This is a genomic window from Streptomyces sp. S3(2020), from assembly GCF_013044505.1.
Lineage (GTDB): Bacteria > Actinomycetota > Actinomycetes > Streptomycetales > Streptomycetaceae > Streptomyces.
Genome location: NZ_JABERD010000069.1, coordinates 1 through 45,900, shown reverse-complemented (window position 1 = coordinate 45,900; position 45,900 = coordinate 1). Strand labels below are relative to the sequence as shown.

The following is a 45,900-nucleotide window of genomic DNA, read 5'->3' as shown; positions in this document are numbered from 1 at the left end:
GGCCGTAGGGGCCGGGGGCCTGGGGCTGACCGTAGGGTCCGGGCTGGCTGTAGGGGCCCGGTTGCGCGGGCTGGGAGTACGGCCCCGGTTGCTGAGGCTGGCCGTACGGGCCCGCGGGCGGCTGCTGAGGGTAGCCGTAACCCGGCTGGGGCGCGCCCGTCGGCGGTCCCTGCGGAGGCGGCGGCGTCTGCGGCGGGCCCGCGGGGGGCGGCGGCGCGCCGAAACCGCCTTGTGGCGGCGGGTCCTGCGGTGCGCCGAAGCCGGGCGGCTGGTTGGGCGGCTGGGTCATCAGCGCGTTCCCCCTCGTTCACTGATTTTTAGCCACGCCCTGAGGTACGTAACGGACTCAGAGTCGCTCTCAGACGGCTCTTTCTATCACTCGGGACCGACAGCGACCCGGGCCGATCACCCCCTGTACCCAAGGGAGAACCGGCCCGTGACGCCTCCGTTATGCGCCTTCACGCACCCTTCACTGGTCCTCGGCGAGTTCCAGCCAGCGCATCTCCAGCTCCTCGCGCTCCCCGGCCAAATCCCGGAGTGTGGCGTCGAGTTCGGCCACCTTCGCGAAGTCCGTGGCGTTGTCGGCGATCTGGGCGTGCAGCTTGGTCTCGTTCTCGGAGATCTTGTCGAGCCGCCGCTCGATCTTCTGGAGTTCCTTCTTGGCGGCCCGCTGGTCGGCGGCGCTCCTGTCGGGCGCGGTCTTCTGGACGACCGGTGCGGCGGCGGCCGCGGCCTCCTCCATCTTGTGGCGGCGCTCGATGTACTCGTCGATCCCGCGCGGCAGCATCCGCAGGGTGGCGTCGCCGAGGAGGGCGAAGACCCGGTCGGTGGTGCGTTCGACGAAGAAGCGGTCGTGGGAGATGACGATCATCGAGCCGGGCCAGCCGTCGAGGAGGTCCTCCAGCTGGGTCAGGGTCTCGATGTCGAGGTCGTTGGTGGGCTCGTCGAGGAAGAGGACGTTGGGCTCGTCCATCAGCAGGCGCAGCAGCTGGAGCCGGCGCCGCTCACCGCCCGACAGGTCACCGACCGGCGTCCACTGCTTCTCCTTGTTGAAGCCGAACGTCTCGCACAGCTGCCCGGCGGTCATCTCGCGCCCCTTGCCGAGGTCGACGCGCTCGCGCACCCGCTGCACGGCCTCCAGGACCCGCAGGTCCGGGTCGAGTTCGGCGACCTCCTGGGAGAGATAGGCCAGCTTGACCGTCTTGCCGACGGCGACCCGCCCGCCGACGGGCTGGGTCTCGCCCTCGGTCCGCCAGGCCTCGCGCATGGCGCGCAGCAGCGAGGTCTTGCCGGCGCCGTTGACACCGACCAGGCCGATGCGGTCGCCGGGACCGAGCTGCCAGGTGATGTGCTTGAGCAGCACCTTGGGGCCGGCCTGGACGGTCACGTCCTCCAGGTCGAAGACCGTCCTGCCGAGCCGCGAGGACGCGAACTTCATCAGCTCGCTGGAGTCGCGCGGCGGCGGCACGTCCTTGATGAGCTCGTTGGCGGCCTCGACGCGGAAGCGCGGCTTGGAGGTACGGGCCGGGGCGCCGCGGCGCAGCCAGGCGAGCTCCTTGCGGACCAGGTTCTGCCGCTTGGTCTCCTCGGTGGCGGCGATGCGCTCCCGCTCGGCGCGGGCGAAGACGTAGTCGGAGTAGCCGCCCTCGTACTCGTACACATCGCCCTTCTGCACGTCCCACATGCGGGTGCAGACCTGGTCGAGGAACCAGCGGTCGTGGGTGACGCAGACGAGCGCGGACCGGCGCTCGCGCAGGTGCCGGGCGAGCCAGGAGATGCCCTCGACGTCGAGGTGGTTGGTGGGCTCGTCGAGGACGAGCAGGTCCTGCTCCTCGATGAGGAGCTTGGCGAGCGCGATGCGGCGGCGCTCACCGCCGGAGAGCGGGCCGATGACGGTGTCCAGGCCCTGCGGGAAGCCGGGCAGGTCGAGGCCGCCGAAGAGTCCGGTCAGTACGTCACGGATCTTGGCGTTGCCCGCCCACTCGTGGTCGGCCAGGTCCCGGATGACCTCGTGCCGGACGGTCGCGGCCGAGTCCAGGGAGTCGTGCTGGGTGAGGACGCCGGTGCGCAGCCCGCCGGAGTGGGTGACACGGCCGGTGTCGGCCTCCTCCTGCTTGGCGAGCATGCGGATCAGGGTGGTCTTGCCGTCGCCGTTGCGGCCGACGACACCGATGCGATCGCCCTCGGAGACGCCGAGCGAGACGCCGTCGAGCAGGGCACGGGTGCCGTACACCTTGCTGACGTTCTCGACATTGACCAGATTGACGGCCATTTCTCTCCTGACAAGGGGGATGCTCGACCCTCCAGGGTAGTCCGGCCGCCGGTCGACCCTCCCCACGGCCGTTACCCGGACGTAGGGATTCCCCTAATTGACGTGACCTCATCAACACCGCCACGGTGTCCGCACAGGACACCGGCCACCCCCACTCGCCCAGTCCGCGCACGTTTCCCAGAAGGGGTCCCACCCCCATGTTCGTGCAGCAGTCCCCCACACCCCGACGCAGACGCGGAGCCCTCGCCGCGCTCGTCTCCGCCGCCGCCCTGCTCGCCGTCGGCGCCGCCTCCACCGCTCCCGCCTCCGCCGCCCCCGCCGAGGGCGTGATCCTGGGCGCCGACGCCCGGGGCGCCATCAAGGACAGCTACATCGTCACCCTCAAGTCGGACACGAGGGCCGCCTCCACCAAGGGCAAGGCGGTCGCCACCCGCTACGGCGCCGAGGTCACCCGCACCTACAAGAAGGCGCTCAACGGCTACGCGACCGACATGACGGAGGCCGAGGCCAAGCGGCTCGCCGCCGACCCGGCCGTCGCCTCGGTCACCCAGAACAAGACGGTCCACATCACCGACACCCAGACCAGCCCGACCTGGGGCCTGGACCGCATCGACCAGGCGGACCTGCCGCTGGACTCCTCCTACACCTACCCGTCCAGCGCGGGCAGCGGCGTCACGGCGTACATCATCGACACCGGCGTCCGCATCACCCACACCGACTTCGGCGGCCGTGCCTCCTACGGCTACGACGCCGTCGACGACGACTCCACCGCCCAGGACGGCAACGGCCACGGCACCCATGTCGCCGGCACCGTCGCGAGCGGCACCTACGGTGTCGCCAAGGCCGCGGACATCGTCGCCGTCCGGGTCCTCGACGACGACGGCTCCGGCACCACCGACGGCGTGGTCGCGGGCATCGACTGGGTGACCGAGAACGCCCAGTTCCCGGCGGTCGCCAACATGTCGCTCGGCGGCGACGCGGACTCCGTGCTGGACGCGGCGGTCGCCAACTCCATCGCCGCGGGCATCACCTACGCGGTCGCGGCGGGCAACGACAACACCACCGCGTCCTCCAACTCCCCGGCCCGGGTCTCGACCGCGATCACGGTCGGCGCCTCCACCAGCGCGGACGCACGGGCGAGCTACTCCAACTACGGCTCCGTACTGGACCTGTTCGCGCCGGGATCGAGCATCACCTCGACGTACAACACGTCCAACTCCGCCACCGCGTCGCTCTCGGGCACCTCGATGGCGTCCCCGCACGTGGCCGGCGCGGCCGCCGTCTACCTGGGCGAGAACCCGAGCGCCACGCCCGCCCAGGTGTCCTCGGCGCTGGTCTCGGCGGCGTCCGCGTCCACGCTCACCAGCGTGGGCACCGGCAGCCCCAACCTGCTGCTCCAGGTCACCCCGGCCGGGGACGACGACGGCGGGGACGACGGTGGCGACACCGGCACCGCCTTCGAGTCGACGACCGACGTGTCCATCCCGGACGCCGGCTCGGCCGTCTACTCGCCGATCACCGTCAGCGGTCTGACCGGCAGCGCGCCCAGCGACCTGTCGGTCTACGTCAACATCGTCCACACCTACCGCGGTGACCTGGTGATCGACCTGGTCGCCCCGGACGGCTCGACGTACCGCCTCAAGAGCAGCAGCTCCTCGGACTCCACGGACAACGTCGACGCCACGTACACGGTCGACGCGTCCAGCGAGACGACCGTCAACGGGACCTGGCAGCTCAAGGTCCAGGACGTGTACAGCGCGGACACCGGCTACATCAACAGCTGGAAGCTGACGTTCTAGACGTTCTCGAAGCGGGTGTGCGCCCCGGGAGCACGACCGCCCGGGGCGCACGGCTGTTCACCGGGCGGCTGCCGCCCGCACCTCGGTCAGCAGGTCGTACATCGTCTGCCCGGGGCAGTCCGTCTGGAGCCAGTCGCGGTGGCCGCTGACCGTCTCGACGTCCTTGGTCACCCCGTTGACCGGGTTGGTGAAGGTGACCTTCGCCTGCGGGTCCAGGCCCTTGAATCGGGAGATCACCTTGATCAGACGGACCAGCGAGGCCTTGGCCGCGTCCGTCGGACCCTGGTCGGTGAGGGTGCCGAGGAGCGCGATGCCGAGGTTGCCCGAGTTGTAGCCGGCCGTGTGGAAGGCGGTGACGAGGTTGCCGTCGGAGTCGAAGGCGGGGATGCCGTCGTCGCCGGAGTAGCGGCCCTCGTAGACGGTGCCCGCCTCGTCGATGAGGAAGTGGTAGCCGATGTCGCCCCAGTCGAGGGTGACCGCGTGGTACTCGTAGATCGCCCGGACGGTCGCGGCGGGATCGGCGTCGTCGTTCGGGGTGTCCGTGTGGTGGACGGTGATCGTCTGCAACGCGTAGTACTTCTCCGGCGAGTTGACCACGCCGTTCTTGTACCGCTTCGCCTCGTCCGCGCCCCACGCGGGCCGCGAGAGGTAGCGCACACCGCGCACGCGCGTGGGCTCCGAGGGGACCTTGAAGGCACGCTTCGGCCCGTCGGTGGTGTCGATCGCGAGCGAACGCACGTCCGTCGTGCCGTCCGCCGCCTTCACCTCGTACGAGGTGGTGGAGCCGGCCGCGACCAGGGCCGTACCGCCGTCGTCGACGGTCGCGCAGCCGCCGCTCAGTGTCTGCCAGTCGCCGTCCGCGAGCCGCAGGGCGGCGCCGTCCTGGGCGCCGGCCCAGCGGACACCGACGTAGGAGGCGGCGAAGGCGGTGGTGGCCGTGCCGGTGCCGGTGGCCGCGTCGGAGCGGGTCGTGGGGAACTTCTCCGGCGTCGTACCGGACGCCTCGGGCTGCGAACCGGAGTCGGAGTCGGCCGCCGCGAAGACCACCGGGGTCAGAGCGGCCCCGGCGGCGACGGCTCCGGCGGCCCCGATCACGCCACGGCGTGACAGGGGCCGCTTCCTGCGGTGGGAGGTGGGGGTGGGGGATTCGGACACGGACGTGCCTTCCGATGCGTTCACTTGAGGGGCGCCGGCGGGCACCTTGCGGGGCGCCGGTGACACCTCGCGGGGCGCCGGTGGCGCTTGAAGTATCAAGTGACCCTAGAGGCCCCTGGTGTCCCCCACGTACTGCGTCCGCAGTAGATCGTGTGGAGATCGGGCAAAGACCGCGTCATGCCCCGGCGCCGGTGATCCGCTGCTGCGGGATCAGCGCAGCGGCCGGGGCGAGCCCGCGCCCGCCGAAGACCTGCTCGCCCACCGGCATGTCGTCGCGCGTCAGATGCTCGGGGATGAAGACCGCCGCGGTGACACCGCCGTTGGACGAGGCGCGCAGCTCCACCCGCAGGCCCTGGCGCTCGCGCAGCCGGTTCACCACGAACAGGCCGATCTGCTTGGCGTCGAGGAGGTCGACCTTCTCGGACTGGATCTTGCTGTTGGCGTCCGCGAGGGCCTGCTCGTTCATGCCGAAGCCGCTGTCCTCGACCTCGATGAGCAACCCCTCCCGCAGCCGGGCCGCGCGCAGCTGCACCTTGGTGCTGGGCGGCGAGAACGCGGCGGCGTTCTCGACGAGTTCGGCGAGGAGATGGATGACGTCGGCGACCGAGCCGCCGACGACGGACACCTTCGGGACGGCCCAGATCTGCACCCGGCCCGCGCTCTCGATCTCGGCGACCGCGGCCCGCAGCACGTCCGCCAGCGGGATCGGGTCCCGCCAGCCGCGTCCGGGTGCGATGCCGGAGAGGATCAGCAGCGACTCGGAGTGCCGGCGCATCCGGGTGGCCAGGTAGTCGACGCGGTACAGGCCCTGGAGTTCGTTCGGGTCCTGCTGCCGGCGCGCCATGTCGTCCAGCAGGTCGAGCTGGCGGTGCAGCAGGACCTGGCTGCGGCGGGCGAGGCTGACGTACACGCCGGAGATGCCGCTGAGGAGTTCGGCGCGCTCGGAGGCGGCCTTGAGGGCGGCCCGCTGGACGGCGGTCAACGCGGTGCTCACCTGGGCGAGTTCATCGCCGGCGAGGCGGCGCATGGGGGCCTCGGTGTCGATGTCGACGCCCTGACCGGCGTGCAGCCTGCGCATGGCCTGGGGCAGCCGGCGCCCCGCCACCTCCAGGGCGTCGTTGCGCAGGTCGAGCAGTTCGACGATGAGGCCGCGTCCGACGAGGACGGACACGAGCAGCGACAGCAGCACGCCCACGAGGCCAAGGACCACGGCGACTCCGGAGGCGCCGAGGGTGTCCCAGCCGAACGGGTCGGCCTTGGCGGTCGCGCCGGTACCGGCCGCGCTCTCGGCCGCGGTCAGGTCCTTCAGCACCCCGGCCGCCGCCGCGTCCCAGCCGGTCAGCAGCCCCGACGCCACGGCCGAGGCACCGGGACCGGCGCTCTGCACCCGGTTCTCGACGGCCTGGAGCTTGGCGTACGCGTCGCCGGACAGGATCTCCTCGTACGCCGCCTGGTGCGCGGGCTTGAGGTCGTCGGCCGCCGGCCGGAGCAGCTGCCGCTGGGTGGCGACCGCGCCGACGAACCGCGCGTAGCTCTGCCGTGTCAGCGTCCCGGCGGCCTCGGCGGCCCCCAGCAGCGCCTGCTCACGGGCCAACGCCTCGCGCGCCCGGGCGAGTTCGAGCACCACGCGCGCGTCGGAGGCGGCTTCGGTGCTCTGGTCGCCGGTGAGACCGCCCTCGACCGAGAAGGCGTGCTCGATGACCTCGGTGTACTTCGCATACGCCGTCGAGGGCTTCGCGGCCGCCTCGCTGCGGAGCTGGGCGAGCCCGTCGGCCTCGCCCTTGAGGGTCTCGATGCGCTGCGGCAGGCTCGCGTCGAGGAGCGCCGCGTCCGAGCTGGAGGCGTTGATGCCGTCGAGCAGGGCGGTCGCGGCCCGGTCGGTGGCCTTGCGGGCGGAGGCGTACGCGGCCGGCGCGTCCTCGTGCCGCAGCACGGCGGTGCGCTCGGCCTGAAGCGCGGTGACGAACCCGCTGACGGGGGTGAGGAGTTCGGCGTTCACGTCCTTGGCGCGCTCGGTGTCGCCGATGCTGGACGCGGTCGTCACGGCGGCGAAGCCCCACAGCGCCATGAGGGACACGATGGGCAGCATCAGCAGCGAGACGATCTTCGCCCGAACGGATCTGGGCCGAAGTCGGCCGGTCGTGGTGCGGAGAACGCGCATAGGAGGGACCTCGCAAAGGGGATTTCGGTGCGTACGACGCGCCCTGAAGGGGCGCGGGGCTGTGCCGACATGCGGCTCCGCCGCGTGGGCGCGACCAGCCACAACGGACCCGCACACGCCAACAGTCATGGCGTGGCAGATCCGATGGCGCTCTCAGGCAGTCGCCAGCTCGACCTCACGCAGAATCTCCGCGGCGATGGCCGACTCGTGCCGCTTCCCGGTGGGCGACAGAGCGACATAGGCAGCGGCAAGGAACAAGAAGGACCCCAGCACCACAGCCAACGGAAAGATGAACTCCGTCGGCGTAGCCCCCGGCAGGCTCGCGCTGCTGGGCGTCAACGAGATCTCGACCGCGTACATCGCGGTGTAGTGCATGCTGCTCACCGCGAGCCCCATCACCAGCGCGGCGAGCACCGCGAGCACCCCACCCCGCACGACCAGCGTCAGCGTCAACGCGGCGGTGGCGGCGAAGACGGCGATCGCGACAGAGGCGATGACGAGCGCGGGGTCGTAGTCGACCTGGCCGTGCAGATTGAGCGCGGCCATGCCGGTGTAGTGCATGGCGGCGACGCCGACGCCGGTGCCCAGGCCGCCGAAGACGACCGAGGTCACCCGGGACTTGCCGTATCCGGCGGTGAAGACGCCGGCCGCGACCACGCCGACGGACATCAGCAGGCTGAGCACGGTGAGCGGGACGTCGTAGCGGATGGGTGTGCCCTCGACGCTGAAGCCCAGCATGGCGATGAAGTGCATGGTCCAGATGCCTGAGCCGATGGCGACGGAGGCGAGCAGCAGCCAGTTCCGTTTCGAGGCGCCGTCCGATTCGAGTGCCCTGAGGGTGCAGCGCAGTCCCAGCGCCGAGCCGACGCACGCCATGACGTAGGAAAGGACGGGGGTGACCCAGCCGGCACTGAAGTGATCCATGTGACCCATGGGGGGAGTTCCTCTCGCACGTGGCACGGGCGGGGGGTCGCCGCGCACACGGAAGTACCACCGGTAACAGAGGACCGGGGTTGGCTGATCATGGCAGCCTCACCCATGGCACAGATGGAGGCGAAAAGGACCCTGGGGGCCAATGGTGAACATTGAACTACTGTGGCGTAGGTAACACCTGACCTGCATAAATATGCAGTCAACCCTTGCCTGGTGAAGGGTTTGGGGAAGATCGGGAAATTGTCGGGAGAACGTCAGGATCCAGCCACCACGGTGGCACCCGGCGCGGGCCCCGACGCGGTCCGCACGGTCCGGCACGTACCGGACCGCGTCAGCGCCTCGGCCACCTTCACCGCGGACTCCGGATCGCGCGCCAGGAACGCCGTCGTCGGACCCGACCCCGACACCAGCGCGGCGAGCGCACCGGCGGCGCGGCCGGCCGCGAGGGTGTCGGCGAGCTCCGGGAAGAGCGAAAGGGCGGCGGGCTGAAGGTCGTTGGAGACGGCCGCGGCGAGCGCGCCGGGGTCGCCCTTCGCCAGCGCGTCGATCAACTCCTGGGAGGCGACGGGCTCGGGGACGTCGAGCCCCTCGGCCAGCCGGTCGAACTCCCGGAAGACGGCCGGGGTGGACAGCCCGCGCTCCGCCATCGCGAAGACCCAGTGGAAGGTCCCGCCGACGTCCAGCACCCGCAGCCGCTCCCCCCGCCCGGTCCCGAGCGCGGCACCGCCCACCAGGCTGAACGGCACATCGCTGCCCAACTCGGCGCAGATCTCCAGCAGTTCCGCGCGGGAGGCGTTCGTGCCCCACAGGGTGTCGCAGGCGAGCAGCGCCGCGGCACCGTCCGCACTGCCGCCGGCCATACCGCCGGCGACGGGGATGTCCTTGGCGATGTGGAGGTGCACGGCGGGTTCGACACCGTGCCGCTCGGCGAGGGCCAGCGCCGCGCGCGCCGCGAGATTCGTACGGTCGAGAGGCACCTGCCCCGCGTCCGGCCCCGCGCAGGTGACGCGCAGCTCGTCGGCCGGGGTGACCGTCACCTCGTCGTACAGGCCGACCGCCAGGAAGACGTTGGCCAGGTCGTGGAAGCCGTCGGGGCGGGCCGCGCCGACCGCGAGCTGGACGTTGACCTTGGCGGGGACACGGACGGTGACGCTCACGGGCGGCTCGGCTCCTCGGTGTCGTACTCGACGCGGGGTTCTCGGCGGGGCGGTCCAGACGGGGTCGTTCTAGACGGGGGCGTCCTCGACGCGGTTCTCGGCGATACGGGCGAACTCCTCGACGGTGAGGGACTCCCCCCGCGCCTGCGGCGAGACCCCGGCGGCGACGAGCGCGAGCTCGGCGGCGGCCGCGGAACCGGCCCAGCCCGCGAGGGCGGCCCGCAGGGTCTTGCGCCGCTGCGCGAAGGCCGCGTCGACGACGGCGAAGACCTCGCGCCGGGAAGCGGTGGTCCTGATCGGCTCGGCGCGCTTGACGAGCGACACGAGACCGCTGTCGACGTTGGGCGCGGGCCAGAAGACATTGCGGCCGATGGACCCGGCCCGCTTGACCTCGGCGTACCAGTTGGCCTTCACCGACGGCACGCCGTACACCCGGGAGCCGGGCCCCGCGGCGAGCCGGTCCGCGACCTCCGCCTGCACCATGACGAGGGTCCGCTCGATGCTCGGGAAGGTCTCCAGCATGTGCAGGAGGACGGGTACGGCGACGTTGTACGGCAGGTTCGCCACGAGTGCGGTGGGCGCCGGGCCCGGCAACTCGGCGACCTGCATCGCGTCGGAGTGCACCAGCGCGAACCGGTCGGCCCGGGTGGGCATCCGCGCCGCGATGGTGGCGGGCAGCGCGCCGGCGAGCACGTCGTCGATCTCGACCGCGGTCACCCGGTCCGCGGCTTCGAGCAGCGCAAGGGTGAGGGACCCGAGCCCCGGACCGACCTCGACGACGACGTCGTCCGGCCGGACGTCTGCGGTGCGGACGATACGGCGGACCGTGTTCGCGTCGATCACGAAGTTCTGCCCGCGCTGCTTGGTCGGCCGTACACCGAGGACTTCCGCGAGCTCACGGACGTCGGCGGGGCCGAGAAGGGCGTCGGGGGCGGGGCTGCTGCTCACGGCCACAAGGGTACGGGGCGCACGGAGGCACCCTCACCCGTGCAACCGCCTCCCGCAGTGCGGCCAGGGGCTGGCCCCCCGCTGCACGTACAGCTTCTTCGCCCGGAACGTCTGCTCCGCCGCCGGTGCGTCCTGCGGCCGTCCGCTCCCGCCCAGCCCCTGCCAGGTCCGGGTGTCGAACTGGTACAGCCCGCCGTACGTCCCCGACGGGTCCACCGCGTCGGGCCGGCCCCCCGACTCGCACGCCGCCAGCCGCTGCCAGTCCAGCCCGTCCGCGCCCTGCACGGACATCGGCAACGCCTTGGTCCCCACCTTCACCACCTGTGTCCGCGCCTCGCGCACCACCTCGGACCCGATCCGCCGCGGCTTCTGCCGGACGCCGTTGACGATCCGCAGGGAGTACGTGATCCGGCGCAGCCCCGCCTGCCCCGCCTGCTCGACGACCTCCGTGCCCTTGAACAGCGAGGGGTCCTCGGTGCGCTCCACCCGGAAGGGGATCGCCTCGTCGCGGACCTCCTTGGTCCCGGTGATCCGCAGCACGGTGACGGTCTGCCCGTCGCGCGGAAAGCTCCCCGGCGCGACCGATGTGGTGTCCTGCCCGCGCAGCGTGACGCCGGCCTCCTCGACGACCTCCCCCACGGTCGCCGCGTTCGTGCGCACGACGCGTGAGCGGCCGTCCGCCATGACCGTGACCGCGCGCTCGGTGCGCACGTCCAGCGTGAGCCCCTCGCGCCCGATCGGCCGGGAGCGCGAGGTCGACACATACGCGCCCTCCGCGCGCACCCCCAGCTGCTTGAGCGCCCCGTCGACCGTGCGCGCCGTCGTCCACACCTGGCGCCGCTCCCCGTCGAGCGTGAGCCGTACGGGGCGCCCGTAGTGCACCGCGATCTCGTCGCCGCTGGAGAGCGCCGTCCCGGGGGCGGGCGCGATCACGTCGTGCGCCCCCACGTCGACGCCCTCGTCGGCGAGCAGCTCGGTCACGTCGTCGGCGAAGGTGTGCAGCGTGCGCGGCTTGCCGTCGACGGTCAGCTCGATCGCCTTGTCCTTGGCGACGAACGCGGTGGTGCCGCCGGCGAGGAACGCGACGACCAGCGCCTGCGGCAGCAGCCGGCGCATGGCGCTGTCCGCGCGCTCGGTTCCGCGCCCCTTCCGCCGGCGTGCGGCCCTGGGGCTCGCTCCGGCGGAAGGAGCGGGCGCGGGCGCCTCGGGCAGGTCGTAGGCGGGCCGGTACGTGTCCTCGTACGGCATGGGCATCGGCGGGGTCGGCAGCGTCGGCGCTACCTGGACGCCGTACGCCACCGTCTCCGCCTCGTGCGGGTCGTACACCGCGCCGTACGGGTCGTTCGGGCCGTACGTCTCGTACGTCTGGTACTGGGAGTTGCTCACGCCGACACGCTCCAGGGTCCAGAGAGACCCAGAACCTAGCGGAGCGGCCGTCACTCTCCAAAGCGACGCAGCTACCGGCAGTGACGGCCGGTCGGGTCAGTAACCGAACGCCCGAGCGGTGTTCGAGGCGAGTGCCGTAGCCAACGCGTCCTCGTCGATCCCGCGTACGGCGGCCATCGCGCGCACCGTGACCGGAATGAGATAGGGCGCGTTGGGCCGTCCGCGGTACGGCGCGGGCGTCAAGAAGGGCGCGTCGGTCTCCACGAGGAGCAGCTCCAGCGGGGCCACCGCGACGGCGTCCCGCAGGTTCTGGGCGTTCTTGAAGGTGACGTTGCCGGCGAAGGACATGAAGTATCCGGCGCGGGCGCAGATCTCCGCCATCTCGGCGTCGCCGGAGTAGCAGTGGAAGACGGTGCGCTCGGGGGCGCCCTCCTCCTTGAGGACGCGCAGGACGTCGGCGTGGGCGTCGCGGTCGTGGATGACGAGGGCCTTGCCGTGCCGCTTGGCGATCTCGATGTGGGCGCGGAAGGAGCTCTCCTGCGCCTCCTTGCCCTCGGGGCCGGTGCGGAAGTGGTCGAGGCCGGTCTCGCCGACGCCCTTGACCTGCGGGAGTGCGGCCAGGCGCTCGATCTCCGCGAGCGCCTCGTCCAGCGCCTGAGCGCCCCCGGGTTGCCGTGCGCCCTGCCGGGACCAGCCGTCGGGGTCCCCGTGGACGATGCGCGGCGCCTCGTTGGGGTGCAGGGCGACGGTCGCGTGGACGGCGTCGTACAGTGCCGCCGTCTCCGCGGCCCACCGCGAGCCCCGCACGTCGCAGCCGACCTGCACGACCGTCGTCACGCCCACCGACGCGGCCTTCGCGAGGCCCTCCTCCACCGTCCCGGCCTGCATGTCGAGGTGGGTGTGGGAGTCGGCGACGGGCACCCGGAGGGGTTCCGGGAGCGGCGGCGCTGCGTTTTTCGCGGTCTTCTCGCCTGCGCTGGAGCTTGAGGAGGGCATGCCCCGATCCTACGAAAGGGGCATGCCCCTTCCCCGAGGGGAGGCGGGGCTTCAGCTCGCCTTGCGGTGGTGGAACGGGTGCAGGAGATCGGACAGCTGCCAGTGGTGGCGTTCCTTGGCCTGCGCGGGCACCTCGGGCGCCTCGGACGACCCGCTCCGCGGAGCGCGGCGCTGCTGGCGGTGCACGGCGTCGAGCACCGAGGACACCTGTCCGGGGCGCATGATCCGCACGACGTGCCCGTCGCAGTTGTGGCACGTGGGCCGGCTCAGCGGCGACGGCACGACCTGGCCGTCGGCGACGTAGATGACGAAGTCGTGGCCGTCGGCACCGGTGTGGTGCTCGATCTCGTACGACTGCTCCCAGCCGTGCCCGCAGCGCATGCAGGCGAAGGAATACGACTCGTGGACGACGGCGGTGGCGCCGCTGCGCAGTGCGGCGGTCTGCCCTGCGATCTCGCTCATGCCAGCTCCTCTGGTCCGCTGGACACCGGGACGGGTGCGTCCCTTCAACCAGTGGACGCTTCCGCCGGAGCGAATGCATCAGCCCTGTCGAGTGTTGGAACCGTCTTGGACGTTCCTTGCCGAAACGGCCCGTGCGGCGGGGGCTGCGCTTTGCCTTGGGCCGTCGTCCTTTGCCTGCCCGTGGGGCGCACGCTCAAACGACATGCGCCCTGCTCAGAGCGGGTGTGCGCCAGGTCACGCGCCCCCTTCAGGAGGCCGCGTTCTTCGCGGCCACCACCGCGTCGAACACCTCCCGTTTCGGCAGTCCCGCCTCCGCCGCGACCGCCGCGATCGCCTCCTTGCGCCGCTCGCCCGCCTCCTCGCGCACCCGCACCCTGCGCACCAGCTCGGCGGCGTCGAGCTCCTCGGGTCCCTTCTCGGGCGCCCCCTCGACGACGACGGTGATCTCGCCCCGTACGCCCTCGGCGGCCCACGCGGCCAGCTCCCCCAGCGGACCGCGCTTGACCTCCTCGTACGTCTTGGTCAGCTCACGGCAGACGGCCGCCCGCCGCTCCGCGCCGAACACCTCGGCCATCGCGGCGAGGGTGTCGTCGAGCCGGTGCGGGGCCTCGAAGTACACGAGGGTGCGCCGCTCGGCGGCGACCTCCCGCAGCCGGGTCAGCCGTTCGCCCGCCTTGCGCGGCAGGAACCCCTCGAAGCAGAACCGGTCGACGGGCAGCCCGGACAGCGCGAGCGCGGTGAGGACGGCGGAGGGGCCGGGCACGGCGGTGACCCGGATGTCCTTCTCGACGGCGGCGGCGACGAGCCGGTAGCCGGGGTCGGACACGGACGGCATCCCGGCGTCCGTGACGAGCAGCACGCGCGCGCCGCCGACGAGTTCCTCGACCAGCTCCGGCGTACGGGCGGCCTCGTTGCCCTCGAAGTACGACACGACGCGCCCCTTGGGCGTCACCCCGAGCGCCTGGGTGAGGCGCCGCAGCCGCCGGGTGTCCTCGGCGGCGACCACGTCCGCCGCGGCCAGTTCCGCGGCGAGCCGGGGCGGGGCGTCCGCGGTGTCGCCGATGGGGGTGCCTGCCAAAACAAGGGTTCCTGTCACGTTTCCATCCTCGCAGCACCCTTCCACGGGACTCCCACAGCCGTGTTCCCTACGATGGCGCGGTGACCAGTACAGCGTCGTCCATGGACTCCACGGACACCCGGCAGGCCCAGGCACCGCAAGACCAGCGGCCGTCGTGGCAGCAGCGGCTGCGCCGTTTCGGCTACACGGCGGGGCCCGGAAGCGACGTCCGCGACCGGCTCGTACCGCCGTACACGCGGCCCAACCCGCGGATGTGGGCGGCGCTCGGGCTGCCGAAGGCGCTGGTGGACCGGATCGTGCGCTGGTCCGGCTGGGGCGGTCCGCTGCTGGTCACGCTGTTCGCGGGCGTCATCCGGTTCTGGAACCTGGGCGGCCCGAAGGCGGTGATATTCGATGAGACGTACTACGCCAAGGACGCCTGGGCGCTCGTCCACCGCGGCTTCGAGGTCAACTGGGACAAGAACGCCAACGACCTGATCCTGGACGTCGGCGGCAAGGTGTCGATCCCGACGGACCCGTCGTACGTCGTGCATCCGCCGGTCGGCAAGTACGTCATCGGGCTCGGCGAGCTGATGTGGGGCTTCAACCCCTTCGGCTGGCGGTTCATGACGGCCCTGCTCGGCACCCTCTCGGTGCTGATGCTGTGCCGGATCGGCCGCCGGATCTTCCGCTCGACGTTCCTGGGCTGTCTGGCCGGCGCGTTGATGGCGGTGGACGGGCTGGCCTTCGTGATGGCCCGCACCTCGCTGCTCGACGGTGTGCTGATGTTCTTCGTGCTGGCCGCGTTCGGCTGCCTGGTCGTCGACCGGGACAGGGCCCGGGAGAAACTCGCGGCCGCGCTGCCACTGGACGCGGACGGCCGGGCCCGCCCCGACGCGCACATCGCGGAGACGACCCGCTTCGGATGGCGCCCCTGGCGCTGGCTGGCCGGCCTGATGCTGGGCCTGGCCATCGGCACCAAGTGGAACGGCCTGTACATCCTGGCCGCGTTCTGTGTGATGGCGCTCCTGTGGGACGTCGGCTCGCGCAAGGTCGCGGGCGCCCGGCACGCGTACGCGGCGGTCCTCAAGCGCGACCTGGGCCTGACCTTCCTGGCGACCGTGCCGGTGGCGATCGTCACCTACCTCGTCTCCTGGATCGGCTGGATCCTCTCCCCCGCGGACGGCACCGGCGGCTACTACCGCAACTGGGCCGCGACGGACGGCAGGAACAGCGACTGGTCCTGGCTGTTCCCCGACTGGTGGCGCAGCCTGTGGCACTACGAGCACCAGGTCTACGAGTTCCACGTCGGCCTGCACTCCCCGCACACCTACCAGTCCAACCCGTGGAGCTGGATCGTCGACGGCCGCCCGGTCTCGTTCTTCTACGAGTCCCCCGCGCCCGGCAACGACGGCTGCCCCGTCGACGCCGGCGAGAAGTGCGCCCGCGAGGTCCTCGCCATCGGCACCCCGCTGCTGTGGTGGGCGGCCGCCTTCGCGATCGCCTACGTCCTGTGGCGCTGGCTCTTCCGCCGCGACTGGCGCGCGGGCGCGATCGCCTGCGGCATCGCCGCCGGCTACCTCCCCTGGTTCATGTACCAGGAACGCACGATCTTCTTCTTCTACGCCGTCGTCTTCCTGCCCTTCCTGTGCCTGGCCGTCGCGATGATGCTCGGCGCGATCATCGGCCCGCCCGGCTCCAGCGACACCCGACGTGTGGCGGGCGCCACGGGGGCGGGTGTGCTGGTGCTGCTGATCGCCTGGAACTTCATCTACTTCTGGCCCCTGTACACCGGGACCGCCATCCCGATCGACGACTGGCGTTCACGGATGTGGCTGGACACCTGGGTGTAGCCCCATGGGCTGATCTCTCTTCGGCCAACAAAAGGAAACACCTCTCACAGTTTTCTCTCACGCCACTTACAGTGCGAGGACTGATAACGGGGAGGGGTTCAGTTCCATGGGCAAGGGGGTCAAAGCCGCCGTCATCGGCAGCGTGTTCGCCGTGATGGTGGGCGGTGCCGGATACGGCGCGTTCAATATCGTGTCCGCACTGAACGACGACGGGGGATCCGGCGGATCCGAGGTGAAGTCGGGGCCGCCGAGCGGTGACGAGGTGAAGGAGACCTCGGAGAAGTTCTTCGCGGCCTGGGAGGAGGGGGCTTCGGCCTCCGCGGCGGAGTACACGAACAACAACGCCGCGGCCCGGACCCTGCTGGACGCCTACACCGGCGACGCGCACATCACGGACATCAGGATCACACCCGGAGCCGCGCGGAAGACGACCGTGCCCTTCACCGTGAAGGCGAAGGTGTCGTACCAGGGCGACTCCAAGCCGCTGACGTACAAGAGCAGTCTGACCGTCGTGCGCGGCCTCACCACGGGCAAGGCGCTGGTCGACTGGAAGCCGTCCGTGATCCATCCCGAGCTGAGGACGGCTGAGGACACCCTCGTCACCAGCCAGTCGGCGACCCCGCCCATCGAGGCGGTCGACCGCGACGGCAAGGTGCTGACGAAGGACAAGTACCCCTCGCTGGGCCCGATCCTGGACGCGCTGCGCGCCAAGTACGGCGAGAAGGCGGGCGGCACCCCGGGGGTCGAGCTGTTCGTCCGGCACAACGGCGACGGCTCCCCCGACACCCCGCTGCTGACCCTGTCCGAGGGCGAGGCGGGCAAGCTGGAGACGACGATCAGCGCGAGCGCGCAGGCGGCGGCCGAGACGGCGGTGAAGAAGTACGCCGAGTCGTCCGTGGTGGCCGTCAGACCGACCACCGGCGAGGTGCTGGCGGTCGCCAACAACCGTAAGGACGGCTGGAACGCGGCCTTCGAGGGCGCGGCACCGCCCGGCTCCACGATGAAGATCGTCACCTCGGCGATGCTCATCGACAACGGCGTGACCTCGATGAACGGCCCGGCGCCGTGCCCGGACGACGCGGTGTGGCAGGGGCAGACCTTCCGCAACCTCAAGAACATGGCACCCAACGAGGGCGCCACGCTCACCAACAGCTTCATGCGGTCCTGCAACACGGCCTTCATCAAGCTGATCGACGAGAAGCCGCTCACGGACGAGTCGCTGACCACGGAGGCGCAGACCCGCTTCGGGCTCGGCCGGGACAACTGGAAGACCGGCATCACCTCGGTCGACGGCAGCGTCCCCGCGGAGAGCGGCCCGGACCGCGCGGCCAATGCCATCGGCCAGGGCAAGGTCACCATGAACCCGCTGAACATGGCGTCCGTGACGGCCACCGCCATCACCGGCGACTTCCGCCAGCCCTATCTGGTCTCGCCGAAGCTGGACGGCCGGAAGCTGGCGACCGCCAAGGGGCTGCCCTACGCCACGGCGTCCCAGCTGAAGCAGATGATGCGGCTGACGGCCACCCAGGGCACCGCGGCACCGGTCATGCGGGGGCTCGGCGGGGACATCGGGGCGAAGACCGGGTCCGCCGAGGTGGACGGAGTGGAGACCTCCAACAGCTGGTTCACCGGGTTCCGCGATGATGTGGCGGCGGCGGCCATGAGCGAGAACGGCGGCCACGGCGTCGACGCGGCCGGACCGATCGTGAAGGCCGTACTGGCGGCGGGTGGCTGAACTCACCCGCACAGGACGGGACTCTAGGGTGGTCGCCGTCGTTGAGTGAGGGACGAGGGCAACGGGGACCCTGGGAAGCGCGGAGGACAGAGGGCTGTGGGCAAGAGAAGGCGCGTCGCCGAGCGACGGAAGACGAATCGCCCCGCCGTGATCGGCGGGATGGTCGCCGTGGTCGTCGGCGGCGCGGGCTTCGCCGGGTACGCGCTGTACGGCGGCGGGGCGGCGGCCGAGGACCGGACGGCCGCCGTCGCCGACCAGAAGCCGAAGGTCAAGACCGGCCCGCTGTCCGCGAAAGAGGTCAACTCCGCGGCGCGGACCTTCCTCACGTCCTGGCAGTCGGGCAAGGTCACCCAGGCCGCGGCCGTCACCGACGACACCGATGCGGCCGTGAAGCTGCTCACCGGCTACACCAAGGACGCCCACCTCAAGGGCGTCACCCTCACCCCCGGTGCCCGCACCGGCGACAAGGTCCCCTTCACGGTGAAGGCGACGGTGTCGTACAAGGGCACCGGCAAGCCGCTGACGTACGACAGTTCGCTGACCGTCGTACGCGACACCGGGACCGGGAAGCCCCGGGTCGAGTGGCACTCCTCGGTCGTCCACCCCGACCTGGAGGACGGCGACACCCTGGTCACCGGCGAGTCCGGGACGCCGCCGATCAAGGCGCTCGACCGGGACGGCGGGGAGATCACCGAGAAGAAGTACCCGTCGCTGGGTTCCGTCCTGGACGGGCTGCGGGAGAAGTACGGCAAGAAGGCCGGCGGCAAGGCGGGCGTCGAACTCCAGGTCGTGCGCGGCAAGGAGTCCAAGAAGGACAAGCTGTCCGACAAGACGCTGCTGACGCTGAGCAAGGGCACGCCGGGCACCGTCAGGACGACGCTCAGCCCGGCCATGCAGGCGGCGGCCGAGGCCCAGGTCGCCAAGAAGGCGAAGTCGTCCGTGGTGGTGCTGCGGCCGTCGACCGGGGAGATCCTGGCCGCCGCGAACGCCTCCCACGGCTTCAACGTCGCGTTCCAGGGCTCGCTGGCCCCGGGTTCCACGATGAAGGTCGTCACCTCGTCGCTGCTGATCGAGAAGGACCTCGCGTCGGCGGACAAGGCGCACCCGTGCCCGAAGTACTTCACGTACGGCGGCTGGAAGTTCCAGAACGACGACAAGTTCCAGATCAAGGGCGGCACCTTCAAGGCGAGCTTCGCCCGCTCCTGCAACACCGCCTTCATCAGCCAGGCGCCCGAGCTGGACGACGACTCGCTGACCAAGCAGGCCCAGCAGGTCTTCGGTCTGTCCATGAACAACTGGGCGGTCGGTGTGCCCACCTTCGACGGCTCGGTGCCGGTGCAGTCGCAGGCGCAGATGGCGGCCTCGCTGATCGGCCAGGGCGGGGTGCGGATGAACCCGCTGAACATGGCGTCGGTGTCGGCGACCGTCGAGTCGGGTGTCTTCAGGCAGCCGTACCTGGTCTCACCGGACGTGGACGGGCGGACGCTGGCCAAGGCCTCGCGCACGATGTCGTCGGGCACGCTCTCCCAGCTGCGGGAGCTCATGTCCTACACGGCGGCCTACGGCACGGCGGCCGAGGCGATGCAGGGTGTCTACGGCACCGTCGGCGCGAAGACCGGCTCGGCCGAGGTCGACGGGCAGAAGAAGCCCAACGGCTGGTTCACCGCGTACCGGGGCGACCTGGCGGCCGCCGGTGTGGTGCAGGCGGGCGGGCACGGCGGCGACACCGCGGGACCGATCGTGGCGGCGCTGCTGAAGCTGGGCGGCTAACCCCGTACGGGAGTGGCGGTGTACGTCCGGCGCAGGAACCTGAGCAGGGCCTTCGACTCGAACTGCACCACGGACACGCCCTTGGCGGAGTGGAACTCCACCACGGCCTGTACCCGGCCGCACGGCCACACCCGGACGTCCCCGGCCTCCACCGGCGCCCGCAGTCCCCGCTCCAGCAGCTCGCGCTGGAAGGTCCACTCGTGCGGGCCGGGAAGTCCGACGCGGACGGCGCGCGGGTCGGTGTCGGGGTCGTAGCGCAGGAGTACGGGGATCGCCTCGTCCTCCGCGATGTCCGCGTCCGAGACGATGTGGGCTCGTGCGTACTGTTCGACTACGGACATCGTGACGGCCCTCTCACGCTGCGTTACCTGTGCGGAAGCTGTGCATCCACTCTCCTCCCAGCGTCGCACATTTCCGGGATTCCGCTCCTGGGCCCGCACAGCCTGCGCATCGCAGTTCACAGCACCTCTCTCTTGCAAAAGGTTCGCATTAAGCCACATCATCGATGCGTGCATGTGCCTGACGGATTCATCGACGCCCCCACATCCGCCGCCGCCGGAGCAGTCGCCGCGGCGGCCGTCGCGGTGTCCCTGCGCGGCGCCCGCCGCGAGCTCGACGAGCGCACCGCGCCGCTGGCGGGGCTGGTCGCGGCGTTCATCTTCGCCGTACAGATGCTGAACTTCCCCGTCGCCGCGGGGACGAGCGGCCATCTCCTGGGAGGTGCGCTGGCGGCGATACTCGTCGGCCCCTACACAGGGGTCCTCTGTGTCTCCGTCGTCCTGCTCATGCAGGGCATCCTCTTCGCGGACGGCGGTCTGACCGCGCTCGGCGTGAACATCACCGTCATGGGCTGTGTGACGACGGTCGTGGCGTACGCCGTCTTCCGCGGCCTGGTGAAGGTGCTGCCGCGCACCCGCCGGTCCGTCACCGCCGCCTCCTTCGCGGCCGCCGTGCTCTCCGTGCCGGCCGCGGCCCTCGCCTTCACCCTCATCTACTGGATCGGCGGCACCACCGACGTCGCCATCGGCAAGGTCGCGACCGCCATGGTCGGCGTGCATGTGCTGATCGGCATCGGCGAGGCCGCGATCACCGCGCTGACCGTCGGTGCCGTCATCGCCGTACGCCCCGACCTCGTGTACGGGGCGCGCGGGCTCCAGCAGCAGCTCAAGCTGCGGGTGAACGGCGAACTCGTCGATGTACCAGCCGTAGCGGCCGCCCCCGTCCCGGCCGCCGCCCGCTCCTCGCACCGCAAGGTGTGGCTGGCCGGCCTCGCCACCTCCCTCGTCCTCGCGGGCGTGGTCAGCTTCTACGCGTCCGCCAACCCCGACGGCCTGGAGAAGGTCGCCGCGGACAAGGGCATCGACGCGAAGGTGGAGGACCACGCCGCCGCGGACTCGCCGCTCGCCGACTACGGCGTGAAGGACGTCGAGAACGCCCGGCTGTCCGGGGGGCTGGCGGGCGTCATCGGCGTCGGCGTGACCGTCGTCGCGGGCACCGGGGTGTTCTGGGCGGTGCGCCGGCGCCGTACGCAGGACGTCTCCCCGGTGAGCACCACGGTCGCCTGACATGGGTGCGGGTGGGGGCACCTCCCACACGTTCAGTAGTGGGGGAGCGCACAGGCTCTACCGGCACGGGCACTCGCCCGTGCACGGCCTGCCGCCGCACACCAAGCTCGCGGCGGTGTTCGCCTTCGTGGTGGTCGTCGTCTCGACACCGCGGGAGGCGATGTGGGCCTTCGCGCTGTACGCCGTGCTGCTGGGTGTCGTCGCGTACGTCGCGCGCGTGCCGGCCGGGTTCGTCCTCAAGCGGCTGCTGATCGAGGTGCCGTTCGTCGCGTTCGCGGTGCTGCTGCCGTTCGTGGCGGAGGGCGGGCGGGTCGAGGTGCTGGGGATGTCCCTCAGCGTGAGCGGGCTGTGGGGCGCCTGGAACGTGCTCGCCAAGGGCACCCTGGGCGTCGCCGCCTCGGTGCTGCTCGCCTCCACCACCGAACTGCGTGAACTGCTGCTGGGCCTCCAGCGGTTGAGGCTGCCGCCGCTGCTCGTCCAGATCGCGTCCTTCATGATCCGGTACGGCGATGTCATCACGGACGAGATGCGGCGGATGCGGATCGCGCGGGAGTCACGGGGGTTCGAGGCGTCCGGCGTGCGCCACTGGGGCGTCCTCGCGAAATCGGCGGGCGCCCTCTTCATCCGCTCCTACGAACGCGGTGAGCGCGTCCACCTCGCCATGGTGAGCCGTGGGTACGCCGGTTCCATGCCGGTCATCGACGAGGTGACCGCCTCCCGGGCGCAGTGGACGTACGCGTTCGCGCTCCCGTTCGCCGCCCTTGTCGTATGTCTGCTGGGATGGACGCTGTGACCGCATCTCTGGAGGTCTCCGGCCTCGCCTACGCCTACCCCGACGGCCATCAGGCGCTGTTCGGCGTGGACTTCTGTGTCGCGCGCGGCGAACGCGTCGCGCTGCTCGGCCCGAACGGCGCCGGCAAGACGACCCTCGTGCTCCACCTCAACGGCATCCTGTCCGGCGGCACGGGCACGGTGACGGTCGCCGGGCTGCCCGTCGGCAAGCGGCACATGGCCGAGATCCGGCGCCGGGTCGGGATCGTCTTCCAGGACCCGGACGACCAGCTGTTCATGCCGACGGTCCGCGAGGACGTGGCGTTCGGTCCGGCCGCGGCGGGCGTGAAGGGCGCGGAACTGGAGGCGCGGGTCGATCGTGCGCTGGCGCAGGTCGGCATGGCGGAGTTCAGGGACCGCCCGCCGCACCACCTCTCCTTCGGACAGCGGCGCCGGGTGGCGGTCGCGACGGTGCTCGCCATGGAGCCGGAGATCCTCGTCCTGGACGAGCCGTCCTCCAACCTCGACCCCGCCTCCCGCCGCGAACTCGCCGACATCCTGCGCTCCCTGGACGTCACGGTCCTCATGGTCACGCACGACCTCCCGTACGCCCTGGAGCTCTGCCCCCGCGCCCTCGTCCTCAGCGAGGGCGTCATCGCCGCCGACGGCAGGACGGCCGAACTCCTCTCCGACGACGACCTGATGCGCGCCCACCGTCTGGAGCTGCCCTACGGCTTCGATCCGCGTTCGGTCTCTGGCGCGGCCGGGCGTCCGTGACAATGGGCGCGTGACGAACCACGACGAGGACGCCGGGTCGCTGCTGCTGGACGACCAGCTGTGCTTCGCGCTGTACGCCGCCCAGCGCGCCGTGACGGCCGCCTACCGTCCGGTGCTGGACGAGCTCGGCCTCACCTACCCGCAGTACCTCGTCCTGCTCGTCCTCTGGGAGCGCGGTGAGACGACGGTGAAGGAGCTCGCGGAGGCGCTGCGGCTCGACTACGGCACGGTGTCGCCGTTGCTCAAGCGGCTGGAGAGCGCGGGGGTGGTGCGCCGGGAGCGCGCGGCCCACGACGAGCGCTCGGTGCTGGTCGCCTGCACGGGGCGCGGAGAGGAACTCAGGGAGCGCGCGGCGCGTGTCCCCGGCGCGCTCCTGACCGCGACAGGGCTCGCCACTGCGGAGGCCGTGAGGTTGCGCGAGGAGTTGTGGCAGCTCGCGGAAAGGGCGCACGAGGCGGTCGAGCGCCTCCACTGACCTCGCGTTACCCACGGTTGCCACCCCCGGTAGGTCAAGGCTCACCTACTGACCGGTACCTTGTGCACGATGTACTTGCGCGCACTTGTTCTGGGGGGCCAGCCATGAGTGACACCACCGCCGTCGACAGCACCGTCGACACCTCCGTCGCCGCCGTCGACACCCGTCCGACGAAGATCATGTATGTCGCCGAGGCCACCGCGCACGGCGGCCGGGACGGCTATGTCACCAGCCAGGACGGCCAGATCGAGCTGAAGGTCGCGATGCCTCCGGCGCTGGGCGGCGACGGCAACGGCACAAACCCGGAGCAGCTGTTCGCGGCGGGCTTCAGCTCCTGCTTCCACAACGCGCTGGTCCTGGTGGGCCGCCGCGCCGGCTTCGACCTGACCGGCTCCACGGTCGCCGCGAAGGTCGGCATCGGCCCCAACGCGCAGCACGGCTACGGACTGGCGGTCGCCCTCAGCGTCTCGCTCCCCGTGCTCGACCCGGACGTCGCGACCAAGCTGGTGGACGCCGCCCACCAGGTGTGCCCGTACTCGAACGCCACCCGGGGGAACATCGACGTGACCGTCCTGCTTGGGTAGAGGGGGTACCGAGCAGCGCGGACAGGAGTACGGGCGTGGACGTGAACGGCACAGTCGCCGAGGGCTTCGAACCGGTCAGGGACGCGTTCGTCAGGAACTTCGAGGCGCTCGGGGACCGGGGCGCGGCGGTCGCCGTGTACCGGGACGGCCGCAGGGTCGTCGATCTGTGGGCCGGGACCAGGGACGTCGACGGCACCGAACCCTGGCAGCGGGGCACCGCCCAGATCATGCGCTCGGCGACCAAGGGCGTCGCCGCCGCCGTACCCCTGCTGCTGGCCCAGCGCGGACTGCTGGACCTGGACGCGCCGGTGGCCGCGTACTGGCCGGAGTTCAAGGCGCGGGGCAAGGAGCGGGTCCTGGTCCGGCAGGTGCTGAACCACCGGGCCGGACTGCCGGTGCTGGACCACCCGCTCACCCCGCAGGAGGCCCTGGACCCGCTGAGGGGCCCTGCGGCGGTCGCGGCCCAGGCGCCCGTCTGGGAGCCCGGCACGGACCACGGGTATCACGCGCTGACGTACGGCTGGCTGCTCGACGAACTCGTGCGGCGGGTGACGGGACGCGGCGCCGGTGAGTGGATCGCGGCGGAGATCGCGGGGCCGCTGGACGCGGATCTGTGGCTGGGGCTGCCCGAGGCACAGGCGCACCGGGTCGGGCGGGTCGGCCGCGTCGAGGCGCCCGAGGCCACCGGCACCCTGCGCGCCCGCCCCAGGCGTTCGGTCACCGAGGCCTACACCGACCCGGACTCCCTCACCAACCGCGCGTTCGGCGCGATCACCCCCTTCCCGGACCAGAACGACCCGGCGTACCGCGCGAGCGCCCTGCCCGCGACGAACGGCATCGCGACGGCGGACGGGCTGGCCCGGGTCTACGCGGCGCTGATCGGCGAGGTCGACGGCGTACGGCTGTTCACGCCGGCGACCGTCGCGCTGGCCCGCGCGGAGGAGTCCGCCGGGCCCGACCGGGTGCTGGTGATCAACACCCGCTTCGGGCTCGGCTACATGCTGCACGGCAGCGCGTCGCCGTTCCTCGGCCCCGGCTCCTTCGGCCACCCGGGCCGCGGCGGCGCCCTCGGCTTCGCCGACCCGGAGACGGGCATCGCGTTCGGCTATGTGACCAACGGCCTGCGCAAGACGGTCACGGCGGACCCGCGCGCGCAGGCGCTGGTGCGGGCGGTGCGGGCCGCCCTGTAGGCGTGGCCGGACGTGGCTCGGACTAGACGTGGATCGGATGCGACGTCCGCCCGGACGCCGAGTCGATCTCCCCGTGCGCCTTGGCCAGCATCTGCATCGCGAGGTCGTTGAGCGCGCGGGCGCCCGCGATCTCCTCGCCCACCCTCGGCTGGTTGGAGTCGGTGTGGTGGCGGCTGGCCTGCCCGTGGGCCCGTACCTCGGAGCCGTCGGGCAGGCGCACCATCGCGACCGCCCTCGTGTGTTCGTCGTCCTCCTGGAACTCCATCTCGACGTGCCATCCCACAGTGGTGTGCATCATGACGATCACCTCCGGAAGAACTCCTTCCAGAGTGCTCCTCAGGGGGTGGCCCCGCCTAGTCGGGTTCGGCGTACTCCTCGGGCCGCCGGGCGGGGGCGGTGGGCTTGGTGCGCGGGGGCAGGCTCAGCCGCTCGACCCTGCCCAGCAGGCCGTCCCGGAACCCGGTGACCTGTCGGGCCAGCTCACGGCGTTGGCGCCGCTGGTAGCGGTGGGCGGTCTCCAGCGTGCCCAGCGCCAGGGCGGCGCCGATCAGGGCGGCGGCCCCCATCACCACGTACCGGCGGACCGTCCCCTGCCCCGCGGCGGCGTAGGCGAGTCCCGACGCCACGAACAGCGCTGCCGTCAGGGCCAGCCACAGGACGTAGCCGGCGAACATCCAGGGATGGTCCCCGCTCAGCCACGCACGGCGGGTCCGCGCCGCCTCGCGCTCCACCCGCCGTACCGCGTCGGCGATGTCGTCGAGCTCCCAGGCCGCCTTCTCGCGCTGTTCGAGCGAGAGCGGGGGCGTCATCCCGTCGAGGCGGACATGGAGGCGGGCGACCGCTCGGCGCAGTTCGGCCCGGTGCACGCGCTCGGGCAGCCGGTGCGGCCAGCGCGCCCACAGGTCGTCGTCCCGCCGTCTCAGGCGCAGGTGGGTGACGGCCCCGCGGGCGACTCCGACCCCGAGCACCAGCAGCGACACGAGCGCCACCAGCATGCCCTGGTCCCCGTGCGACGCCCCGTACCCGCCGACCAGGACGATCCCCAGGCCGATCGGCCAGGTGTGCCGGATGTACGTCCGGTGCCGGACCGCGTGCAGTTCGCGCTCCAGGTCGTCGACGGACCGCCGGACGAGCCGGACGGCGACGACCGCGAGGAACGGCGCGCACAGCAGCACGGTCGACATCAGGGCGGCGCTCAGGGTGTACGGCAGGACGTCCGTGCCGGCCCAGCTGTCGTCCTGCGGCAGCGCGGGCACCCCGGCCAGCACCGCGCAGGCGAGCACCGCGGTGAGGGCGCCGAGCCACCGCCCGGGCCGCGTCCCGCGCTCCTCGGGTGCCGGGACGGGCCGCCAGTCCGGGCGCACCAGCCCTTCCAGTACGGCGATCAGTTCCGCGAGGTCCGACGCCCAGTGCGTCCGGCGCAGCGGCTGGCCGTTGCGGCCGACGAGTTCCCGGATCGAGGGCGGCAGTTCGGCGGGCCGCGGCGCGGTGACCCCGTCCAGGAACACCGGGATCAGTGTCCTGCCGCTCGCCAGGGCCTGCTCGATCTCCCGGCGGACCCAGTCCTCCGCGTCGTCCAGCCGCCGCGCCCCGGACCCGTCCCGGACGTCCGCCCACCCCGGGTGGATCACGGCGAGCAGCACCTCGCAGTCGTCGACGCGCGCCCGCAGCGTGTCCGAGAAGCGCTGGCCCGGCACGATGGACGGCCGGTCCAGGAACACCTGGCCCCTGCCGAAGTGCCGGTCGAGTTCCGCGTAGAGGTGCTCCACCGTCTCCGAGTGGTCGCCTCTGCGGTAGTTGATGAAAACGCCGCCCATGGGGCCGTTGCTACCAGAGAAACCGCCGCGTACGTGCGCGGTTCACCCGTACGGGTCTATCCGGCGTGCAGCATCAGCCCGATCCCCACCACCAGCAGCCCCGCCGCGGCGATCCTCGGCATCCCGAACCGCTCCTTGAAGAACACCGCCCCGATCGCCGCGCCCACGATGATGGACGACTCGCGCAGGGCCGCGATGGGTGCCAGTTCCGCCTTGGTCTGGGCCCACAGGACCAGTCCGTACGCGGCGACGGAGAGGGCGGCGCCGAGCAGTCCGACCGCCACGAACGGCCGGAGTTCGGCGACCAGTCGCCCGCGCCAGTGGTAGAGCGCGTACACCGGTACGAACACGCCCTCGATGGCCATCAGCCAGGCGATGTACCCGAGCGACGACCCGGAGGCGCGTACCCCGAGCCCGTCGACGACCGTGTACGCGGCGATGGACAGGCCCGTCGCCAACGCGGCCCCGATCGCCGCCCAGTTGGGCCGATGCCCCCGCAGTCCCCACAGCGCGACGCCGGTGAGTCCCGCACAGGACACGCCGATTCCGGCGGCGGCCCACCCGTCGGGCACCTCGTGGGCGAAGAGGGCGGCGAGCACGGTGACGACGAGAGGCGCGCTGCCTCGGGCGATCGGATAGGCCTGTCCGAAGTCACCCAGCCGGAAGGACGTCATCAGCAGCATGTAGTAGACGACGTGGATCAGGGCGGAGGCGAGGAGATACGGCCACGCCCCCGCCGCCGGTATCGCCACGAACGGCACCATCGCCAGGCCGATCAGCATCCCGCCGCCCGCGATGAGCGTGAACCCGACCAGCTTGTCGGTGATCTTGTGCGCGATGGCGTTCCAGCTGGCGTGGGTGACCGCGGCGAGCAGGACGGCCGTGGTGACCAGCGGGGTCACGCGGTCTGCTCCCGGACGTCCACCAGCGTGGCGCCCGCGTGCGCGATCAGCGCCTTGGGCTCCATGGGGAAGACGGTGTACGGCGTGCCGGCCGCCGCCCACACGACGGCGTGGTCGAGCAGCGAACGGTCCGCGAGGACCCGGGTCCGGGTCCGGTGCCCGAAGGGCGGTACGCCGCCGATGGCGTACCCGGTCGTCTCCCGTACGACGTCCGCCTTGGCCCGTGTCACCTTTGCGGCGCCCAGTTCCTGCCGTACCCGCTCCACGTCCACCCGGGACGCGCCGTCCATGAGCACCAGGACCGGGACGCCGTCCGCCGCGAAGATCAGGGACTTGCAGATCTGGCTCAGCTCGCAGCCGATCGCCGCGGCGGCCTCGGCGGCGGTACGGGTGGCGTCCGGGAAGCGGCGGATCTCGGCGTGCAGCTCACCGAGGCCGAGGGTGTCGAGGGCCGCGGCGAACAGGGGGTGGGCGTCGGTCGTCGTCATGCACCGCACGCTAGTGGTGGGTGCGGGAGCCGAGCGACCGTTTAAGCGGAGCCCTCGAAGGTCACGTCCTTGGTCTCCACGACCTCCGCGGTCCGCCCCGGCGCCGTCTGGTACCGCCAGTACAGGTTCGTGTGGCCGATGACCTGCTCCGGCGGCGGGGCGCCCCACGCGCTCTTGTCGCCGGTGGTGTGGGCGTCGGCGGCCAGCGTCACGTCGTAGCCGCGGACGAACGCCCCGTGGATCGTGGAGCGGATGCAGGCGTCGCTCTCCGCACCGCTGACGACGAGGCGTCCGACGCCGGCACCGGCGAGGACCTCCTCCAGGTCGGTGCCCTCGAAGGAGTCGCCGTAGCTCTTGTGGACCAGCGGCTCGGAGTCCCGGCGGGGCAGCTCCGCGACGTACTTCCAGTCCTCGCTGCCCCGGCGGAGGTCGTCGTCGGAGTGCTGGACCCAGACGACCGGTATCTCCTCGGCGCGGGCCCGCTCGACGAGGGCCGCGATGTTGGCGACGACCTCGCCGCGCCGGTGGGCCTCGGCCACGACGCCGTTCTGGACATCGATGACGAGCAGCGCCGTACGGGGGCGGTCAGGCAGTGTGGTCATGGTCGCAAGGCTAGACCCGGGCACTGACAACGGCCTCGGCCTCGGCCCGCTTGCGGTGGCCCGCGACGATGCCGCCGGCGGCGCCCAGCGAGACCAGGCCCATCATCGCCGCGGCGATGACGCCCTTCACCCCGTCCATCGTGAAGTACATCGCGACGGCCGTGCCGCCGTTGAACAGGAACAGGAACCACAGGGTGCCGGGCCGCGACAGGAACGCCTTGATCTTCGGCTTCTTGGCGATACGGGAGCCCGTGATCAGCGCCACGATCCCGCCGACGGCCGTGACCACGTCCTTCTGCGTGCCGTCGAACACGGCGCCCGCGGCCACGCCGGCGGCGAGACCGCCCACGAAGAGCTGCCAGAGGACCAGGTCGGCGACGAACTTCTTGACGGCGGCGAGCGGGGAACGAGCGGCCATGGGAGTTTCCTTTGCGGGTGGAGGGGGTTTCCAGCTGTCCTCCACACTCCCGTCCCGCGTTCGCCGCCACGAGGGAGCGGACTGCCGAAGCCGTGGTGTAGCGGGCTACACCACGGCTTCGGAGAAGGGCTCGGATCAGACCCGTACGAGCTCCCGGTCCTCGTCCTTCTTGTCGTCGTCCAGGCTGCGCAGCCCCTCGCCCTCGACGTCCACGTTGGGCAGGGCGCGGTCCAGCCACTTCGGCAGCCACCAGGCCTTCTTCCCGAGCAGCGCCAGCACCGCCGGGACGATCGCCATGCGGACCACGAACGCGTCGAAGAAGACGGCGATCGCGAGGCCGAAGCCGATCATCTTGATCATCGACTCGCTGGAGCTGATGAAGCCGCCGAAGACGGCCATCATGATGATCGCGGCGGCGACCACGACCCGGGAGCTGTGCCGGAAGCCGGTCACGATGGCCTGGCTCGGGCTCTCGCCGTGGACGTAGGCCTCCCGCATCCGGGTCACGAGGAACACCTCGTAGTCCATCGCGAGGCCGAAGACCACGCCGACCATGAAGATCGGCATCATCGACATGATCGGGCCGGTCTCCTCGACGCCGATCAGGCCGCTCAGCCAGCCCCACTGGAAGACCGCGACGACGGCGCCGAGCGCGGCGAGCACGCTGAGCAGGAAGCCGAGGGCCGCCTTCAGCGGGACCAGGATCGAGCGGAAGACCACGATCAGGAGGAGGAAGGCAAGGCCGACCACCAGGCCCAGATACGGGATCAGGGCGTCGTTGAGCTTCTGCGAGAAGTCGATGTTCATCGCGGTGGTGCCGGTGACCAGGACGTTCGCGTCCGTGTCGGCCAAGACGTCGGCGCCCTGGTCACGGATGGCGTGGACCAGGTCCTCGGTCTGTGTCGAGGACGGCTTGGAGTCCGGGATCACGGTGATCATCGCGGTGTCGCCGGCCTTGTTGAACGTCGCCGGGGTCACCGTCACGACGTCCTTGAGGTCCTTGATCCCGTCGGCCACGGTGGTGGCCGCGGCCTTCGGGTCGTCGCTGTTCTTGGCGTCGACCACGATCATCAGGGGGCCGTTGAAGCCGGGACCGAAGCCCTCCGACAGCAGGTCGTAGGCGCGGCGCTGGGTCGTGGACGTCGGCTGGGAGCCGTCGTCGGGCAGGCCCAGTTCCAGCTGGGTGGCCGGGACGGCGATCGCGCCGAGGCCGAGCACGCCGAGCAGCAGCACGGCGGCGGGGCGGCGGATGACGAAGCTGGCCCAGCGGACGCCGAGGGCGGGCTTGTCCGGTGCCTGCGAGGCCTTCTTCGGCTTGCGCTTCTCCCCCGCGGGCCGGACCTTCTTGCCCGCGTATCCGAGCAGTGCCGGGACCATGGTGAGCGCGATGAGGACGGCGACCACGACCGTGCCGGCGGCCGCGAGGCCCATCTTGGTGAGCATCGGGACGTTGACGACCGCGAGGCCCGCCAGGGCGATCACGACGGTGAGTCCCGCGAAGACCACGGCCGAACCGGCGGTGCCGGCGGCCCGGCCCGCCGCTTCCTCCCGGTCGCGGCCGTCGGCCAGTTCGCCGCGGTAGCGGGAGACGATGAACAGCGCGTAGTCGATGCCGACCGCGAGTCCGATCATCAGGGCGAGCGTGGAGGTGGTGTCGCCGAGGTCGAGCGCGTTGGCGAGGGCGGTGATGGTGGAGACGCCGATGCCGACGCCGATGATCGCGGTCAGCAGCGGCAGTCCGGCCGCGACCAGCGAGCCCAGCGTGATGACGAGGACGACGGCGGCGATGGCGAGGCCGATGACCTCGCCGATCGCTCCCGGTTCGGCCGCGGCCTGGAGCGCGTCGCCGCCGATGTCGACGGTCAGTCCGGTGGCGCGGGCGTCGTCGCCGGCCTTCTCCAGGGCGTCCCTGGTCGAGTCGGCCAGTTCCATGCCGGGGGCGTCGTACTTCACCGAGGTGTAGGCGACGGTGCCGTCCTTGCTCACGGCGTTCGTCGTGAACGGGTCGGAGACGGAGACGACCTCGGAGCCGTCGCTCAGTTCCTTGACGGTCTTGGCGACGGTCGCCTTGTTGGCGGCGTCCGTCATCTTCTCGCCCTCGGGCGCCTTGAAGACGATGCGTCCGGTCCCGCCGTCCGCGCTGCTGCCGGGGAAGCGCTGTTCCAGCAGGTCGAAGGCCTTCTGCGCCTCGGTCCCCGGAATGGAGAAGGAGGTGGATCCGGCACTGGGGGCGCTGGCCGCGCCGACGCCCGCGAGCGTCAGCAGGGCGACCCATATCAGGGCGACGAAATGCCGTCGCCGGAAGGCGAGCCGGCCGAGTTTGTAGAGGAACGTGGCCACGTGGGCGTACTCCCGGTCAGGTCGTTGGGGCGGTGCAGGGAAGGGGTGATCGACCCGGTGGGGACATGGGTGATCGTCCCGACGACTTGAGCGGTGACGTCAGGTGCTGCTACGGGGCTACGGGGAAGGGGGAACTCAGGTGGTGGGTGCGCCGAGGGCAGGGAGGACCACGGCGTCGATGTACGAGGTGAGGAACGACTGCGTCGGAGGCAGCTGGTCGATCATCGTGCGGGTCGCGAACGCCCCGACCATCATGTGGATGATGTAGTCCAGCGCCGGGCAGTCGGCCCGGACCTCACCGCGGTCGACCGCGCGCTGCATGACCTTCTTGAACTCGTCCATCTCGGGTTCGACGAGGAGTTCCCTGAAGGCCTTCATCAGCTCCGGATTCCCGTGCACGGCCATGGCCATGGCCCGCATCAGGTCGGAGTTCCGCTCCATGGCGCAGTCGTCCTCGCGGGAGACGAGGGTGTGGAGGTCACCGCGCAGGGTTCCGGTGTCGACGTCGGAGATGCTGCCGCCCGGCTTCTGGCTCTTCATCGCCTTCACCACCAGCTCGGGCTTGCCGCCCCACTGACGGTAGAGCGTCGCCTTGCTGGACTTGGTGCGGGCCGCCACGGCGTCCATGGTGAGGGCGTCGTAGCCGACCTCGCGGAGCAGTTCGAGCACGGCCGCGTACAGCTCGGCCTCGCGCTCGGGCGTGATCCGACTGCGACGCGCCGTTGCGACCTCGGTCATGATGTCCGCCTCCCACTCCGAACGACACGGTTTCGTACAGGACGAATGTAGCGCATCCCCATTCGAAACGAAACCGTTTCGTACGTGTCCTGGCTCACCCTGGATCAGGACTCGACCGTTTGTCCTGAGTTGCCCAGGCCCATCCCCCGGAAAAGCATGGGGAGGTGAGCTATCTGCGCCTGCCGCATCTGAGCGGCGACCTGCTGTGCTTCGTGGCCGAGGACGACCTGTGGCTGGCCCCCCTCGACGGGAAGGGACGCGCCTGGCGTCTCACCGCCGACCGCACCAAAGTGGGCCACCCCCGTTTCTCCCCCGACGGCCGCCACCTCGCGTACACGAGCTGGCGGAGCCTGGTCCCGGAGATCCATCTCGTGGACGTGGAGGGCGGTCCGGGCCGACGGCTGACGTACTGGGGCTCGGCGGACACCCAGGTCTGCGGCTGGACGCCCCCCGACGGGGACAAGGACGCCCAGATCCTGGCCGTCGCCTCCCACGGCGAGCCCTTCTCCTACTTCACCTGGGCCTACAAGGTCCCCACCGACGGCGACCCCGGCCGCAAGCTCCCCTGGGGCCCGGCCTGCGACATCCAGGTCGCCGACCTCGACGGCGACCGCAGAACCCTCCTGCTCACCGGCACCCCGCCGCACGAGCCGGCCGCCTGGAAGCGCTACCGGGGCGGGGCCACCGGACGGCTGTGGCTGCACGGCCACCGCCTCCTCGAAGGCCTGGAGGGCCACCTCCACTCCCCCATGTTCGTCGGCGGCCGGATCGCCTTCCTCTCCGACCACGAGGGCGTCGGCAACCTCTACTCCTGCGCCCACGACGGCTCCGACCTGCGCCGCCACACCGACCACGACGCCTTCTACGCCCGGCACGCGGCGAGCGACGGCACCCGGGTGGTGTACCAGTGCGCGGGCGACCTGTGGATCGTGGACGATCTCGCCGACGAGCCGCGCAGACTCGACGTACGGCTGAGCGGGCCGCGCACCGGCCGCCGTACGTACCCGGTGCCGGCCGCCCAGCACGTGGACGGCGTCTCGGTCGACGAGACGGGCCGCGCGAGCGCCGTCGTCGTCCGCGGCAGCCTGTACTGGCTGACCCACCGCGACGGCCCCGCCCGCACCATCACCGACACTCCGGGCGTACGGGTGCGGCTCCCGGAGATGCTCGGCTCGGTCGGCCAGGTCGCCTACGTGACGGACGCGGAGGGCGAGGACGCGGTGGAGATCGCCTACCTCCCCCGGGCGACGGGCGACCGCGACCCCCGGCGGCTGGCCTCGGGCGAACTGGGCCGGGTCCTGGAGATGGTCGCCGACCCGCGGGGCGAGCGCCTGGCCATCGCCGCCCACGACGGCCGCCTCCTCCTCATCGACGCAACGGAGGACTCCAACGGCGAGGTCACCGAGCTCATCCGCTCCATCAACGGCCCGGTCCGCGACCTCGCCTTCTCCCCGGACGGGGCCTGGCTGACCTGGTCCCACCCCGGCATCGGCCGTTCGCTGCGCCAGATCAAGATGGCCCGCATGAAGGACCGTCTGATCGTCGACGTCACCAACGGCCGCTTCGAGGACGAGAACCCGGTCTTCACCAGGGACGGCCGCTATCTGGCCTTCCTCTCCTGGCGGGGCTTCGACCCGGTCTACGACGTCCACACCGGGGACCTGTCCTTCCCGCTCGGCTGCCGCCCCTACCTGGTCCCCCTGTCCTCGGCGACCCCCTCCCCCTTCGCGCTCACCCCCGAGGGCCGCCCGGCGGCGGGCGGCCTGGACCCGGCGGAGGACGAACCGGACGACGGCAGCACCGTCACGGTCGAGGTGGAGGGCCTGGAGAGCCGCGTGACCCCGTTCCCGGTCACCGCCTCGAAGTACTCGGCGCTGTACCCGGTGGCGGGCGGCGGACTGGTCTGGCTGCGCTGGCCGATCTCGGGGGCGCTCGGCGAGACCTTCGCGAACCCGGACGACACCACCGGCCGCCCCACCCTCGAACACTTCAACATCACCAAGGCGAAGAAGTCCGAACTGATCGAGCACCTCGACTGGTTCGCGGTGAGCGGCGACGGCTCACGCCTGGTCGTCGTCGACGAGGGCGAGCTGCGCGCGGTCCCCGCCACCGAGTCCGGCGACAGCGACTCCACCGTCTGGATCGACGCCCGCCGCATCCTGCACGAGGTCGACCCGGGGGCGGAGTGGCGCCAGTCGTACGAGGAGGCCGGCCGGCTGATCCGCGCGTACTTCTGGGAGCCGGACATGTGCGGCATCGACTGGGCGGAGGTGCTGGCGCAGTACCGCCCCCTGGTCGAACGGGTCGCGACCCCGGACGAGTTCGCGGATCTGCTCCGCGAGGTCCTGGGCGAGCTGGGCACCTCGCACGCCTACGTGACGGCGGCCCGCCGCAACGAGGGCCCGCCCCACTACCAGCGCCGCCAGGGCCTCCTGGGCGCCAACTTCGTACGCCGGGAAGCCGGTTGGACGGTCAAGCGCATCCTCCCCGGCGACTCCTCCGACTCCAAGGCCCGCTCCCCGCTGGCCGGTACCGGCATCCGCGAGGGCGCGGTCCTGACCCACGTGGACGGCCGCCCGGTGGACGCGGCGACAGGCCCGTTTCCGCTGCTGGCGGGCGCGGGCGGTACGACGGTGGAGCTGACGTTCACCCCGGCGGAGGGCGAGGGCCGGGCGAGGCGGGTGGCGGTGGTCCCCCTCACCGACGAACGCCCCCTGCGCTATCAGGACTGGGTGGCCAAACGCCGGGAGGTCGTACGCGAGTTGAGCGGCGGCCGCTGCGGCTACCTCCACATCCCCGACATGGGCGGCTCGGGCTGGGCCCAGTTCAACCGCGACCTGCGCCTGGAGGTCTCCCGCCCCGCCCTCATCGTCGACGTGCGCGGCAACGCGGGCGGCCACATCAGCGAGTTGGTGGTGGAGAAGCTCACCCGCACGATCCTCGGCTGGGACCTGACCCGGAACGCCCAGCCGGTGTCGTACGCCTCCAACGCCCCCCGGGGCCCGGTGGTCGCCCTCGCCGACGAGGCGACCTCCTCGGACGGCGACATGATCACGGCCGCCTTCAAGCTGCTGAAGCTCGGCCCCGTGGTGGGCCAGCGCACCTGGGGCGGAGTGGTCGGCATGACCGGCCGCCACAGCCTCGGCGACGGCACGGTGATCACGGTGCCGATGAACGCGGCATGGTTCGACGCGTACGGCTGGACAGTGGAGAACCGGGGCGTGACACCGGACCTGGAGGTCCTGAGGACACCACTGGACTGGGCGGAGGGAAGGCATGTACAGCTCGACGACGCGGTGAGGCTGGCAGTGGACCTGCTGACGACGAGCCCACCGGCAACGCCCCCGGACTACACGAACGTACCGGACAGGTCGAGGCCGAAGTTGCCGCCCAGATCTTGAGAAACGCTGGGTGCACCCACCTGGGGGCGCGGGGAACTGCGCGACCAGCCCCCACCCGCCCGCACCCAACTACGCACCTCGAAACGGCAACGCGAACGTGGGGCACCCCAACACACAGGGCACCCCACGTTCAACGGCTCAAGCCAAGCGCAGCGCTACGCGTCGTAGTCCATGTCGATACGGTCCTGCTCCTCCTGCTGGAGCCGTTCCGTCTCCTCGTCGCGCTGCTTGCCGCGCTGCTGGCCCTGCTCCCTGGCCTGCTGGGCCTTCTGCTTGGCCTGCTCCTGCCACTGCTCGGACTTGTCCTGGAACTGGTCCTTCATACCCATGTGGGTTCACTCCCGAAGCGGGTGAGGGGATGAGCCCCGAGCCGGGGCCTCGACCAGATTCACACGCCGGGACAGAGCGCGCATTTCGATCAGTTACGGCGTGTAGCGCGCGCCTCCTCGTCGGCCGCCCCACCCGCACCCACGAGCCCCGAGCGGATCCCCGCCAGCCGGTCCCCGAACCGCCGCATCTCCCGCTGTCCGACCGTCCCGATCAGCCCCGGCAGATACCCGCGCACCCCCTGCGTCCCGCGCAGCCACCCCTGCCCGTACACATGGCTGGAGCGCCGCTCGATGCCGGCCACGATCCGGTCGACCGCGGGGCCCAGCGGATACGTCTTGTTGGCCGGCCACGGCAGTCGCTGCCGCAACTCCCGCATGACGTCCTCCTGATCGGCCCCGCGCACCATGTCGGTGTCGGTCCACGACAGGTAACCGACCCCGACCCGCACGCCCTTGTAGCCGACCTCGGACCGCAGACTGTGCGCGAACGCCTCCACACCGGACTTGGACGCGCAGTACGCGGTCATCATCGGCGCCGGGGTGATGGCGGCCAGCGAGGCGATCTGCAGCAGATACCCCCGGCTCTCCATCAGCGCGGGCAGGAAGGCGCGGGCGGTCACCGCGGACCCGATCAGGTTGACCTCGATCACCCGCCGCCACGCCTCCGGATCGGAGCCGACGAAGGGACCGCCGCTGGCCACACCGGCGTTGGCCACCACGATGTCGACCTTCCCGAACCGCTCCTTCACCTCCCGCGCGACCTGAGCCATCGCCTCGTGGTCGGTGACATCGGCGAACCAGTGGTCGCTGTCGGTGTGCAGCCGCTCGGAGACCTGCTTGAGGGCGTCCGGCTCCAGGCCGACCAGCGCCACCTTCGCCCCGCGCGCCGACAGCTTGCGGGCGAGCAGCTCACCGACACCGCGCGCCGCTCCGGTGACGACGGCCACCTGTCCTTCGAGGCTGACCCTGCTCATGCACCCTCCTTGATCGTTGCGTACGTCGTCACGAGGTCCCGGATCTTCCCGGTGACCAGCTCGGGCGCCTCCACGGGCGTCATGTGCCCGAGTCCGGGCAGTTCGGTGAGCCCGACACAGTTCGGCAGTGCAGCCACCAGCGAACGCGCGTGCACGGGCGGCGTCAACCGGTCGGCCGTGCCGACGACGACGGCCGTGGGCACGTCCAGCGACCGCACCCCGTGGTCGAGGTCGAGCAGATCGAGGACGTGCGACCAGGCGTGGCGCACCTTGCGCGGACACGCGTGCACGATCCGCGCGCACGCCTCGACCATGTGCGGGGCCGAACCGGGGCCCATCGTCCCGTACTTGAGGATCCGCCGCGCGAGCGGTGTGACCGGCCCGAGCGGCGCCCGCGAGCCGAGGATGTGCTTGGTCAGCCAGGTCCGCGGCCGTCCGGGCCGCATCGGTACGACGGTCGACTCGGCGACCAGCCGCGAGGAACCGGTGCTGCACAGCAGGACGGCGACGGCGTGCTCCCGGAAGGCGGCCCGGCCGGCCGCCGCCATCACCGTCATCCCGCCCATGGAGTGACCGGCGATCACGGCCTTCTCACCGGGCGCGAGAGTCGCCTTCAGTACGGCCTCGAAGTCGTCGGCGAGGGCGTCGGTGCTGCATGCCGGGCTCGCCGGGCTGCGTCCGTGGCCGCGCTGGTCGTAGGCGATGACCCGGTGGTCGACGGCGAGGTCGCGAATCTGCGCCGCCCAGAAGGCGGTCGAGCAGGTCCAGCCGTGCGCGAGGACGACGGGGGGCGCGTTCTCGGGCCCGTGCACCTCGACGTGCAGACGTGCGCCGTCGGCGGAGACGGCGGTCAGCTCACGGGCGGGGACGGGTGGGGCGTACGGCCCGGAGGAGACGTGCAGGAGCCGGCTCACGGGGCGCTCACCTCCGCACGGGCGGGCACCCGCAGCACCTCGTACTCGGCGAGGTCCACGCGCCGTGTCGCGCGCCGGAACTCGGTCGTGGTGCCCGGCCAGACGGTGGTGTTGCGGCCATTGGCATCGAGGTACCAGCTGGTGCAGCCGCCGGTGTTCCACACCGTGCGCTTCATGCGTTCCTGCACCCGCCGGTTCCAGGCGTGCACGGCGCCGGGCCGGGCGTCGAGGGCGGCGCGGCCGCCGAGGACGTCGAGCTGCCGTACGAAGTCGGCCATGTAGTTCAGCTGGGACTCGATCATCAGGATCATCGAGGAGTTCCCGAGCCCGGTGTTGGGCCCGATGATCGTCATCCAGTTGGGGAACCCGGCGGCGGAGGCGCCGCGCAGGGCCTCCATCCCGCCCTTCCACGCCTCGGCGAGGGTGCGCCCGTCCACGCCCACGACCCGGTCGGCGATCGGCATGTCGGTGACATGGAAGCCGGTGCCGAAGACGATCGCGTCGGCCTCGACCTCGCTGCCGTCGGCGGCGACGAGGGTGGAGCCGCGGACCTCGCTGAGCCCGCTCGTGACCAGGTCCACATTGGGCTGGGCGACCGCCGGGTAGTACGCGCTGCTGAGCAGGATCCGCTTGCAGCCGATGCGGTAGTCGGGGGTCAGCTTGGCCCGCAGGGCGGGGTCCTTGATGGCACGGGCCATGTTGCCCTTGGCCAGCTTCTCGACCAGCCCGAGTTCGTTGGGCCGCTTGGTGAAGGCCTGGACCTGCAACTCCCGGATGCCCCACAGGAGTCCGCGCCGGGCGTAGGTGGTGAAGGGCAGCTGCTGGTGCAGCCTGCGCTCGAAGCCGGTGATGGGCCGGTCGACACGGGGCATCACCCAGGGCGGGGTGCGCTGGAAGAGGGTGAGCTTCTCCGCGAGGGGCTGGATCGCCGGCACGATCTGGATCGCGGAGGCCCCCGTCCCGATCATGGCGACCCGCTTGCCGCGCAGATCGTAGTCGTGGTCCCAGCGGGCGGAGTGGAAGACCTTGCCGGGGAAGGAGTCCAGCCCCGGGATGTCGGGGATCTTCGGGTCGGACAGCGGTCCGGTGGCGGAGACGACGAGGTCGGCGGAGAGCCGCCCGCTGCTGGTCTCGATGTCCCAGCGGAGCCGGTCCGCGTCCCAGGTCATCATCTTGACCTCGGAGTCGAAGCGGAGGTGGGGCCGCAGCCGGAAGACGTCGGCCACGTGCTCCAGATAGGCCCGGATGTGCTCCTGCCCGGAGAAGGTGCGCGGCCAGTCGGGATTGGGCGCGAAGGAGAAGGAGTAGAGATGGGACGGCACGTCACAGGCGCACCCGGGGTAACTGTTGTCGCGCCACGTACCCCCCACGCTGCCGGCCCGTTCCAGGACGACGAAGTCGGTGACACCTTCGCGCCGCAGCCGCACGGCGGCCCCGAGCCCGCCGAACCCGGACCCGATCACCGCCACCCGCACATGCTCGTGCTCGGTCATCCCGAAGCCTCCACGCATCGCTCTTCTCGGACTCCGCCAGTGAACACTGGCGCAATGGGAGGGTAGGACAGCTCCTTACCGATGGGTAGGGGGCGGGAGAGGGAAAGTTACCGGAGGTACAACATAGGCTGCGCGCGTGACCGAGAAGCGCGAGTACCGCATGGAGGAATTGGCCCGCCTGGCCGGCATCACACCGCGCACCCTGCGCTTCTACCGCGAACGCAAACTGATCCCGCCGCCCCGCCGCGAGGGCCGTATCGCCTGGTACGACGACCACCACCTGGCCCGGCTGCGCACCATCGCCGCCCTCCTGGAACGCGGCCACACCCTCACCGGCATCGCGGAACTGGCCGAGGCCCTCGACCACGGCCGCGATGTCGCCGACCTCCTGGGCGTGGCCACCCCCACCGAAGAGGAACCGGTCCGCCTCACCCCCGAGGAACTCGCCGCCCGCTTCGAGGGCCAGGTCACCACGGAGAACCTCGCGACCGCCCTGGACCTCGGCTACCTCGGCACCGACGGCGACGAGATCGTCCACATCAGCCGCCGCCTCCTCGACGTCTCCTCCGCCCTCGTCGCGGAGGGCATCCCCCTCGCCGAGGTCCTCGCCGTGGGCAAACGCGTCCGCGAACACGTCGACGACCTCGCCGAGATGTTCGCCGAACTGGTCCTCCGCCACGCCACGGAGAACGACATGCAACGCCTGCGCCCCCTCGCGAGAAGCGTGGTGGAGGCGGAACTGTCCCTGGCACTGGACCGGCGGTTGCGCAAGCGGGACTAGACCCTCAGGCCACCCGTTTCCCCAAGTGCCCGGTGTTTCATGAGTATTCACTCCATCGAGGCACTTTCCAGGCAGTCATGCACGAAGTCACGTTCGTAGCCCGAGAGTGAGATCGAAAAGGCCCCGGCGACTGTGCGACCAGTCCCGGGGTGTGGCCGACACTTTCGAGGAGCGTCGACGTGTCCAAGCGTAGTCCTCAACCCCCAAGGGCCATTGCCGCCCTGCGCCTCAGCTGTGTCACCAGCGTGACCACTTCGCCGGAGCGGCAGCGATCCGCCATCCAACTCTCCACCGAAAGACTTGGCTTCACACTGGTCGCCGAGGCCACGGACCTCGGAGTCTCAGCCCGCAGGACATCCCCGTTCGAGAGGCCATCGCTGTCAGCCTGGCTGCTTCGGCCTCAGGACTACGAGGCCGTGGTGTGGTCGCACGTGGATCGGGCCGTGCGCTCCGTGGCGCACATGGTCGAGTTGGTCGCCTGGGGGCAGCAGCACGACAGAACACTCGTCTTCGGAGTGCCGGAAGCCGACGACCCGCTCGTGGTGACGCCCCAGGCCGACGGCTCCACCCTTCGCCGGTCCATGGAGCTGGCCCACGACGCGGAGCAAGAAGCCCGCACCATCTCGAACCGGCTCACGAGCAGCCACCAAGCGCTGCGCGCGGCCGGTCGCTACGGGGGCGGACTGGTCCCGTTCGGCTACCAGAAGGCTCCGCACCCCTCGGGAAGCGGCTGGTGCCTGGCTCCCGACCCGGAAACCGCCGGGCTGGTCCGCGTGATCGTCGACGACGTTCACGCCGGACGGTCCCTGGTCGCCATCGCACGCCGCCTGAACGAATCCGGTGTACCCGTGCCACGTGACCGCCACGCCCAGCTCCAGGGACGCCCGATGGGTGGTCGCCGTCACGGACGTGACTTCGAGCGGTTCCGTTGGACCTCGGGCACCCTGTCCAAGGTGCTGCGCAGCCCGTCACTGATGGGTCACCGCACACACGGTGGGCAGACGGTCCGCCACGAGTCCGGAGACCCGGTCCTCATCGGTGAACCGCTGCTGTCCGACGCCGAGTTCGCCGCGCTGCAGGATGCCCTTCTGACACGCTCCAACGGAACCCGCAGCCCGAGACGAGGTACGACCGCCCCGCTCACTGGCGTCGCCTACTGCTCCGGATGCGAAGGCCGCATGTACTTCGCTGTTCGGAAGGGCTATCCGTATGGCGACTACGTGTGCCGGGCGACAGCACGAGGCGAGATCTGCCCAGCCCCTGCCGCGATGCGCTCCGACTGGCTGGAGGACTACACGCTGAGCCGCTACCGCCTCGCGGCAACGGCAGTCGGTGACATGTCCCGTGAACGCCTCCTCCGCGACGGCGTCCACGTCACCGTCAGAAAAGGACAGTCCGGAGGTGGCCCCGTCCGGCTCGCAGGACCGGATACCACCCGCCTGACCTTCACACTCGGCGCACGCCTCTGAGCGGCTCTGCAACCCCGTGGGAGTGCCAGAGGGTGGGCACTCCCACGGCTGATCACATGCCGAAGACGACCGTCACGGGAGCGTGATCCGACCACCGCTCCTCATGGCTGGCAGCCCGCTCGACGTGCGCTTTCACGGCCCGACCCGCGAGCCCAGGCGTCGCCACGGCAAGATCAATTCTCCAGCCTGAATCGTTGTCGAAGGCACGCCCACGGTACGACCACCAGGAGTACGGCCCCTCGACGTCCGGGTGCAGGGCGCGTACGACGTCGACGTAGCCGCCGTCGTCCGGCGCCAGGACGCGCGTCAGCCACTCCCGCTCCTGTGGCAGGAAGCCGGAGTTCTTCTGGTTGGCGCGCCAGTTCTTCAGGTCGGCCGGCTGGTGGGCGATGTTCCAGTCGCCGCAGACGACGACCTCGCGGCCGTCGGCGGCGGCGCGCTCGCGCAGGTCCTTGAGGTACGCCAGGAACTCGTCCATGAAGCGGATCTTCTCGTCCTGCCGCTCGGTGCCGACCTCGCCGGAGGGCAGGTAGAGGGAGGCGACGGTGACGCCGGGGAGGTCGGCCTCGACGTAGCGGCCGCTGGTGTCGAACTCGGACGAGCCGAAGCCGATCCGGACCCGGTCGGGTTCGCGGCGGGTGTAGAGGGAGACGCCGGCGCGGCCCTTGGCGGCGGCGGGCGCGTGCACCACGTGCCAGCCGTCGGGGGCGCGGACCTCCTCGGGCAGCTGCTGCGGCTCGGCGCGCACCTCCTGGAGGCACAGCACATCGGCGGAGGTGTCCGCGAGCCACTCCACGAAGCCCTTCTTCGCGGCGGCACGCAGTCCGTTCACATTCACAGAGGTCACAGTGAGCACTCCGGCACGATACCGGCACACTGGACGCGGGATCCCGTTCGAGAATGTATTGATATACGGTAGGAAGCATGAATATCCGTCGCGTCTCCTTCGACCACCCCGACGCCGTGAAGCTCAACGACGAGGTCCAGGCCGAGTACGCCGTCCGCTACGGCGACGACGGCGACGCCACCCACATGGACCCGGCCCACTTCGAGCCGCCGAACGGCGCGTACCTCATCGTGTACGACGAGAGCGACGCCCCCGTCGCCACGGGCGGCTGGCGTGCCCAGGACACCAACGCGGAGGGCAACCGCGACGGCGACGCCGAGGTCAAGCGGATGTACGTGACAGAGCAGGCACGCGGCAGAGGGCTGGCCCGGCGCATCCTGGCGGCGCTGGAGGAGGACGCACGGGCGGCGGGCCGGGTCCGCATGGTCCTGGAGACCGGCGACAAGCAGCCGGAGGCCATCGCGCTGTACATATCCAGCGGCTACGAGCCGTGCGAGAAGTTCGGCTACTACCGGCACTACGAGTCGAGCCGCTGCTTCGCGAAGGCCCTCTGAGGACGCGGCCGGGCTCAGCTCCTGAGGTACGCGAGCACCGCCAGCACCCGCCGGTGCGTGTCGTCCGCCGGCGGCAGGTCCAGCTTGGTGAGGATCGAGCCGATGTGCTTGCCGACAGCCGCGTCCGACACCACCAGCGCCTTGGCTATCGCGCCGTTCGACCTGCCCTCCGCCATCAGCGCCAGCACCTCCCGCTCGCGCGGGCTGAGCCGGGCGAGCGGATCCCGCCGACGGCGCAGCAGCTGCCGTACGACTTCGGGGTCCACGACCGTGCCACCGGCCGCCACCTGTCGCAGCGCCTCCACGAACTCCTCGACCTGGCCCACCCGGTCCTTGAGCAGATAGCCGACGCCGGTCCCGTCACCGGAGTCGAGAAGCTCGGCGGCGTAGGCCCGTTGCACGTACTGACTGAGCACCAGCACCGGCAGCCCGGGCCGCTCCTCACGCAGTCTCACCGCCGCGTGCAGCCCCTCGTCCTGGAAGCCCGGCGGCATCCGGACGTCCGTGACGACCACGTCGGGCGTGTGCTCGGCGGCCGCCGCGAGGAGCGCGTCCGCGTCGCCGACGGCCGCGACCACCTCGTACCCGAAGCGCGTGAGCAGCCCGACTAGTCCGTCGCGCAGCAGCACGCTGTCCTCGGCGAGGACTATGCGCGGGGCTCGGTCGGCCGGCAAGGGATCTCCACTCGCAGCAGGGTCGGTCCACCCGGCGGGCTGGACAGGGAAAGTCTGCCATCGAGCACTGACACCCGGTCGGCGAGACCGGTGAGCCCGGTGCCGTGCGCGGCGGAGGCACCGCCGTGTCCGTCGTCCCGGACGGCGAGGACCAGCCGCCCGTCCTCGTGTCCGCCGCCGATGGTCACCCGGCTCGCCCCGCTGTGCTTGGCCACGTTGGCGAGCGCCTCGCAGACCACGAAGTACGCGGCGGTCTCGACGGGTTGGGGCAGCCGCCCCGGGATGTCCAGCTCCACGTCCACCGGGACCACGCTCCGGTCCGCCGCGTCCGCCACCGCGGCTTCCAGACCGTAGTCGGCGAGGACCTTGGGATGGATGCCGTGGATGAGCTCGCGGAGATCGGCCAGGACCATCTCCGCCTCCCCGTGCGCCTTGGCGAGCTGCTCGGCGAGCGTGCCGCCGGGCGGGGCGTCCAGGCGGGCGAGGCCGAGCGTCATGGTGAGGGCGACGAGACGCTGCTGGGCGCCGTCGTGGAGATCGCGCTCGATACGGCGGCGTTCCGCCTCGAAGGCGTCCACCAACCGGAGGCGGGAGCGCACGAGTTCGGTGACGCGCTCGCCGTCCCCGGGGGCGCTCAACAGGGCTTTCGCAACTTCGGCGCGCGCTCCGGCGGCCAGCCCCAGGGCGTACGCCCCCAGGACGAGCAACGGCACACCCGCCGCCGCGACCCCGAAGGCGCCTGGCCACGTGTCCACCGTCCACAGCTTGACGACCTTCGCCTCCCCGTCGACAGCCACCAGGAGCGGTGTGGCCAGCAGGAACAGCGGAACCCCGGCGGCGAAGGCCACGACGAGCGCGTCCAGCGGCCACAGCACGAGCCCGAGCAGCACGGCGTACGCCAACTCCCGCCAGGTGGCGGCCTCTTCGAGCCGCACGGTGAGCCACCTGGTGAGCCCGGGCGCGTCGGGCACCCGGTGCTGCGCGAGCGGCACCGGCCCCATCCCCGCCAGCCGCAGCCGCCACCGCTCGACGGCGGCCACGGGGATCCCGCACAGCGCGGTGAGCACCAGCAGCGGCAGCCCGACGAGTACGACGGCCGTGACGCCGCCCACGACGGCCCCCGCGACGATCACCACCAGCACGACGGCCCCGAACACCGCCCCGCCCGCCAGGAAGGCGACCGACCGCCACGGCCACACCGACCCCAGATATCCACGCCTGCTCAGCGCCTGCCACACCGTCATGGAGATCACGGTAGAAGGCGGGTACGGGCCGGCGGAATCCGCCTGAGCGGACATCCGGGGGTATGCCTGGCCCTACCCCAAGTCTCCGTCCTGCCGCACTGATCCGAGGGGCGGCGGCGCGGTTTCGTAGGGCCCTCTTCGACTTGATGAGGGCCGTCGGCCTTCAGCGGACTTAATGAGGGCAGATGACAGACCAGGCGATCCGACTCACCTCCGTCATCCGGCGGTACGGCGAGGGCGACAGCGCCGTGACCGCGCTCGACGGCGTCTCGCTCGGCTTCGGAACGGGCACCTTCACCGCCGTCATGGGCCCGTCCGGCTCGGGCAAGTCGACGCTGTTGCAGTGCGCGGCCGGACTGGAGCGGCCGACGTCGGGCTCGGTGCGGATCGGCGGCACGGAGCTGGCCGGGCTGAGCGAACGCCGGCTGACCCTGCTGCGCCGCGAACGCATCGGCTTCGTCTTCCAGTCGTACAACCTCCTGCCCTCCCTGACCGCCGAGCAGAACGTCGTCCTGCCGCTGCGGCTGGCCGGCCGGCGTGTGTCGAAGGCACGCGCGCGTGAGGCGTTGGCGCGGGTGGGGCTCGGCGAACGGACCCGGCACCGGCCCGCCCAGTTGTCCGGCGGCCAGCAGCAGCGCGTCGCCCTGGCCCGCGCGCTGATCACCCGTCCCGAGGTGCTGTTCGCGGACGAGCCGACCGGCGCGCTGGACTCCGCCACCGGGCGCGAGGTGCTGTCCTTGCTGCGCTCCCTGGTCGACACCGAGGGCCGCACGATCGTGATGGTCACCCATGATCCGGTGGCCGCGTCGTACGCCGACCGCGTGGTCTTCCTGGTGGACGGGCGCGTGCACGGGGAGGTGGTGGGGGCG

Annotated in this window: 42 protein-coding genes; 15 read left to right on the top strand and 27 right to left on the bottom strand. The window is 71.3% G+C overall.

Going from position 1 to position 45,900, the window contains the following annotated elements:
- Both HLK59_RS50500 and HLK59_RS22655 read right to left on the bottom strand, forming a co-directional pair.
- On the bottom strand, positions 1-289 hold a 289-nt coding region (locus HLK59_RS50500), incomplete at its 3' end, for a hypothetical protein (RefSeq protein WP_206327454.1).
- Between the two features lie 180 nt (positions 290-469).
- Complete coding sequence (locus HLK59_RS22655; protein WP_171143324.1) at positions 470-2,272, bottom strand: ABC-F family ATP-binding cassette domain-containing protein; 1,803 nt, start codon at positions 2,270-2,272, stop codon at positions 470-472.
- Positions 2,273-2,469: 197 nt separating this feature from the next.
- On the opposite strand from HLK59_RS22655, the gene HLK59_RS22650 reads away from it, so the two are divergent.
- The gene (locus HLK59_RS22650) at positions 2,470-4,071 is read left to right on the top strand and encodes a S8 family peptidase (RefSeq protein ID WP_171143323.1); all 1,602 of its coding nucleotides are present in this window, start codon (positions 2,470-2,472) and stop codon (positions 4,069-4,071) included.
- A gap of 57 nt (positions 4,072-4,128) precedes the next feature.
- Here the strand turns inward: HLK59_RS22650 and HLK59_RS22645 are convergent, their stop codons facing one another.
- From HLK59_RS22645 to rsmI, 9 genes are all read right to left on the bottom strand, one after another.
- On the bottom strand, positions 4,129-5,226 hold the full coding sequence (locus HLK59_RS22645; protein WP_346779794.1) for an N-acetylmuramoyl-L-alanine amidase: 1,098 nt from the start codon (positions 5,224-5,226) through the stop codon (positions 4,129-4,131).
- Positions 5,227-5,401: 175 nt separating this feature from the next.
- Positions 5,402-7,387, bottom strand: a complete 1,986-nt coding sequence (locus tag HLK59_RS22640) for a nitrate- and nitrite sensing domain-containing protein (RefSeq protein ID WP_171143322.1) — start codon at positions 7,385-7,387, stop codon at positions 5,402-5,404.
- Between the two features lie 153 nt (positions 7,388-7,540).
- On the bottom strand, positions 7,541-8,320 hold the full coding sequence (locus HLK59_RS22635; protein ID WP_171143321.1) for an MHYT domain-containing protein: 780 nt from the start codon (positions 8,318-8,320) through the stop codon (positions 7,541-7,543).
- 254 nt (positions 8,321-8,574) lie between these two features.
- Positions 8,575-9,477: a 4-(cytidine 5'-diphospho)-2-C-methyl-D-erythritol kinase gene (locus tag HLK59_RS22630; RefSeq protein ID WP_171143320.1), complete on the bottom strand. Its 903-nt coding sequence runs from the start codon at positions 9,475-9,477 to the stop codon at positions 8,575-8,577.
- A 69-nt stretch (positions 9,478-9,546) separates the two neighbouring features.
- Positions 9,547-10,425, bottom strand: coding sequence for a 16S rRNA (adenine(1518)-N(6)/adenine(1519)-N(6))-dimethyltransferase RsmA (rsmA, locus tag HLK59_RS22625; protein WP_171143319.1), 879 nt, complete (start codon positions 10,423-10,425; stop codon positions 9,547-9,549).
- A gap of 33 nt (positions 10,426-10,458) precedes the next feature.
- Positions 10,459-11,811: a resuscitation-promoting factor gene (locus HLK59_RS22620; protein ID WP_171143318.1), complete on the bottom strand. Its 1,353-nt coding sequence runs from the start codon at positions 11,809-11,811 to the stop codon at positions 10,459-10,461.
- A 96-nt stretch (positions 11,812-11,907) separates the two neighbouring features.
- Positions 11,908-12,807 carry a TatD family hydrolase gene (locus HLK59_RS22615; RefSeq protein ID WP_171143317.1) on the bottom strand — a complete coding sequence of 300 codons (900 nt, stop codon included), beginning with the start codon at positions 12,805-12,807 and terminating at the stop codon, positions 11,908-11,910.
- Positions 12,808-12,858: 51 nt separating this feature from the next.
- Positions 12,859-13,269, bottom strand: coding sequence for a hypothetical protein (locus HLK59_RS22610; RefSeq protein ID WP_171143316.1), 411 nt, complete (start codon positions 13,267-13,269; stop codon positions 12,859-12,861).
- Positions 13,270-13,516: 247 nt separating this feature from the next.
- Entirely contained in the window at positions 13,517-14,365 is an 849-nt protein-coding gene (gene rsmI / locus HLK59_RS22605; protein ID WP_171143315.1) for a 16S rRNA (cytidine(1402)-2'-O)-methyltransferase, read from the bottom strand.
- A gap of 62 nt (positions 14,366-14,427) precedes the next feature.
- Here rsmI and HLK59_RS22600 point away from each other — a divergent pair, with 62 nt between their 5' ends.
- The 3 genes from HLK59_RS22600 (at position 14,428) to HLK59_RS22590 (ending at position 19,684) form a co-directional block, all read left to right on the top strand.
- Entirely contained in the window at positions 14,428-16,179 is a 1,752-nt protein-coding gene (locus HLK59_RS22600) for a phospholipid carrier-dependent glycosyltransferase (RefSeq protein ID WP_171143314.1), read from the top strand.
- A 106-nt stretch (positions 16,180-16,285) separates the two neighbouring features.
- Positions 16,286-17,914 carry a penicillin-binding transpeptidase domain-containing protein gene (locus HLK59_RS22595; protein ID WP_171143313.1) on the top strand — a complete coding sequence of 543 codons (1,629 nt, stop codon included), beginning with the start codon at positions 16,286-16,288 and terminating at the stop codon, positions 17,912-17,914.
- 96 nt (positions 17,915-18,010) lie between these two features.
- Positions 18,011-19,684, top strand: a complete 1,674-nt coding sequence (locus HLK59_RS22590) for a penicillin-binding transpeptidase domain-containing protein (RefSeq protein WP_171143312.1) — start codon at positions 18,011-18,013, stop codon at positions 19,682-19,684.
- Here HLK59_RS22590 and HLK59_RS22585 read toward each other — a convergent pair.
- Positions 19,681-20,025: an SsgA family sporulation/cell division regulator gene (locus HLK59_RS22585; RefSeq protein WP_171143311.1), complete on the bottom strand. Its 345-nt coding sequence runs from the start codon at positions 20,023-20,025 to the stop codon at positions 19,681-19,683. The two genes, HLK59_RS22590 and HLK59_RS22585, sit on opposite strands and share 4 nt — an antisense overlap.
- Positions 20,026-20,193: 168 nt before the next feature.
- Here HLK59_RS22585 and HLK59_RS22580 point away from each other — a divergent pair, with 168 nt between their 5' ends.
- The 6 genes from HLK59_RS22580 (at position 20,194) to HLK59_RS22555 (ending at position 25,046) form a co-directional block, all read left to right on the top strand.
- Positions 20,194-21,249: an energy-coupling factor ABC transporter permease gene (locus tag HLK59_RS22580; RefSeq protein ID WP_171143310.1), complete on the top strand. Its 1,056-nt coding sequence runs from the start codon at positions 20,194-20,196 to the stop codon at positions 21,247-21,249.
- A gap of 1 nt (position 21,250) precedes the next feature.
- On the top strand, positions 21,251-22,042 hold the full coding sequence (cbiQ, locus tag HLK59_RS22575) for a cobalt ECF transporter T component CbiQ (protein WP_171143309.1): 792 nt from the start codon (positions 21,251-21,253) through the stop codon (positions 22,040-22,042).
- A complete protein-coding gene (locus HLK59_RS22570; RefSeq protein WP_240982579.1) occupies positions 22,030-22,797 on the top strand; it encodes an ABC transporter ATP-binding protein in 768 nt (255 codons plus the stop codon). The genes cbiQ and HLK59_RS22570 overlap by 13 nt, the downstream gene beginning before the upstream one ends.
- A 10-nt stretch (positions 22,798-22,807) precedes the next feature.
- A complete protein-coding gene (locus HLK59_RS22565; protein ID WP_171143307.1) occupies positions 22,808-23,272 on the top strand; it encodes a MarR family transcriptional regulator in 465 nt (154 codons plus the stop codon).
- Between the two features lie 104 nt (positions 23,273-23,376).
- Positions 23,377-23,856, top strand: coding sequence for an organic hydroperoxide resistance protein (locus HLK59_RS22560; protein ID WP_171143306.1), 480 nt, complete (start codon positions 23,377-23,379; stop codon positions 23,854-23,856).
- Positions 23,857-23,891: 35 nt separating this feature from the next.
- A complete protein-coding gene (locus tag HLK59_RS22555; RefSeq protein ID WP_171143305.1) occupies positions 23,892-25,046 on the top strand; it encodes a serine hydrolase domain-containing protein in 1,155 nt (384 codons plus the stop codon).
- A 22-nt stretch (positions 25,047-25,068) separates the two neighbouring features.
- Here the strand turns inward: HLK59_RS22555 and HLK59_RS22550 are convergent, their stop codons facing one another.
- From HLK59_RS22550 to HLK59_RS22515, 8 genes are all read right to left on the bottom strand, one after another.
- Positions 25,069-25,344 (bottom strand): DUF1876 domain-containing protein, encoded by a 276-nt coding sequence (locus HLK59_RS22550; RefSeq protein WP_171143304.1) that lies wholly within the window; start codon positions 25,342-25,344, stop codon positions 25,069-25,071.
- A 55-nt stretch (positions 25,345-25,399) separates the two neighbouring features.
- Positions 25,400-26,863, bottom strand: coding sequence for a toll/interleukin-1 receptor domain-containing protein (locus HLK59_RS22545; protein WP_171143303.1), 1,464 nt, complete (start codon positions 26,861-26,863; stop codon positions 25,400-25,402).
- Between the two features lie 56 nt (positions 26,864-26,919).
- Positions 26,920-27,765: a DMT family transporter gene (locus HLK59_RS22540; protein ID WP_171143302.1), complete on the bottom strand. Its 846-nt coding sequence runs from the start codon at positions 27,763-27,765 to the stop codon at positions 26,920-26,922.
- Positions 27,762-28,253: a YbaK/EbsC family protein gene (locus HLK59_RS22535; RefSeq protein WP_171143301.1), complete on the bottom strand. Its 492-nt coding sequence runs from the start codon at positions 28,251-28,253 to the stop codon at positions 27,762-27,764. Before HLK59_RS22535 ends, HLK59_RS22540 begins: the two co-directional genes overlap by 4 nt.
- A 41-nt stretch (positions 28,254-28,294) precedes the next feature.
- Positions 28,295-28,855: an isochorismatase family protein gene (locus HLK59_RS22530; RefSeq protein ID WP_171143300.1), complete on the bottom strand. Its 561-nt coding sequence runs from the start codon at positions 28,853-28,855 to the stop codon at positions 28,295-28,297.
- Between the two features lie 10 nt (positions 28,856-28,865).
- On the bottom strand, positions 28,866-29,273 hold the full coding sequence (locus tag HLK59_RS22525; protein WP_171143299.1) for a hypothetical protein: 408 nt from the start codon (positions 29,271-29,273) through the stop codon (positions 28,866-28,868).
- A 135-nt stretch (positions 29,274-29,408) separates the two neighbouring features.
- On the bottom strand, positions 29,409-31,613 hold the full coding sequence (locus HLK59_RS22520) for an MMPL family transporter (RefSeq protein WP_171143298.1): 2,205 nt from the start codon (positions 31,611-31,613) through the stop codon (positions 29,409-29,411).
- 135 nt (positions 31,614-31,748) lie between these two features.
- Positions 31,749-32,351 (bottom strand): TetR/AcrR family transcriptional regulator, encoded by a 603-nt coding sequence (locus HLK59_RS22515; protein ID WP_171143297.1) that lies wholly within the window; start codon positions 32,349-32,351, stop codon positions 31,749-31,751.
- A 164-nt stretch (positions 32,352-32,515) separates the two neighbouring features.
- Between HLK59_RS22515 and HLK59_RS22510 the strand changes: the two genes are divergently transcribed.
- A complete protein-coding gene (locus tag HLK59_RS22510; protein WP_171143296.1) occupies positions 32,516-35,752 on the top strand; it encodes a S41 family peptidase in 3,237 nt (1,078 codons plus the stop codon).
- A 155-nt stretch (positions 35,753-35,907) separates the two neighbouring features.
- Here HLK59_RS22510 and HLK59_RS22505 read toward each other — a convergent pair whose 3' ends face one another.
- The 4 genes from HLK59_RS22505 to HLK59_RS22490 form a co-directional block, all read right to left on the bottom strand.
- Entirely contained in the window at positions 35,908-36,081 is a 174-nt protein-coding gene (locus HLK59_RS22505) for a hypothetical protein (RefSeq protein WP_171143295.1), read from the bottom strand.
- Between the two features lie 89 nt (positions 36,082-36,170).
- Entirely contained in the window at positions 36,171-37,055 is an 885-nt protein-coding gene (locus HLK59_RS22500) for an SDR family oxidoreductase (RefSeq protein WP_171143294.1), read from the bottom strand.
- Positions 37,052-37,969, bottom strand: coding sequence for an alpha/beta hydrolase (locus HLK59_RS22495; RefSeq protein WP_171143293.1), 918 nt, complete (start codon positions 37,967-37,969; stop codon positions 37,052-37,054). The genes HLK59_RS22500 and HLK59_RS22495 overlap by 4 nt, the downstream gene beginning before the upstream one ends.
- Positions 37,966-39,462 (bottom strand): NAD(P)/FAD-dependent oxidoreductase, encoded by a 1,497-nt coding sequence (locus HLK59_RS22490; protein WP_171143292.1) that lies wholly within the window; start codon positions 39,460-39,462, stop codon positions 37,966-37,968. Before HLK59_RS22490 ends, HLK59_RS22495 begins: the two co-directional genes overlap by 4 nt.
- A gap of 136 nt (positions 39,463-39,598) precedes the next feature.
- On the opposite strand from HLK59_RS22490, the gene HLK59_RS22485 reads away from it, so the two are divergent.
- Complete coding sequence (locus HLK59_RS22485; RefSeq protein WP_346779793.1) at positions 39,599-40,243, top strand: MerR family transcriptional regulator; 645 nt, start codon at positions 39,599-39,601, stop codon at positions 40,241-40,243.
- A 149-nt stretch (positions 40,244-40,392) separates the two neighbouring features.
- Positions 40,393-41,712, top strand: a complete 1,320-nt coding sequence (locus tag HLK59_RS22480; RefSeq protein ID WP_346779792.1) for a recombinase family protein — start codon at positions 40,393-40,395, stop codon at positions 41,710-41,712.
- Positions 41,713-41,764: 52 nt separating this feature from the next.
- Here the strand turns inward: HLK59_RS22480 and HLK59_RS22475 are convergent, their stop codons facing one another.
- Complete coding sequence (locus HLK59_RS22475; protein WP_171143290.1) at positions 41,765-42,589, bottom strand: exodeoxyribonuclease III; 825 nt, start codon at positions 42,587-42,589, stop codon at positions 41,765-41,767.
- Between the two features lie 47 nt (positions 42,590-42,636).
- On the opposite strand from HLK59_RS22475, the gene HLK59_RS22470 reads away from it, so the two are divergent.
- Entirely contained in the window at positions 42,637-43,113 is a 477-nt protein-coding gene (locus tag HLK59_RS22470; RefSeq protein ID WP_171143289.1) for a GNAT family N-acetyltransferase, read from the top strand.
- Between the two features lie 14 nt (positions 43,114-43,127).
- On the opposite strand, the gene HLK59_RS22465 is transcribed toward HLK59_RS22470, so the two are convergent.
- Positions 43,128-43,787 carry a response regulator transcription factor gene (locus HLK59_RS22465; RefSeq protein WP_171143288.1) on the bottom strand — a complete coding sequence of 220 codons (660 nt, stop codon included), beginning with the start codon at positions 43,785-43,787 and terminating at the stop codon, positions 43,128-43,130.
- Complete coding sequence (locus HLK59_RS22460; protein ID WP_171143287.1) at positions 43,760-45,031, bottom strand: sensor histidine kinase; 1,272 nt, start codon at positions 45,029-45,031, stop codon at positions 43,760-43,762. The genes HLK59_RS22465 and HLK59_RS22460 overlap by 28 nt, the downstream gene beginning before the upstream one ends.
- A 185-nt stretch (positions 45,032-45,216) precedes the next feature.
- Here HLK59_RS22460 and HLK59_RS22455 point away from each other — a divergent pair.
- A partial coding sequence (locus HLK59_RS22455; RefSeq protein WP_171143286.1) for an ABC transporter ATP-binding protein occupies positions 45,217-45,900 on the top strand: 684 nt, incomplete at its 3' end.

Coding starts and splice junctions, on each gene's coding strand:
- HLK59_RS22550 (WP_171143304.1), bottom strand. CDS start 25,344: ATGATGCACACCACTGTGGGATGGCACGTCGAGATGGAGTTCCAGGAG.
- HLK59_RS22525 (WP_171143299.1), bottom strand. CDS start 29,273: ATGGCCGCTCGTTCCCCGCTCGCCGCCGTCAAGAAGTTCGTCGCCGAC.
- HLK59_RS22515 (WP_171143297.1), bottom strand. CDS start 32,351: ATGACCGAGGTCGCAACGGCGCGTCGCAGTCGGATCACGCCCGAGCGC.
- HLK59_RS22595 (WP_171143313.1), top strand. CDS start 16,286: ATGGGCAAGGGGGTCAAAGCCGCCGTCATCGGCAGCGTGTTCGCCGTG.
- HLK59_RS22505 (WP_171143295.1), bottom strand. CDS start 36,081: ATGGGTATGAAGGACCAGTTCCAGGACAAGTCCGAGCAGTGGCAGGAG.
- HLK59_RS22560 (WP_171143306.1), top strand. CDS start 23,377: ATGAGTGACACCACCGCCGTCGACAGCACCGTCGACACCTCCGTCGCC.
- HLK59_RS22570 (WP_240982579.1), top strand. CDS start 22,030: ATGGACGCTGTGACCGCATCTCTGGAGGTCTCCGGCCTCGCCTACGCC.
- HLK59_RS22650 (WP_171143323.1), top strand. CDS start 2,470: ATGTTCGTGCAGCAGTCCCCCACACCCCGACGCAGACGCGGAGCCCTC.
- HLK59_RS22585 (WP_171143311.1), bottom strand. CDS start 20,025: ATGTCCGTAGTCGAACAGTACGCACGAGCCCACATCGTCTCGGACGCG.
- HLK59_RS22640 (WP_171143322.1), bottom strand. CDS start 7,387: ATGCGCGTTCTCCGCACCACGACCGGCCGACTTCGGCCCAGATCCGTT.
- HLK59_RS22470 (WP_171143289.1), top strand. CDS start 42,637: ATGAATATCCGTCGCGTCTCCTTCGACCACCCCGACGCCGTGAAGCTC.
- HLK59_RS22500 (WP_171143294.1), bottom strand. CDS start 37,055: ATGAGCAGGGTCAGCCTCGAAGGACAGGTGGCCGTCGTCACCGGAGCG.
- HLK59_RS22530 (WP_171143300.1), bottom strand. CDS start 28,855: ATGACCACACTGCCTGACCGCCCCCGTACGGCGCTGCTCGTCATCGAT.
- HLK59_RS22655 (WP_171143324.1), bottom strand. CDS start 2,272: ATGGCCGTCAATCTGGTCAATGTCGAGAACGTCAGCAAGGTGTACGGC.
- HLK59_RS22635 (WP_171143321.1), bottom strand. CDS start 8,320: ATGGGTCACATGGATCACTTCAGTGCCGGCTGGGTCACCCCCGTCCTT.
- cbiQ (WP_171143309.1), top strand. CDS start 21,251: ATGGGTGCGGGTGGGGGCACCTCCCACACGTTCAGTAGTGGGGGAGCG.
- HLK59_RS22490 (WP_171143292.1), bottom strand. CDS start 39,462: ATGACCGAGCACGAGCATGTGCGGGTGGCGGTGATCGGGTCCGGGTTC.
- HLK59_RS22460 (WP_171143287.1), bottom strand. CDS start 45,031: ATGACGGTGTGGCAGGCGCTGAGCAGGCGTGGATATCTGGGGTCGGTG.
- HLK59_RS22545 (WP_171143303.1), bottom strand. CDS start 26,863: ATGGGCGGCGTTTTCATCAACTACCGCAGAGGCGACCACTCGGAGACG.
- HLK59_RS22535 (WP_171143301.1), bottom strand. CDS start 28,253: ATGACGACGACCGACGCCCACCCCCTGTTCGCCGCGGCCCTCGACACC.
- HLK59_RS22615 (WP_171143317.1), bottom strand. CDS start 12,807: ATGCCCTCCTCAAGCTCCAGCGCAGGCGAGAAGACCGCGAAAAACGCA.
- HLK59_RS22610 (WP_171143316.1), bottom strand. CDS start 13,269: ATGAGCGAGATCGCAGGGCAGACCGCCGCACTGCGCAGCGGCGCCACC.